Annotated in this window: 54 protein-coding genes and 1 pseudogene (1 of these 55 running past the window's edge); 28 read left to right on the forward strand and 27 right to left on the reverse strand. The window is 59.1% G+C overall.

Annotated features, from left to right (window positions below):
• The first annotated feature begins 193 nt into the window (after nucleotides 1-193).
• The 3 genes from cysJ (at nucleotide 194) to cysH (ending at nucleotide 4538) form a co-directional block, all read left to right on the forward strand.
• Nucleotides 194-1993: an NADPH-dependent assimilatory sulfite reductase flavoprotein subunit gene (cysJ, locus tag AS136_RS02635; RefSeq protein WP_023323195.1), complete on the forward strand. Its 1800-nt coding sequence runs from the start codon at nucleotides 194-196 to the stop codon at nucleotides 1991-1993.
• Nucleotides 1993-3705 (forward strand): assimilatory sulfite reductase (NADPH) hemoprotein subunit, encoded by a 1713-nt coding sequence (gene cysI, locus AS136_RS02640; RefSeq protein ID WP_008806239.1) that lies wholly within the window; start codon nucleotides 1993-1995, stop codon nucleotides 3703-3705. Before cysJ ends, cysI begins: the two co-directional genes overlap by 1 nt.
• A 98-nt stretch (nucleotides 3706-3803) precedes the next feature.
• Entirely contained in the window at nucleotides 3804-4538 is a 735-nt protein-coding gene (cysH, locus tag AS136_RS02645; RefSeq protein ID WP_023323193.1) for a phosphoadenosine phosphosulfate reductase, read from the forward strand.
• 72 nt (nucleotides 4539-4610) lie between these two features.
• On the opposite strand, the gene AS136_RS02650 is transcribed toward cysH, so the two are convergent.
• Nucleotides 4611-5657 carry an aminopeptidase gene (locus AS136_RS02650; protein ID WP_063266659.1) on the reverse strand — a complete coding sequence of 349 codons (1047 nt, stop codon included), beginning with the start codon at nucleotides 5655-5657 and terminating at the stop codon, nucleotides 4611-4613.
• Between the two features lie 246 nt (nucleotides 5658-5903).
• Between AS136_RS02650 and cysG the strand changes: the two genes are divergently transcribed.
• The 13 genes from cysG to rpoS all read left to right on the forward strand — a co-directional run bounded on the left by cysG (nucleotide 5904) and on the right by rpoS (nucleotide 17134).
• Complete coding sequence (gene cysG, locus AS136_RS02655; RefSeq protein ID WP_162494494.1) at nucleotides 5904-7310, forward strand: siroheme synthase CysG; 1407 nt, start codon at nucleotides 5904-5906, stop codon at nucleotides 7308-7310.
• Nucleotides 7311-7319: 9 nt separating this feature from the next.
• Nucleotides 7320-8228, forward strand: a complete 909-nt coding sequence (gene cysD / locus AS136_RS02660; RefSeq protein WP_002915160.1) for a sulfate adenylyltransferase subunit CysD — start codon at nucleotides 7320-7322, stop codon at nucleotides 8226-8228.
• Nucleotides 8229-8237: 9 nt separating this feature from the next.
• Nucleotides 8238-9665, forward strand: a complete 1428-nt coding sequence (cysN, locus tag AS136_RS02665) for a sulfate adenylyltransferase subunit CysN (RefSeq protein ID WP_063266660.1) — start codon at nucleotides 8238-8240, stop codon at nucleotides 9663-9665.
• Nucleotides 9665-10270: an adenylyl-sulfate kinase gene (gene cysC / locus AS136_RS02670; protein ID WP_002915158.1), complete on the forward strand. Its 606-nt coding sequence runs from the start codon at nucleotides 9665-9667 to the stop codon at nucleotides 10268-10270. The genes cysN and cysC overlap by 1 nt, the downstream gene beginning before the upstream one ends.
• Nucleotides 10271-10320: 50 nt before the next feature.
• Nucleotides 10321-10647 (forward strand): DUF3561 family protein, encoded by a 327-nt coding sequence (locus tag AS136_RS02675; RefSeq protein ID WP_008806224.1) that lies wholly within the window; start codon nucleotides 10321-10323, stop codon nucleotides 10645-10647.
• Between the two features lie 140 nt (nucleotides 10648-10787).
• On the forward strand, nucleotides 10788-11105 hold the full coding sequence (gene ftsB, locus AS136_RS02680; protein WP_002915156.1) for a cell division protein FtsB: 318 nt from the start codon (nucleotides 10788-10790) through the stop codon (nucleotides 11103-11105).
• 19 nt (nucleotides 11106-11124) lie between these two features.
• Nucleotides 11125-11835 (forward strand): 2-C-methyl-D-erythritol 4-phosphate cytidylyltransferase, encoded by a 711-nt coding sequence (ispD, locus tag AS136_RS02685; protein ID WP_008806223.1) that lies wholly within the window; start codon nucleotides 11125-11127, stop codon nucleotides 11833-11835.
• The gene (ispF, locus tag AS136_RS02690; RefSeq protein WP_008806222.1) at nucleotides 11835-12314 is read left to right on the forward strand and encodes a 2-C-methyl-D-erythritol 2,4-cyclodiphosphate synthase; all 480 of its coding nucleotides are present in this window, start codon (nucleotides 11835-11837) and stop codon (nucleotides 12312-12314) included. The genes ispD and ispF overlap by 1 nt, the downstream gene beginning before the upstream one ends.
• The gene (gene truD / locus AS136_RS02695) at nucleotides 12311-13360 is read left to right on the forward strand and encodes a tRNA pseudouridine(13) synthase TruD (protein WP_012540736.1); all 1050 of its coding nucleotides are present in this window, start codon (nucleotides 12311-12313) and stop codon (nucleotides 13358-13360) included. The genes ispF and truD overlap by 4 nt, the downstream gene beginning before the upstream one ends.
• Nucleotides 13341-14102 (forward strand): 5'/3'-nucleotidase SurE, encoded by a 762-nt coding sequence (gene surE, locus AS136_RS02700; protein ID WP_012540737.1) that lies wholly within the window; start codon nucleotides 13341-13343, stop codon nucleotides 14100-14102. The genes truD and surE overlap by 20 nt, the downstream gene beginning before the upstream one ends.
• Nucleotides 14096-14722, forward strand: a complete 627-nt coding sequence (locus AS136_RS02705; RefSeq protein ID WP_008806219.1) for a protein-L-isoaspartate(D-aspartate) O-methyltransferase — start codon at nucleotides 14096-14098, stop codon at nucleotides 14720-14722. The genes surE and AS136_RS02705 overlap by 7 nt, the downstream gene beginning before the upstream one ends.
• 125 nt (nucleotides 14723-14847) lie before the next feature.
• Nucleotides 14848-15984: a murein hydrolase activator NlpD gene (gene nlpD / locus AS136_RS02710; protein ID WP_008806218.1), complete on the forward strand. Its 1137-nt coding sequence runs from the start codon at nucleotides 14848-14850 to the stop codon at nucleotides 15982-15984.
• A 157-nt stretch (nucleotides 15985-16141) separates the two neighbouring features.
• On the forward strand, nucleotides 16142-17134 hold the full coding sequence (gene rpoS / locus AS136_RS02715) for an RNA polymerase sigma factor RpoS (protein ID WP_002915106.1): 993 nt from the start codon (nucleotides 16142-16144) through the stop codon (nucleotides 17132-17134).
• A 52-nt stretch (nucleotides 17135-17186) separates the two neighbouring features.
• Here the strand turns inward: rpoS and AS136_RS02720 are convergent, their stop codons facing one another.
• Complete coding sequence (locus AS136_RS02720; protein WP_032731156.1) at nucleotides 17187-17564, reverse strand: DUF4440 domain-containing protein; 378 nt, start codon at nucleotides 17562-17564, stop codon at nucleotides 17187-17189.
• The gene (locus tag AS136_RS02725; protein WP_023323190.1) at nucleotides 17561-18763 is read right to left on the reverse strand and encodes an MFS transporter; all 1203 of its coding nucleotides are present in this window, start codon (nucleotides 18761-18763) and stop codon (nucleotides 17561-17563) included. Before AS136_RS02725 ends, AS136_RS02720 begins: the two co-directional genes overlap by 4 nt.
• Before the next feature lie 108 nt (nucleotides 18764-18871).
• Between AS136_RS02725 and AS136_RS02730 the strand changes: the two genes are divergently transcribed.
• On the forward strand, nucleotides 18872-19759 hold the full coding sequence (locus AS136_RS02730; RefSeq protein ID WP_008806214.1) for a LysR family transcriptional regulator: 888 nt from the start codon (nucleotides 18872-18874) through the stop codon (nucleotides 19757-19759).
• An 8-nt stretch (nucleotides 19760-19767) separates the two neighbouring features.
• Here the strand turns inward: AS136_RS02730 and AS136_RS02735 are convergent, their stop codons facing one another.
• Complete coding sequence (locus AS136_RS02735) at nucleotides 19768-20175, reverse strand: MarR family winged helix-turn-helix transcriptional regulator (RefSeq protein ID WP_008806213.1); 408 nt, start codon at nucleotides 20173-20175, stop codon at nucleotides 19768-19770.
• A gap of 174 nt (nucleotides 20176-20349) precedes the next feature.
• On the opposite strand from AS136_RS02735, the gene AS136_RS02740 reads away from it, so the two are divergent.
• The 4 genes from AS136_RS02740 (at nucleotide 20350) to AS136_RS02755 (ending at nucleotide 23108) form a co-directional block, all read left to right on the forward strand.
• Complete coding sequence (locus tag AS136_RS02740; RefSeq protein WP_002915099.1) at nucleotides 20350-20943, forward strand: non-oxidative hydroxyarylic acid decarboxylases subunit B; 594 nt, start codon at nucleotides 20350-20352, stop codon at nucleotides 20941-20943.
• A complete protein-coding gene (locus tag AS136_RS02745) occupies nucleotides 20943-22370 on the forward strand; it encodes a non-oxidative hydroxyarylic acid decarboxylases subunit C (RefSeq protein WP_004205612.1) in 1428 nt (475 codons plus the stop codon). The genes AS136_RS02740 and AS136_RS02745 overlap by 1 nt, the downstream gene beginning before the upstream one ends.
• 10 nt (nucleotides 22371-22380) lie before the next feature.
• A complete protein-coding gene (locus AS136_RS02750) occupies nucleotides 22381-22617 on the forward strand; it encodes a non-oxidative hydroxyarylic acid decarboxylases subunit D (protein WP_002915098.1) in 237 nt (78 codons plus the stop codon).
• Nucleotides 22618-22955: 338 nt separating this feature from the next.
• Nucleotides 22956-23108: a Hok/Gef family protein gene (locus AS136_RS02755; protein WP_002915097.1), complete on the forward strand. Its 153-nt coding sequence runs from the start codon at nucleotides 22956-22958 to the stop codon at nucleotides 23106-23108.
• 118 nt (nucleotides 23109-23226) lie between these two features.
• On the opposite strand, the gene mutS is transcribed toward AS136_RS02755, so the two are convergent.
• The 9 genes and pseudogenes from mutS to AS136_RS02795 form a co-directional block, all read right to left on the reverse strand.
• Complete coding sequence (mutS, locus tag AS136_RS02760; protein ID WP_012967342.1) at nucleotides 23227-25788, reverse strand: DNA mismatch repair protein MutS; 2562 nt, start codon at nucleotides 25786-25788, stop codon at nucleotides 23227-23229.
• 268 nt (nucleotides 25789-26056) lie between these two features.
• Nucleotides 26057-26404: a DUF1493 family protein gene (locus AS136_RS02765; RefSeq protein WP_008806210.1), complete on the reverse strand. Its 348-nt coding sequence runs from the start codon at nucleotides 26402-26404 to the stop codon at nucleotides 26057-26059.
• Nucleotides 26389-26837 (reverse strand): annotated as a pseudogene (locus AS136_RS26165) (STM2901 family protein). The gene AS136_RS02765 and the pseudogene AS136_RS26165 overlap by 16 nt, the downstream one beginning before the upstream one ends.
• An 11-nt stretch (nucleotides 26838-26848) precedes the next feature.
• Nucleotides 26849-27331 carry an Hcp family type VI secretion system effector gene (locus tag AS136_RS02770; protein ID WP_002915094.1) on the reverse strand — a complete coding sequence of 161 codons (483 nt, stop codon included), beginning with the start codon at nucleotides 27329-27331 and terminating at the stop codon, nucleotides 26849-26851.
• Nucleotides 27332-27610: 279 nt separating this feature from the next.
• Nucleotides 27611-28390 carry a heme ABC transporter ATP-binding protein gene (locus AS136_RS02775; protein ID WP_063266661.1) on the reverse strand — a complete coding sequence of 260 codons (780 nt, stop codon included), beginning with the start codon at nucleotides 28388-28390 and terminating at the stop codon, nucleotides 27611-27613.
• Nucleotides 28383-29378: a FecCD family ABC transporter permease gene (locus tag AS136_RS02780; RefSeq protein WP_023323187.1), complete on the reverse strand. Its 996-nt coding sequence runs from the start codon at nucleotides 29376-29378 to the stop codon at nucleotides 28383-28385. Before AS136_RS02780 ends, AS136_RS02775 begins: the two co-directional genes overlap by 8 nt.
• A complete protein-coding gene (locus AS136_RS02785; RefSeq protein ID WP_012540746.1) occupies nucleotides 29378-30196 on the reverse strand; it encodes a heme/hemin ABC transporter substrate-binding protein in 819 nt (272 codons plus the stop codon). Before AS136_RS02785 ends, AS136_RS02780 begins: the two co-directional genes overlap by 1 nt.
• Nucleotides 30193-31224 (reverse strand): hemin-degrading factor, encoded by a 1032-nt coding sequence (locus AS136_RS02790; protein WP_023323186.1) that lies wholly within the window; start codon nucleotides 31222-31224, stop codon nucleotides 30193-30195. Before AS136_RS02790 ends, AS136_RS02785 begins: the two co-directional genes overlap by 4 nt.
• Before the next feature lie 71 nt (nucleotides 31225-31295).
• On the reverse strand, nucleotides 31296-33659 hold the full coding sequence (locus AS136_RS02795; protein WP_012540748.1) for a TonB-dependent receptor domain-containing protein: 2364 nt from the start codon (nucleotides 33657-33659) through the stop codon (nucleotides 31296-31298).
• Nucleotides 33660-33874: 215 nt separating this feature from the next.
• On the opposite strand from AS136_RS02795, the gene AS136_RS02800 reads away from it, so the two are divergent.
• Complete coding sequence (locus tag AS136_RS02800) at nucleotides 33875-34168, forward strand: Rdx family protein (RefSeq protein ID WP_023323185.1); 294 nt, start codon at nucleotides 33875-33877, stop codon at nucleotides 34166-34168.
• A 39-nt stretch (nucleotides 34169-34207) separates the two neighbouring features.
• Here the strand turns inward: AS136_RS02800 and AS136_RS02805 are convergent, their stop codons facing one another.
• Nucleotides 34208-35917 carry a thiamine pyrophosphate-requiring protein gene (locus AS136_RS02805; protein ID WP_023323184.1) on the reverse strand — a complete coding sequence of 570 codons (1710 nt, stop codon included), beginning with the start codon at nucleotides 35915-35917 and terminating at the stop codon, nucleotides 34208-34210.
• Between the two features lie 35 nt (nucleotides 35918-35952).
• The gene (locus AS136_RS02810) at nucleotides 35953-36894 is read right to left on the reverse strand and encodes an AEC family transporter (RefSeq protein WP_023323183.1); all 942 of its coding nucleotides are present in this window, start codon (nucleotides 36892-36894) and stop codon (nucleotides 35953-35955) included.
• Nucleotides 36895-37080: 186 nt separating this feature from the next.
• Here AS136_RS02810 and AS136_RS02815 point away from each other — a divergent pair, with 186 nt between their 5' ends.
• Both AS136_RS02815 and AS136_RS02820 read left to right on the forward strand, forming a co-directional pair.
• Nucleotides 37081-37968 (forward strand): LysR family transcriptional regulator, encoded by an 888-nt coding sequence (locus AS136_RS02815; protein ID WP_016161709.1) that lies wholly within the window; start codon nucleotides 37081-37083, stop codon nucleotides 37966-37968.
• Nucleotides 37969-38035: 67 nt separating this feature from the next.
• Nucleotides 38036-38377 (forward strand): nitrous oxide-stimulated promoter family protein, encoded by a 342-nt coding sequence (locus AS136_RS02820; RefSeq protein WP_008806199.1) that lies wholly within the window; start codon nucleotides 38036-38038, stop codon nucleotides 38375-38377.
• A gap of 59 nt (nucleotides 38378-38436) precedes the next feature.
• Here the strand turns inward: AS136_RS02820 and AS136_RS02825 are convergent, their stop codons facing one another.
• The 9 genes from AS136_RS02825 to AS136_RS02865 form a co-directional block, all read right to left on the reverse strand.
• On the reverse strand, nucleotides 38437-39291 hold the full coding sequence (locus tag AS136_RS02825; RefSeq protein ID WP_012540752.1) for a metal ABC transporter permease: 855 nt from the start codon (nucleotides 39289-39291) through the stop codon (nucleotides 38437-38439).
• A complete protein-coding gene (gene sitC, locus AS136_RS02830; RefSeq protein WP_008806197.1) occupies nucleotides 39285-40133 on the reverse strand; it encodes an iron/manganese ABC transporter permease subunit SitC in 849 nt (282 codons plus the stop codon). Before sitC ends, AS136_RS02825 begins: the two co-directional genes overlap by 7 nt.
• Complete coding sequence (locus AS136_RS02835) at nucleotides 40130-40951, reverse strand: manganese/iron ABC transporter ATP-binding protein (RefSeq protein WP_004181057.1); 822 nt, start codon at nucleotides 40949-40951, stop codon at nucleotides 40130-40132. Before AS136_RS02835 ends, sitC begins: the two co-directional genes overlap by 4 nt.
• A complete protein-coding gene (locus AS136_RS02840; protein ID WP_023323182.1) occupies nucleotides 40948-41865 on the reverse strand; it encodes a metal ABC transporter substrate-binding protein in 918 nt (305 codons plus the stop codon). Before AS136_RS02840 ends, AS136_RS02835 begins: the two co-directional genes overlap by 4 nt.
• Nucleotides 41866-42046: 181 nt before the next feature.
• The gene (locus AS136_RS02845; protein ID WP_008806194.1) at nucleotides 42047-43009 is read right to left on the reverse strand and encodes a LacI family DNA-binding transcriptional regulator; all 963 of its coding nucleotides are present in this window, start codon (nucleotides 43007-43009) and stop codon (nucleotides 42047-42049) included.
• A gap of 56 nt (nucleotides 43010-43065) precedes the next feature.
• Entirely contained in the window at nucleotides 43066-43980 is a 915-nt protein-coding gene (locus AS136_RS02850; RefSeq protein ID WP_012540756.1) for an ROK family protein, read from the reverse strand.
• Between the two features lie 50 nt (nucleotides 43981-44030).
• Nucleotides 44031-44345, reverse strand: a complete 315-nt coding sequence (locus tag AS136_RS02855; protein ID WP_002914983.1) for a PTS lactose/cellobiose transporter subunit IIA — start codon at nucleotides 44343-44345, stop codon at nucleotides 44031-44033.
• A 23-nt stretch (nucleotides 44346-44368) separates the two neighbouring features.
• Nucleotides 44369-45691, reverse strand: coding sequence for a PTS cellobiose transporter subunit IIC (locus tag AS136_RS02860; protein ID WP_004145789.1), 1323 nt, complete (start codon nucleotides 45689-45691; stop codon nucleotides 44369-44371).
• Nucleotides 45692-45700: 9 nt separating this feature from the next.
• Nucleotides 45701-46015 (reverse strand): PTS sugar transporter subunit IIB, encoded by a 315-nt coding sequence (locus AS136_RS02865; protein ID WP_023323181.1) that lies wholly within the window; start codon nucleotides 46013-46015, stop codon nucleotides 45701-45703.
• Nucleotides 46016-46192: 177 nt separating this feature from the next.
• On the opposite strand from AS136_RS02865, the gene AS136_RS02870 reads away from it, so the two are divergent.
• The 4 genes from AS136_RS02870 (at nucleotide 46193) to AS136_RS02885 (ending at nucleotide 52720) form a co-directional block, all read left to right on the forward strand.
• On the forward strand, nucleotides 46193-47464 hold the full coding sequence (locus tag AS136_RS02870) for a PTS sugar transporter subunit IIC (protein ID WP_004151052.1): 1272 nt from the start codon (nucleotides 46193-46195) through the stop codon (nucleotides 47462-47464).
• 262 nt (nucleotides 47465-47726) lie between these two features.
• Entirely contained in the window at nucleotides 47727-49064 is a 1338-nt protein-coding gene (locus tag AS136_RS02875) for a maltoporin (RefSeq protein WP_023323180.1), read from the forward strand.
• 12 nt (nucleotides 49065-49076) lie between these two features.
• The gene (locus tag AS136_RS02880; protein WP_023323179.1) at nucleotides 49077-51269 is read left to right on the forward strand and encodes a CBM35 domain-containing protein; all 2193 of its coding nucleotides are present in this window, start codon (nucleotides 49077-49079) and stop codon (nucleotides 51267-51269) included.
• A gap of 50 nt (nucleotides 51270-51319) precedes the next feature.
• Nucleotides 51320-52720, forward strand: coding sequence for a glycoside hydrolase family 1 protein (locus AS136_RS02885; RefSeq protein WP_023323178.1), 1401 nt, complete (start codon nucleotides 51320-51322; stop codon nucleotides 52718-52720).
• A 53-nt stretch (nucleotides 52721-52773) separates the two neighbouring features.
• Here AS136_RS02885 and flhA read toward each other — a convergent pair whose 3' ends face one another.
• The 3 genes from flhA to hypD form a co-directional block, all read right to left on the reverse strand.
• Nucleotides 52774-54846, reverse strand: a complete 2073-nt coding sequence (gene flhA / locus AS136_RS02890) for a formate hydrogenlyase transcriptional activator FlhA (protein WP_008806189.1) — start codon at nucleotides 54844-54846, stop codon at nucleotides 52774-52776.
• Between the two features lie 184 nt (nucleotides 54847-55030).
• Nucleotides 55031-56041 carry a hydrogenase expression/formation protein HypE gene (gene hypE, locus AS136_RS02895; RefSeq protein ID WP_008806188.1) on the reverse strand — a complete coding sequence of 337 codons (1011 nt, stop codon included), beginning with the start codon at nucleotides 56039-56041 and terminating at the stop codon, nucleotides 55031-55033.
• Nucleotides 56038-56426, reverse strand: the end of a protein-coding gene (gene hypD / locus AS136_RS02900; protein ID WP_012967355.1) for a hydrogenase formation protein HypD. The gene runs 733 nt beyond the window's last position; 389 of the gene's 1122 nt are visible here — the last part of the coding sequence; the start codon falls outside the window, past its right edge; its stop codon occupies nucleotides 56038-56040. Before hypD ends, hypE begins: the two co-directional genes overlap by 4 nt.

Below are 56426 nucleotides of genomic sequence, written 5' to 3' on the forward strand. Positions count from 1 at the left end.
ATATTTCATGTGGTTATTTAATCGATTTTGTTGTTAATAACTACAACTAAAACAGGTTAGTCCATTTGGTTATTTATTATTTCCATCCCTTCTTTAATTGTTACTATCAGCACCGTTACCCTTCTATTCTCTTCTGTTTTTGTCGCGCTGACAGGGCGCGAACAACAGCTTTGCTTACTGGAACAAACGACGCATGACGACACAGGCCACACCTTCCAACTTGCTGCCGCTCAACCCGGAGCAACTGGCGCGCCTTCAGGCGGCCACCACTGACTTCACGCCCACTCAGCTTGCCTGGGTGTCTGGCTATTTCTGGGGCGTGCTGAATCAGCAGTCCGGCGCGGCTGTGGCCGTTCCTGCCCAGGCCGCTGAGGTGCCCTCGATCACGCTGATTTCCGCCTCGCAAACCGGCAATGCCCGCCGCGTCGCCGAAGCGCTGCGCGACGATCTGCTGGCAGCGAAGCTGAACGTGAAGCTGGTGAATGCAGGCGATTATAAATTCAAACAAATTGCTGCGGAAAAACTGCTGGTGGTCGTGACGTCCACCCAGGGGGAAGGTGAGCCGCCGGAAGAAGCGGTCGCATTGCATAAGTTCCTGTTCTCGAAAAAAGCGCCGAAGCTGGACGGGAGCGCGTTCGCTGTCTTTGGCCTCGGCGATACTTCTTATGAATTCTTCTGCCAGTCTGGCAAAGATTTCGACAGCAAGCTGGCCGAGCTCGGCGCGGAACGCCTGCTCGATCGCGTCGATGCCGACGTCGAATATCAGACCGCGGCTGCGGAATGGCGCGCGCGCGTCGTTGAGGTGCTGAAAGCCCGTGCGCCAGTTGCCGCGCCCGCCCAGCTGGCCACCAGCGGCGCGGTGAACGACATCCATACCAGCCCGTACACCAAAGAGGCTCCGCTGTCGGCGACCTTGTCGGTCAACCAGAAAATCACTGGCCGCGATTCCGAAAAAGATGTGCGCCATATCGAAATTGACCTCGGTGATTCCGGTCTGCGCTATCAGCCGGGCGACGCGCTGGGCGTCTGGTATCAAAACGATCCTCAACTGGTCAAAGAGCTGGTGGAGCTGCTGTGGCTGAAAGGTGACGAGCCGGTAACCGTTGATGGCAAAACTCTGCCGCTGGCGGAAGCGCTGGAGTGGCATTTTGAGCTGACGGTTAACACCGCGACTATCGTCGAAAACTACGCCACCCTGACCCGCAGCGAATCGCTGCTGCCGCTGGTGGGCGATAAAGCTCAGCTGCAGCAGTATGCTGCTGCGACGCCGATCATCGATATGGTCCGTTTCTCGCCGGCACAGCTGGACGCCGAGGCGTTAATCGGTCTGCTGCGTCCGCTGACGCCGCGCCTGTACTCCATTGCCTCCTCACAGGCGGAAGTGGAGAGCGAAGTGCATGTCACCGTGGGCGTGGTGCGCTATGAAATAGAAGGCCGCGCCCGGGCTGGCGGTGCCTCCAGCTTCCTCGCCGACCGTGTGGAAGAAGATGGCGAAGTCCGCGTCTTTATTGAACACAATGACAACTTCCGTCTGCCGGCTAACCCGGAGACGCCGGTGATCATGATTGGCCCGGGCACCGGCATTGCGCCGTTCCGCGCCTTTATGCAGCAGCGCGCAGCGGACGGGGCGCAAGGCAAGAACTGGTTGTTCTTCGGCAACCCGCACTTCACTGAAGATTTCCTCTATCAGGTAGAGTGGCAGAGCTATGTGAAGGAAGGTCTGCTGACCCGTATTGACCTGGCCTGGTCCCGCGATCAACAACAAAAAGTCTATGTACAGGACAAACTGCGCGAGCAGGGGGCCGAGCTCTGGCGCTGGATTAATGATGGCGCCCACATTTATGTCTGCGGCGACGCCAATCGTATGGCGAAAGACGTGGAGCATACGTTATTGGAAGTGATTGCCGAATACGGCGCGATGGACGCCGAAGCGGCGGACGAATTTTTAAGTGAGCTGCGCGTTGAGCGCCGTTATCAGCGAGATGTCTACTAATGAGCGAAAAACATCCGGGGCCTTTAGTGGTCGAAGGTAAACTGACCGATGCCGAGCGCATGAAGCTTGAGAGCAACTACCTGCGCGGCACCATTGCGGAAGATTTAAACGACGGTCTGACCGGCGGTTTTAAAGGCGATAACTTCCTGCTGATCCGTTTCCACGGCATGTACCAGCAGGACGATCGCGATATCCGCGCGGAACGCGCCGCCCAGAAGCTGGAGCCGCGCCATGCGATGCTGCTGCGCTGCCGTCTGCCGGGCGGGGTGATCACCACCACCCAGTGGAAGGCGATCGATAAGTTTGCCGCGGACAACACCATTTACGGCAGTATTCGTCTGACCAACCGGCAGACGTTCCAGTTCCACGGCATTCTGAAAAAGAACGTCAAGCCGGTGCATCAGATGCTGCACTCGGTGGGGCTGGATGCGCTGGCCACCGCCAACGATATGAACCGTAATGTGCTGTGCACCTCCAACCCGTACGAGTCGCAGCTGCACGCTGAGGCCTACGAGTGGGCGAAAAAGATCTCCGAGCATCTGCTGCCGCGTACCCGCGCTTATGCCGAGATCTGGCTGGATCAGAAAAAGGTCGCCACTACTGACGAAGAGCCGATCCTCGGTCAGACCTATCTGCCGCGTAAGTTTAAAACCACGGTGGTGATCCCGCCGCAGAACGATATCGATCTGCACGCTAACGACATGAACTTCGTGGCGATTGCCGAAAATGGCAAGCTGGTAGGCTTTAACCTGCTGGTGGGCGGCGGTCTCTCTATCGAACACGGCAACAAGAAAACCTACGCCCGCACGGCGAGCGAATTCGGTTATCTGCCGCTGGAGCATACTCTGGCGGTGGCGGAAGCGGTCGTGACTACCCAGCGCGACTGGGGCAACCGTACCGACCGTAAGAATGCGAAAACCAAGTACACCCTTGAGCGCGTTGGCGTCGAAACCTTCAAGGCGGAAGTGGAGCGCCGGGCCGGCATTAAGTTTGAGCCGATCCGCCCGTATGAATTCACCGGCCGCGGCGACCGCATCGGCTGGGTGAAGGGGATTGATGACAAATGGCACCTGACGCTGTTTATTGAAAACGGCCGCATTCTCGATTATCCGGGTCGTCCGCTGAAGACTGGCCTGCTGGAGATTGCTAAGATCCATAAAGGCGAATTCCGCATCACTGCCAACCAGAACCTGATCGTTGCCAGCGTACCGGAAGATCAGAAGGCGCGGATCGAGAAGCTGGCGCGGGATCATGGTCTGATGAATGCCGTTACTCCGCAGCGCGAAAACTCGATGGCCTGCGTCTCCTTCCCGACCTGCCCGTTGGCAATGGCGGAAGCCGAACGTTTCCTGCCGTCGTTTATCGACAAGGTGGAAGGGGTGATGAACAAGCACGGCGTGAGCGATGAGCATATCGTCACCCGCGTCACCGGCTGCCCGAACGGCTGCGGCCGCGCGATGCTGGCGGAAGTGGGACTGGTGGGCAAAGCGCCGGGGCGCTACAACCTGCACCTTGGCGGTAACCGCAGCGGCACCCGCATCCCGCGGATGTACCGTGAGAATATTACCGAGTCGGAAATTCTCGACTCGCTAGACGAACTGGTAGGGCGCTGGGCGAAAGAGCGCGAAGCGGGTGAAGGCTTCGGCGACTTTACGGTGCGTGCGGGCATCATTCGCCCGGTGCTCGACCCAGCCCGCGATTTCTGGGAATAACATCCTGGTGCCCGGTGGCGCGTAGCGACCCGGGCCTGTAAAACCCGTAGGCCGGGCAAACGCAGTGCCGCCCGGTAAAACAGGCAAACGAGGTTTATATGTCCGTACTCGATCTAAACGCGCTTAATGCATTGCCGAAAGTGGACCGTATCCTGGCGCTGGCGGAGACCAATGCGAAGCTGGAGAAGCTCAGCGCCGAAGAACGCGTAGCGTGGGCGCTGGAAAATCTGCCTGGCGAGTATGCTTTATCTTCCAGCTTTGGCATTCAGGCGGCGGTGAGTCTGCACCTGGTGAATCAGCTGCGCCCGGATATTCCGGTGATCCTCACGGATACCGGCTATCTGTTTCCGGAAACCTATCAGTTTATCGATGAGTTAACCGACAAGCTCAAGCTGAACCTGAAGGTCTATCGGGCGCAGGAGAGCGCCGCCTGGCAGGAGGCGCGTTACGGTAAGCTGTGGGAGCAGGGCGTTGAGGGCATTGAGAAATACAATGAGATCAACAAAGTCGAGCCGATGAACCGGGCGCTGAAAGAGCTCAATACCCAGACCTGGTTCGCTGGTCTGCGCCGCGAGCAGTCCGGTAGCCGGGCGACCTTACCGGTGCTGGCTATCCAGCGCGGGGTGTTCAAGGTGCTGCCGATTATCGACTGGGATAACCGGACGGTGTATCAGTACCTGCAAAAGCACGGGCTGAAATACCACCCGCTGTGGGATCAGGGCTATCTGTCGGTAGGCGATACCCACACCACGCGCAAATGGGAGCCGGGCATGGCAGAAGAAGAGACCCGGTTCTTCGGGCTTAAACGCGAGTGCGGATTGCACGAGGGTTAAGCTGTTAGCGCTTTCTTTGGGTGATAATTCAAGAAGAACACGCGGGTGATACCGCGCGTTCTTTTGTGCGTATCAACTTTTCTTCTCCACCTTCGCCAGCTCTTTCACCAGCGGCAGCATCACTTTCACTACCTCGCGGCTGCGGCGTTCTATGCGTCCCGGCAGCGCGTGGTCGAGATACTGCTGATTATCAATCTGCACGCTATGCCAGCTGGTGCCGTCCGGGAAGGCGCGGGATTTCTGGCGCTGCTGATAGCCATCCTTTTTGCCGAGTGACCAGTTGGTTGCCTCGACCGACAGCACCGGGATCCCCGCGCTGTCGAAGACGCTGGCGTCGTTACAGCAGGCGGTGCCTTTTGGGTATGCTGGGTTCAGTCCTGGATTGGTCGCCGCGACAATCCCCTTGCTGCGGGCGATAGCCAGCGCACGGTCGCGGGTTAGCTTACGCACCGAGGCCGGCGTGCGGCGGCCACTGTTGAAGTAAAGCTTATCGCCCACCACCAGATTATCGAGGTTGATCACCAGCAGGGTATTTTTCTTTTCCGCCTCACTCATGCGCTGCAGCAGATTTTGCGCCCCGAGACGACCTTCCTCTTCACCGCTGGTGGCGATAAAGCGAATGCCATAGCGGGTGGGGATATTCTTTAAATGATCCGCCAGCTCCAGCATCACGCCGAGCCCCATCGCGTTGTCGTCGATGCCCTGCAGCGTCAGGCCGCCAAGGTTGTTCTCCACGTCTTTATCGCTCTGCGGCGCGTAGGTATCGAGGTGCGCCATAATAATGATTTGCTGGCGGGACTGGCCTTCATGGGCGGCGATCACCGTACTGCCGGTGGCGTTATGCCAGTTCTTACGCTGATTGTTATCGGTATAGATGTAGCGGGTATTGAAGCTGCGCACGTCGCTCTGATACCCCATCCGGGCGAACTGCTGGCGGAGGTACTCGGCTGACAACATCTCGGCTGGTGTTCCGGTCATTCGTCCCGGGAAGACGGTGGCGATATGACGGGCCTGGCTACTGGCGGCGTCGCCCAGCGCGCTGAAAGCGGGGGCGGCGGCGAAAACAAAACCGGTGCCGAGCGCCAGAGGAAGCAGACGGCGGCACAACGCGGAAAACATAAGGGGTCCTTACACGAACAAGACAATTTGACGCGTACAGTATGAAACTGTGACCGCGGTTAAACAATTTCAATTGCTCTTAAATAGCGGAAAAATAGCGCGTTAAGCACTTTTTGATATTTGTATTTCCACAGCGTTATTCCTTTGCGTCACAACTCATTCCATTTCGTAATTTCATTTGCTCTCAGGCGCACCCTATAGTCGCAGTATCGCTGATTGTAAGAGAGTTGTTGCGCCGTGGATTACTTGCCCCTTTTTGCCGAACTGAAACAAAGGCCCGTGCTGGTGATCGGCGGCGATGAGATTGCTGAACGCAAGATTAAATTCCTGCTGCGCGCTCAGGCGCAGGTGCAGGTGGTCGCCGGGACGCTCTCTCCGGCGCTGGCCGATCTGGCGGCGCGCCAGGCGCTTAGCTGGCGGGCGACGGAATTTAGCGAGTCGCTGGTGGATGATGTCTTTCTGGTGATTGCGGCCACGGAGGATGAGGCGCTTAATCAGCGGGTGTTTGCGGCGGCTAACGCGCGCTACCGGCTGGTCAACGTGGTGGATAACCAGGCGCTGTGCTCGTTTGTCTTCCCTTCTATCGTCGACCGTTCGCCGCTGCTGGTGGCGATCTCCTCCAGCGGCAAAGCGCCGGTGCTGTCGCGTATTCTGCGCGAGAAAATTGAAGCGCTGCTGCCGACGAACCTCGGGCGGCTGGCGGAATCGGCGAGCTACTGGCGCAACCATCTGAAAACCCGTCTGACGACCACCGAAGCGCGTCGCCGCTTCTGGGAACGCGTCTTTACCGGCCGCTTTGCCAGCCTGATGGTGGCGGGCAATCATGCGGAGGCGGAAAAGGCGCTGCAGGATGAGCTGGATAAGCCCGAACGCGAGACGGGAGAAATTATTCTGGTGGGCGCCGGGCCGGGCGATGCCGGGCTGCTGACCCTTCGTGGTCTGCAGGCGATCCAGCAGGCGGACGTGGTTTTCCACGACCATCTGGTGACCCCGCCGGTTCTCGAGCTGGTGCGCCGTGATGCCGAGCTGATCTGTGTCGGCAAACGCGCCGGCGAGCACTCGGTGCCGCAGCATGAAACCAATCAGCTGCTGGTGGCGGCGGCGAAGGCGGGGAAAACCGTCGTGCGTCTGAAGGGCGGGGATCCGTTTATTTTTGGCCGCGGCGCAGAAGAGCTGCAGGCTGCCGCCGAAGCGGGGATCCCGTTCCAGGTGGTGCCTGGCGTCACTGCTGCTGCCGGGGCGACGGCCTACGCCGGTATTCCGCTGACCCATCGCGACTATGCGCAAAGCGCCGTCTTTGTCACCGGCCACTACAAGCCGGACAGCGCCCCCTTCGACTGGTCGCTGCTGGCGAAGAGCCAACAAACGCTGGCGATCTACATGGGCACCATGAAGGCGGCGGAAATCAGCGCCCAGTTGATCGCCCACGGTCGCGACAGCGCTACGCCGGTCGCGGTGATTTCCCGCGGTACCCGCGACGATCAGCAGACGATAACCGGCACATTGCAACAACTCGAACACCTGGCGAAAGACGCCCCGATGCCCGCCCTGCTGGTGGTCGGCGAAGTGGTGCAGCTGCATCAGCAGCTCGCCTGGTTTCAACATACATCATCCGCCGAAGGGTTTAACGCTTCGGTGGTCAATCTGGCTTAAGGAACGGTTATGGACCAAAAACGACTCACTCACCTGCGGCAACTGGAGGCGGAAAGCATCCATATTATTCGTGAGGTGGCCGCCGAATTTTCTAACCCGGTGATGATGTACTCCATCGGGAAAGATTCCAGCGTAATGCTGCATCTGGCGCGCAAAGCGTTTTATCCGGGAACCCTGCCGTTCCCGCTGCTGCACGTCGATACCGGCTGGAAATTCCGTGAGATGTATGAGTTCCGCGACCGTACCGCCAAAGCCTACGGCTGTGAGCTGCTGGTGCATAAAAACCCGGAAGGGGTGGCGATGGGCATCAACCCGTTTGTCCACGGCAGCGCTAAGCATACCGATATCATGAAAACGGAAGGCCTGAAGCAGGCGCTGAACAAATACGGCTTTGACGCCGCGTTCGGCGGCGCGCGTCGCGACGAAGAGAAATCCCGCGCGAAAGAGCGCATCTACTCCTTCCGCGACCGCTTCCACCGCTGGGACCCGAAAAATCAGCGTCCGGAGCTGTGGCACAACTACAACGGCCAGATTAACAAAGGCGAAAGCATCCGCGTCTTCCCGCTCTCCAACTGGACTGAGCTGGATATCTGGCAGTACATCTATCTGGAAAATATTGAAATCGTGCCGCTGTATCTGGCCGCTGAGCGCCCGGTGCTGGAGCGCGACGGTATGCTGATGATGATCGATGACGACCGTATCGATCTGCAGCCGGGCGAAGTGATTGAAAAACGGATGGTGCGTTTCCGTACCCTTGGCTGCTGGCCGCTGACCGGCGCAGTGGAGTCTGAAGCGCAGACGCTGCCGGAAATTATTGAAGAGATGCTGGTATCGACCACCAGCGAACGTCAGGGCCGCGTGATTGACCGCGACCAGGCCGGCTCGATGGAGCTGAAGAAACGTCAGGGGTATTTCTAAGGAGCCGCCATGAACACCACAATTGCCCAACAAATTGCTAATGAAGGCGGCGTAGAAGCTTACCTGCACGCGCAACAGCACAAGAGCCTGCTGCGTTTTCTGACCTGCGGCAGCGTCGATGATGGCAAAAGCACCTTAATTGGCCGTCTGCTGCACGATACGCGCCAGATCTATGAAGACCAGCTGTCGTCTCTGCACAACGACAGCAAGCGTCACGGTACCCAGGGCGAAAAACTGGACCTGGCGCTGCTGGTGGACGGCCTGCAGGCTGAGCGTGAGCAGGGCATCACCATCGATGTCGCTTACCGCTACTTCTCGACCGAAAAACGCAAATTTATCATCGCCGACACCCCGGGGCACGAGCAGTACACGCGCAATATGGCCACCGGCGCGTCAACCTGCGACCTGGCGATCCTGCTGATCGATGCGCGCAAAGGCGTGCTCGACCAGACCCGCCGTCACAGCTTTATCTCTACGCTGCTGGGCATTAAACACCTGGTGGTAGCGGTCAACAAAATGGATCTCGTCGAGTTTAGCGAAGCGCGCTTCAACGAGATCCGGGAAGATTATCTGACTTTCGCCGAGCAGCTGCCGGGCAACCTCGATATCCGCTTTGTACCGCTGTCGGCGCTGGAAGGCGATAACGTCGCCAGCCAGAGCGCGAATATACCGTGGTACAGCGGCCCGACCCTGCTGGAAGTCCTCGAAACCGTGGAGATCCAGCGGGTGGTCGAGAGCCAGCCGCTGCGCTTCCCGGTGCAGTATGTTAACCGTCCGAACCTCGATTTCCGCGGCTTCTCCGGCACGGTCGCCTCTGGCACGGTTACCGTTGGCCAGCGTCTGAAGGTGCTGCCGTCGGGCGTCGAATCGAGCGTGGCGCGTATCGTCACCTTCGACGGCGACCTGCAGGAAGCTGCCGCCGGCGAAGCCATTACCCTTGTGCTGAAAGATGAAATCGACATCAGCCGCGGCGACCTGCTGGTTGACGCGCAAGCCTCGCTGCCGACGGTGCAAAGCGCCAGCATCGACGTGGTGTGGATGGCAGAGCAGCCGCTGACCCCGGGCCAGAGCTACGACATCAAAATCGCCGGCAAGAAGACCCGCGCTCGCGTCGACGCTATCCGCTACCAGGTCGATATTAACAACCTGACCCAGCGTGAAGTCGAGTCTCTCCCGCTGAACGGCATTGGGCTGGTGGAGCTGACCTTTGACGAACCTTTAGTGCTGGATCCGTATCAGCAAAACCCGGTGACCGGCGGGCTTATCTTTATCGATCGCCTTACCAACGTCACCGTGGGCGCCGGGATGGTCAACGAGCCGCACCTGCAGGCGTCGACGTCGGCATCGCAGTACAGCGCCTTCGAGCTGGAGCTGAACCAGCTGATCCGTAAACACTTCCCGCACTGGGACGCCCGCGACCTGCTGGGAGGCCAATAATGGCCCAGCATGACGAAAACGTCGTCTGGCATGCCCATCCTGTGACCCAGCAGCAGCGGGAGCAGCATCACGGCCATCGCGGCGTGGTGCTGTGGTTTACCGGCCTTTCGGGGTCGGGTAAATCCACTGTCGCCGGGGCGCTGGAAGAGGCGCTGCATGAGCGCGGCGTCAGCACCTATCTGCTGGACGGCGACAACGTGCGCCATGGTCTGTGCAGCGATCTGGGATTCAGTGATGAGGATCGCAAAGAGAACATTCGCCGCGTCGGCGAAGTGGCCAGGCTGATGGTCGATGCCGGGCTGGTGGTATTGACGGCATTTATATCACCACACCGCGCGGAACGGCAGATGGTGCGCGAGCGCCTGGGGGAGGGACGCTTTATCGAAGTGTTCGTCGATACCCCGCTGGCCATCTGCGAGGCGCGGGATCCGAAAGGATTATACAAGAAGGCGCGGGCAGGGGAATTACGCAATTTCACCGGCATAGACTCGGTCTATGAGGCACCGGAAAAGGCGGAAATTCATCTGGATGGTGAACAATTGGTAACAAATTTGGTGCACCAACTATTAGACCTGCTGCAACAGAGCGATATTATCAGATCCTGAAACGGCAGCGGCATCGAGGGGTGCCGGTTGCCCGGTCTACAGGATTCGATATGCGCAATACCCAGAACCTCAGTATTATTCGTTCAGAACCGCCTCCGGCGATCGGCGACGAGACCACCTGGTCTCTGTCGGGCGCTGCTGTGGGCTTTATTTCATGGCTGCTGGCGCTGGGTATTCCCTTCCTTCTCTATGGCAGTAATACGCTCTTCTTCCTCCTTTACACCTGGCCGTTCTTCCTTGCGTTGATGCCGGTGGCGGTAGTGGTCGGTATTGCGCTGCACTCTCTGCTCAATGGCAAACTGCTCTATAGCGCCAGCGCGACCATCCTGACCGTCGGGCTGATGTTTGCGCTACTCTTCCTCTGGCTGTTGGGATAACCCGTTTCCGGGATGAATCAAGCATGGGTATCGGCAGCAAAAATATGGTACAGTCCCCGCGTTACGCGGCATCGTCCGCGCGCCCCGGTAGCGTACCCGGGCGAGTTTTGGGATGATGATGCCGTTTTTCAGGGGGCAGGATGGGTAAACTAACGCTGCTATTATTAGCTTTGCTGGTCTGGCTACAGTATTCACTGTGGTTCGGTAAAAACGGCCTGCACGACTACACGCGGGTTAACGACGACGTCACCGCCCAGCAGGCGACTAACGCCAAATTAAAAGCACGTAACGATCAGCTATTTGCCGAAATTGACGACCTCAATGGCGGGCAGGAAGCGATCGAGGAGCGCGCGCGCAATGAACTCAGTATGACCCGCCCGGGCGAAACCTTCTATCGTCTGGTACCGGATGCGTCTAAACGCAACCAGGCATCGGGGCAACAGCAGAACAATCGATAACCAGGCCCAGGATTACGACATGGCAGCCACTTTTCCGGGCGTTTGCGCCGTGGTGCCGGCAGCCGGTTTTGGCCGCCGCATGCAAACGGAATGCCCGAAACAATATCTCTCAATCGGTAACAAAACGATTCTCGAACATGCCGTCGCCGCACTGCTGGCGAATGCGTGCGTCCAGCGCGTGGTGATTGCCGTCAGCCCCGGCGATCGGCGCTTCAGCCAGCTACCGCTGGCGCAGCACCCGCAAATTACCGTCGTGGATGGCGGCGCCGAGCGCGCCGATTCCGTGCTCGCGGGCCTGAAGGCGTTGCCGGAGGCGCAGTGGGTGCTGGTGCATGACGCCGCGCGCCCCTGCCTGCATCAGGACGACCTCAGCCGTCTGCTGGCGCTCAGCGAAACCAGCCGTGTCGGCGGGATCCTCGCGGCGCCGGTGCGCGACACCATGAAGCGCGCCGAGCCGGGCAAAACCGCTATCGCCCATACCGTCGATCGTAATGACCTGTGGCATGCGCTCACCCCGCAATTTTTCCCTCGCGAGCTGCTGGTGGATTGCCTCACCCGGGCGCTGAACGAGGGGGCGACCATCACTGATGAAGCCTCGGCGCTGGAGTACTGCGGCTTCCATCCGCAACTGGTCGCCGGTCGCGCGGATAATATTAAAGTGACGCGCCCGGAAGACCTGGCGCTGGCTGAATTTTACCTCACCCGTTCCCGACACCAGGAGAAAGCTTAATGCGAATTGGACATGGTTTTGACGTACACGCTTTTGGCGGTGAAGGCCCAATCATTATTGGCGGGGTACGCATTCCTTATGAAAAAGGGCTGCTGGCCCACTCCGACGGCGACGTCGCGCTGCATGCGCTGACCGACGCGCTGCTGGGCGCCGCGGCGCTCGGCGATATCGGCAAACTGTTCCCCGATACCGATCCGGCGTTTAAAGGCGCCGATAGCCGCGAACTGCTGCGCGAAGCGTGGCGTCGTATTCAGGCCAAAGGCTATACGCTCGGCAACGTCGACGTCACCATTATCGCCCAGGCGCCGAAGATGCTGCCGCATATTCCGCAGATGCGCGTCTTTATCGCTGAAGATCTCGGCTGCCATATGGACGACGTCAACGTGAAAGCGACCACCACCGAGAAGCTGGGCTTCACCGGCCGCGGGGAAGGGATCGCCTGCGAAGCGGTCGCGCTGCTGCGTAAGGCCGAAAAATGATCGCCTTTGACCAACTGACCTGGCTGCACGGCAAGCCGCAGAGCAGCGGGCTGCTGAAAGCCAATCCGGAAGATTTTCTGGTAGTGGAGGATCTGGGCTTTGCGCCGGACGGCGAAGGCGAACATGTGCTGGTGCGGATCCTGAAAAACGGCTGCAATACGCGCTTTGTCGCCGACGCGCTGGCGAAATTCCTCAAGATCCACGCCCGTGAAGTGAGCTTCGCCGGGCAAAAGGATAAGCACGCCGTCACCGAGCAGTGGCTGTGCGCGCGGGTGCCCGGCAAAGAGATGCCGGACCTGAGCAAATTTCAGCTCGAGGGCTGCCAGGTACTGGAATATGCCCGCCATAAGCGTAAGCTGCGTTTAGGCGCGCTGAAAGGCAACCAGTTTACCGTGATCCTGCGCGAGATTAGCCATCGCCAGGACGTGGAGACGCGTCTGCAGGCCATCGCTGAACGGGGCGTACCGAACTATTTCGGCGCGCAGCGCTTTGGCATTGGCGGCAGTAATCTGCAGGGCGCGTTGCGCTGGGCGGAAAGCGACGCGCCGGTGCGCGATCGCAATAAGCGCAGTTTTTGGTTGTCGGCGGCCCGCAGTGCGTTGTTTAATCAGCAAGTCAGTATTAGATTAAAAAAAACGGAATTTAATCAGGTTGTTGATGGCGATGCGCTACAATTAGCGGGGCGTGGGAGCTGGTTTGTCGTCACACCGGAAGAACTCGAGGTTTCGCAGGCGCGGGTGCACAACCGCGAACTGATGATCACGGCTGCGCTGCCGGGCAGCGGCGACTGGGGAAGCCAGCGCGACGCTCTGGCCGCCGAGCAGGCCGCCATCGCCGAAGAAACGTCGCTGCAGGCGCTGTTGGTGCGGGAGAAAGTTGAGGCGGCGCGCCGGGCGATGCTCCTCTATCCGCAGCAGCTTAGCTGGAACTGGTGGGATGACGTAACCGTTGAACTGCGTTTCTGGCTGCCGGCGGGCAGCTTCGCCACCAGCGTGGTCAGGGAGCTTATCAATACAACGGGTGACTATGCGAATATTGCTGAGTAACGATGACGGGATCCATGCGCCGGGGATACAGACCCTGGCAAAGGCCTTAAGGGAGTTTGCCGAGGTCCAGGTTGTTGCACCCGATCGTAACCGCAGCGGAGCCTCGAATTCGCTGACGCTGGAATCATCCCTGCGTACGTTTACCTTTGAAAATGGCGACATCGCCGTCCAGATGGGCACCCCGACCGACTGTGTCTATCTCGGCGTGAACGCGCTGATGCGCCCGCGTCCGGACATCGTCGTTTCCGGCATTAACGCGGGTCCCAACCTGGGCGATGACGTCATCTATTCCGGCACCGTGGCCGCAGCGATGGAAGGTCGCCATCTGGGGTTCCCCGCGCTGGCCGTGTCGCTGAACGGCTATCAGCATTACGATACCGCCGCGGCGGTAACCTGCACCATTCTGCGCGCCTTAAGCCGCGAGCCGCTGCGTACCGGACGGATCCTTAACATCAACGTGCCGGATCTCCCGCTTGATCAAATCAAGGGAATTCGCGTGACCCGCTGCGGCAACCGCCATCCGGCCGACCAGGTGATCCCGCAAAAAGATCCGCGCGGCAACACCCTGTACTGGATTGGCCCGCCGGGCGATAAGCGCGATGCCGGGCCGGGCACCGATTTTGCGGCAGTGGATGAAGGCTATGTTTCCGTGACGCCATTGCACGTCGATTTAACCGCCCATCAGGCGCATGAGGTAGTCAGCGATTGGCTGGAACGTGTCGGGGTTGACGGGCAATGGTAAGTAAACGTGTTGAAAGTTTGTTGAATCAACTGCGCACGCAGGGCATCGTCGATGAGCGTGTCCTCGAGGCGATCGCGCGGGTTCCGCGCGAAAAATTTGTTGATGAAGCCTTTGAACATAAAGCGTGGGAAAACACCGCGCTGCCGATTGGCCAGGGGCAGACCATCTCCCAGCCTTACATGGTGGCGCGGATGACCGAGCTGCTGACGCTGACGCCGGAGTCGCGCGTGCTGGAGATCGGCACTGGTTCCGGCTACCAGACGGCCATCCTGGCGCACCTGGTGCATCACGTTTGCTCGGTGGAGCGGATTAAGAGTTTACAGTGGCAGGCGCGTCGTCGCCTGAAACAACTTGATTTACATAATGTTTCAACCCGTCATGGCGATGGGTGGCAAGGTTGGCAGGCACGGGCGCCGTTTGATGCCATTATTGTGACGGCGGCGCCGCCGGAGATTCCAACCGCGCTGCTGGCGCAGCTGGATGACGAAGGCGTGCTGGTGCTGCCGGTTGGCGAAGAGCATCAGTTTCTCAAACGGATCCGTCGCCGGGGCAACGAATTTATCATTGATACCGTCGAGGCCGTTCGCTTTGTTCCCCTGGTGAAGGGGGAGCTGGCCTGAGACCCGGATTATTCCAGGTTTTTTTTGCCTGACTTTAGGCGTAGGGTGGACGCATTTTTCAGTGTCCTGGCCGGGCGCCGCCCGGTAAGCAAGATATTGGCAGTTAACATATTCCTGGGGGATAAATGAGCGCGGGAAGCACCAAATTTACCGTCAGCCGTATTGCGGCTCTTTCACTGGTTTCACTCTGGCTGGCCGGGTGTACCAACACCAATAATCCGCCAGCGCCGGTTAGCTCTGCCGGCGGTGCCGCCTCTTCCAGCACCAACTCCGGCATGCTGATTACGCCGCCATCCTCCGGCGTCAAGTCTGCTCCTCAGGCGCAGCCGATCCAGCCGGTACAGACCCAGACCATTCAGCCGCAGCCGACGCCGATGGCGCAGGAGCCAGTGCAGACGGTGAACGGTAAGATCGTTTACAACCGCAAATATGGCGATATTCCGAAAGGTAGCTACACCGGCGGCAGTACCTATACGGTCAAACGCGGCGACACGCTGTTCTATATCGCGTGGGTCACCGGCAACGATTTCCGTGACCTGGCGCAACGCAACAATGTCCCGGCCCCGTACGCCCTGAACGTCGGCCAGGTGCTGCAGGTCGGCAACGCTTCAGGCCAGCCGATCACCGGTGAAAACGCCGTTTCTCAGGCCAGCGCAAGGGCGAGCGGCGGTGCGACAGCCACCACAACTTCTGCACAAAAATCGACCGCGGTGGTTGCTTCACAACCGACTATTACGTATTCTGAATCTTCAGGTGAACAGAGTGCTACCAAGATGTTGCCTAATAATAAACCAGCGACCACGACCACAACGGTTGTCGCGCCGGTGACGGCACCAACAACGGTGAGCACAACCCAGCCGACTGCAAGCAGTACGTCAACCAGTTCGCCGATCTCATCATGGCGCTGGCCGACTGATGGCAAGGTTATCGAGAACTTTAGCGGCGCGGAAGGCGGCAATAAAGGTATCGACATTGCAGGCAGTAAGGGACAGGCTATTGTCGCGACCGCCGATGGGCGTGTCGTCTATGCCGGTAACGCACTGCGCGGCTACGGTAATCTTATTATCATCAAACACAACGATGATTACCTGAGTGCCTACGCTCATAACGATACCATGCTGGTTCGGGAGCAACAGGAAGTCAAAGCGGGGCAGAAAATCGCTACCATGGGTAGCACCGGAACCAGCTCAACAAGATTACATTTTGAAATTCGTTACAAGGGGAAATCCGTCAACCCGCTGCAGTACTTACCGCAGCGATAATTTGGCAAAGTACGGATAAGCGAAGCATCAGCTAACAGGCGCCAGGGCGGTGTCTACGTCCCTCTCGCAGAGAGGGCAGGGGAAATCGTCCAGGCGTCGTTTGTTGATGTGCCGTGGAAGGTGCTTTGCTCAGGGATCACGGGTAGGAGCCACCTTTATGAGTCAGAATACGCTGAAAGTTCATGATTTAAATGAAGACGCGGAATTTGATGAGAACGGAATTGAGGTTTTCGACGAGAAGGCCTTAGTAGAAGAGGAACCCAGTGATAGCGATCTGGCTGAGGAAGAGCTGCTGTCGCAAGGCGCAACACAACGCGTACTTGACGCCACTCAGCTTTATCTTGGAGAGATTGGTTATTCCCCACTGCTGACCGCGGAAGAGGAAGTCTATTTCGCGCGTCGCGCACTGCGTGGTGATGTCGCTTCACGCCGTCGCATGATTGAAAGCAACCTGCGTCTGGTGGTGAAGATTGCCCGTCGTTACAGCAATCGTGGTCTGGCGCTGCTGGATCTGATTGAAGAAGGTAACCTCGGTCTGATCCGCGCCGTTGAAAAGTTTGACCCGGAACGTGGGTTCCGTTTTTCGACTTATGCGACCTGGTGGATCCGCCAGACTATTGAACGGGCGATCATGAACCAAACCCGTACGATCCGTTTGCCGATCCACATTGTTAAAGAGCTGAACGTCTATCTGCGTACCGCGCGCGAGTTGTCCCATAAGCTGGACCACGAGCCGAGTGCGGAAGAGATTGCCGAACAGCTGGACAAACCGGTCGATGACGTCAGCCGTATGCTGCGTCTGAACGAGCGCATCACCTCCGTGGATACTCCGCTGGGTGGCGATTCAGAAAAAGCGCTGCTGGATATTCTGGCCGATGAGAAAGAGAACGGCCCGGAAGACACCACGCAGGACGATGATATGAAGCAAAGCATCGTCAAATGGCTGTTCGAACTGAACGCCAAGCAGCGTGAAGTTCTGGCGCGTCGTTTCGGTCTGCTGGGTTATGAAGCAGCCACGCTGGAAGATGTGGGCCGTGAAATTGGCCTCACCCGCGAGCGTGTGCGGCAGATCCAGGTGGAAGGTCTGCGTCGCCTGCGGGAAATTCTGCAGGGGCAGGGGCTGAATATCGAAGCGCTCTTCCGCGAATAAGATCTTTTCTCTCAAAAAGGCCCCCTCGACAGTCGGGGCCTTTTTCTTTGCGCTAGCCGAGTCGGGTTTCCTGCAGATGACGCCAGATCATTTTTCCTTCCGCTTGCTGAAAAATCGCCGTCGACCAGCGTACGTTCTCACTGCCATCAGCCAGCGTTTGGCTTTCACGGTATAGCACTGCGGCGCCGTCGTGCCATTCGCTAATGATTTTCGCCTGATCCACCGCGATGTGTAATCCCGGACGGGTTGCCCCCGCATGGTGGAAAAAACGGCTCACCGCCGGGTAGTCCATCTTCTCGCCGCCCGGAGGGATCATGATGAATTCGGCGGCAAAACGTGTCATCAGCGCCTCAGCGCTTCCTTCCCCCTGGCTTAACCAGCGTTCGATAAGGACATGGGCGTCGAGGACTTCCTGCAGATAAGGGTTCATGACTTCTCCAGTGTAGTGTGCAGGCGATGGATAATCGCCCGATTGTTCAGCCGCAGGCAAAACAGCAGCGGCAACAGGGTGATGGCAGCGGCGCTAATAAACCCCCCCTGCCAGGCGTAGACCGGCGGGAACACCCTCAGCAGCAGGGCGAGCAGCGCGCTGCCGGCAAAGAAGCTGAGCTGGCGGTTCAGATTCCACAGCGCGCTGGCGTCAGGCATCTCTTCGGCAGGCGTATGCAGGAAGGCGCTGCTTTGCGCAGTACTGCTGCATAAGCTGCCTCCGCCGCCCATCAGCGTAAAGGCCAGAATCAACAGCGCCAGCGGGCTGTGCGTATCGATCTTCAGCAGCAGCAGGATCCCCGCCGCCTGTAGCAAGCAGCCAACCATCACCAGCGGTCGTGGTCCGAAGCGGTTGAAATACCTGCCGGTAAAAGTGATGGCGGCAAACGAGGCCAGCGACCAGGGCACCATCAGGGCACCGATGGCCCCCGGCGCCATCCCGGTGACGCGTTGCAGGTAGAACATCCCGACCACGTTGACGCCAATGAACATCCCCGGTACGCAGAGGTAGATCAGCATCGCGAAGCGCAGCAGGGGATCGGCCAGCAACGACAGCGGAAGAAAGCGAGTTGGGCGAACCGGGCCGGGGCTGTCGTTCAGCCATCGCACCGCCAGCACAAAGGTTAGCAGAGCCACAGGCAGGCTGGCGAAAAAGACCCAGCGCCAGCTGAAGGCCTCGACTAACAGGCCGCCGATCGCCGGCGAGCAGGCTGGCGCCAGCAGGCCGACCAGCATCACCGCCGCCGAGAGTTTCGCCCGCTCATGCGGCTGAAACAGCGGCCACGTCAATGCCTGGCCAAGGGGGATTAACAGCCCGCCGCCCATCCCCTGCAGCGTCCGCCAGAAAATCAGCTCGCCGAGACTGCTGGCAAGCCCTGCCGCCAGCGCGCCGAGGCTGAACAGCCCCAGCGAGAGTAAAAACAGTCGTTTCGCCCCCCAGCGCTGACTAAGCCAGGCACTGAACGGTACGACGACCGTCAGACCGAGAATATAAGCATTGCTGACCCACGCCAGCTGAGAGACGGAAACCGTCAGCGCGCGGCTGATGGCCGGGAAGGCGATGCTGGCGATAAACATATTGATCAAATCGAGAAAAAAGCCGAACAGAAAAACGGTGGCAACGCGGTGGCGATAGGTCATGGTTCCCTCCCTCAGACAGGCGGCTACTGTAAACCCGGTTCTGCGGGGGATAAACGGGGCTGGTCGGGATATACTGTCTGAATATTTTTGACAATCATCCGGACGACAATGCTTAATCTTCAGCGTGTGACCATGTTTATCGCCGTGGTGGATGCCGGCAGCTTCACCCTGGCCGCTGCGGCGCTGGGGCAGACCAAGGCGGTGGTCAGCTTTAACGTGCGGCAACTGGAAAATGAACTGGGGGTGACCCTGCTGCTGCGCTCAACGCGTCGTCTGCGCCTCACCGACGCCGGGACGTTGTTCTATCAGCGTGGGGTGGCGCTGCTGAAAGCGGCGGAAAATCTGCAGGATGAGGTGCGGGCCAGCCATACCGGCTTAAGTGGCGAGCTGCGGATCACCACCACGCCGGAGTATGGCGCGCAGGTTATCATTCCGGCGCTGTCCGCGTTTGCCCGTCGTCACCCGGCGCTGCGGGTGCGCCACGTCTCCTCCTCCCATCATGCGGACCTCATTTCAGAACGATTTGATGTGGCGATACGCCTCGGTACGCTGGCCGATTCCCGCTATCGGGCGACGCGGATAGCCAGTTTCGCGATCCTGCCCGTCGCCTCTCCGGCCTGGCTGGCAAGCCATCCGGTGCAGACGCTGTCCGATCTGGCGCAAGCTGACTGGATTATTCATGAGCGTCTGTCGGCGCCGCTGCGCTGGCAGCTGCGCACGGATCAACAGACAGAGGTGGATTTCGCCATCGCCAGCGCGCCGCGCTTTTCAGCCGACAGCGCTACGGCGCTGATGAGCTTTGCCCTGGCCGGGTGCGGCATCGCCTTGCTGCCGGCATGGCTGGTAGCCGAAAAAGTGGCGCAGCGGGAGCTGGTGCCGCTCCTGTCGGAATACCATTTCCCACAGCAGGGCGTGTATGCCCTTTATCCCGATGCGCAGCATATGCCGACCCGGGTGCGGGCGTTTATTGACTTCCTGCGCGAGAAGGTCGGTTAAGCGCCCGTTCAGGGCGCCATCATTTTGCGCACCAGCCGGGTGAACTGTTCACGTTCGCCATCGCTCAGGCGGCCGAGAAACTCGTCATCGATCTCATTGCCCTGCGGAATCGAACGGTTAAGCAACGCCTCGCCTTGTTCGGTCAGATAGACAAAACGGCGGCGTTTATCGGCGGGATCGTGTTCCCGGCGCACCAGGCCGCGCGCCTCCATCCGGCTGAGCATCTCCGCCAGCGTGGCCTTGGTACTGACCGCCGCTTCAATCAGCACGACCTGCTCAATACCCGGCTGCTCCGCTACCGAGCGCATCACCGCATACTGAGGTTTAGTCAGGTCCGGTAACGCCTGCTGCCAGCGGGCGGTATGTTGTTGAAAAAGCTGGCGCAGCAGGTGAAATGCTTCGTTTCGTAACTCCATGAATACTCCGTAACAAAACTGTCACCTCTATGATAGCCGTTCGTACGCCATTTTATACCCTTTCTGCGTTTTTGATTAAAAATGCGCACGTATACGAACGATCTTGTCATCCCCGTCCGGAGAGGGTAATTTAAATATAAAGTTCGTGTACGAACAAAGTGAATGAGGTCTGGAATGAAACTGATTATTGGGATGACGGGGGCCACCGGGGCTCCGCTTGGGGTGGCATTGCTGCAGGCGCTACGTGATATGCCGGAGGTGGAAACCCACCTGGTGATGTCGAAATGGGCCAAAACCACCATCGAGCTGGAAACGCCCTGGACAGCGCGCGAAGTGGCCGCGCTGGCGGACTTTTCCCACAGCCCGGCAGACCAGGCCGCCACCATCTCTTCCGGTTCATTTCGTACCGACGGCATGATCGTTATTCCCTGCAGTATGAAAACGCTGGCAGGCATTCGCGCGGGTTATGCCGAAGGGCTGGTGGGCCGCGCGGCGGACGTGGTGCTCAAAGAGGGGCGCAAGCTGGTGCTGGTCCCGCGGGAAATGCCGCTCAGCACGATCCATCTGGAGAACATGCTGGCGCTGTCGCGCATGGGCGTGGCGATGGTGCCGCCGATGCCGGCTTACTACAACCACCCGGAGACGGTTGACGATATCACCAATCATATCGTCACCCGGGTGCTGGATCAGTTTGGCCTCGACTATCACAAAGCGCGCCGCTGGAACGGCTTGCGCACGGCAGAACAATTTGCACAGGAGATCGAATAATGGCTTTTGATGATTTGCGCAGCTTTTTGCAGGCGCTGGATGACCAGGGACAACTGCTGAAAATCAGTGAAGAGGTGAACGCTGAGCCCGATCTGGCGGCGGCCGCCAATGCCACCGGACGCATCGGCGACGGCGCCCCGGCGCTGTGGTTCGATAATATTCGCGGCTTTACCGACGCCCGCGTGACGATGAACACCATCGGCTCGTGGCAGAACCATGCCATCTCGCTGGGCCTGCCGCCCAACACGCCGGTGAAAAAGCAGATTGATGAATTCATTCGCCGCTGGGATAACTTCCCGGTGACGCCAGAGCGCCGCGCCAACCCGGCGTGGGCGGAAAACACCGTGGATGGCGACGATATCAACCTGTTCGATATTCTGCCACTGTTCCGCCTCAACGATGGTGACGGCGGTTTCTACCTCGATAAAGCCTGTGTCGTTTCGCGCGATCCGCTTGATCCTGACAACTTCGGTAAGCAAAACGTCGGTATCTACCGCATGGAAGTGAAAGGCAAGCGCAAACTCGGTCTGCAGCCGGTGCCGATGCACGATATCGCGCTGCATCTGCACAAAGCGGAAGAGCGTGGGGAAGATCTGCCGATTGCTATCACCCTCGGTAACGACCCGATTATTACCCTGATGGGCGCCACGCCGCTGAAATACGATCAGTCAGAATATGAAATGGCTGGCGCGCTGCGCGAGAGCCCGTATCCCATCGCCACCGCGCCGCTGACCGGCTTTGATGTGCCCTGGGGCTCGGAAGTGATCCTCGAAGGGGTCATTGAAGGGCGTAAGCGTGAGATCGAGGGGCCGTTCGGTGAGTTTACCGGTCACTACTCCGGCGGTCGTAACATGACGGTAGTGCGTATCGACAAAGTCTCGTATCGCAGCAAACCGATTTTTGAATCGCTCTATCTCGGTATGCCGTGGACCGAAATTGACTATCTGATGGGGCCGGCGACCTGCGTGCCGCTGTATCAGCAGTTGAAGGCAGAGTTCCCGGAAGTGCAGGCGGTCAACGCCATGTACACCCATGGTCTGCTGGCGATCATCTCCACCAAAAAACGCTACGGCGGTTTTGCCCGCGCGGTGGGCCTGCGGGCGATGACCACTCCGCACGGCCTCGGCTATGTGAAGATGGTGATCATGGTTGATGAAGACGTCGACCCGTTCAACCTGCCACAGGTGATGTGGGCGCTCTCCTCGAAGGTTAACCCGGCGGGAGACCTGGTGCAGTTGCCGAACATGTCGGTCCTTGAACTTGACCCAGGCTCCAGCCCGGCAGGCATCACCGACAAACTGATTATCGACGCCACCACCCCGGTTGCGCCGGACCTTCGCGGCCACTACAGCCAGCCGGTGCAGGATCTGCCGGAAACCAAAGCCTGGGCTGAAAAACTGACCGCTATGCTGGCCAACCGTAAATAAGGAGAAGAAGATGATTTGTCCACGTTGCGCCGATGAAAAGATTGAAGTCATGGCGACCTCGCCGGTGAAAGGGGTCTGGACCGTGTATCAGTGCCAGCACTGTCTTTACACCTGGCGAGATACCGAGCCGCTGCGCCGCACCAGTCGCGAACACTATCCGGAAGCGTTCCGCATGACGCAGAAAGATATTGATGAGGCACCGCAGGTGCCACACGTACCGCCGCTATTGCCGGAAGATAAGCGTTAATGAAAGGGGCCCGCTAAGTCGGGCCTTTTTTATATTTAGTACAATTATGGAAGCTATTTTTTCATTAAATTAAAAAATTACGCGAAGGGTTAATATACTGGGATGACTTTGCGAGCCTGCTTCCAGATTATTATAAAATCCGTCTGATTAATTCCTTGCAGATAAATTTCACGCCATGACGAGTATAGAATAGCGGCGGGTGCTTGAGGCTGTCTGGCCTTGAGCATTACCAGGACCCCAGACAGACGAAAGCCCCAGGAGATATTTCTATCAACTGAGGCTAGCGAATGAACATAGACAATTCAGATGTTAGTCTCTTCTTTGCAGGGAGGCAAGATATGCTGACAAAATATGCCCTTGTGGCAATCATCGTACTCTGTATTACGGTACTGGGATTTACGCTGTTGGTGCACAGCTCACTATGCGAGCTGAGTATTAAAGAGCGTAATATTGAGTTTAAAGCTGTTCTCGCTTACGAATCGAAGAAGTAGCATCCGCGCGGGGGCAACCCCGCGTATGGGTTGTCAGGACGCATCCTCTAGCACCCATTTTTAGTTTGTTAAAACGGCAGCGCTGAGCGGCGCTGCCGTTTTTCACCTTAATGGGTGGCTAAACCAGGCTTTTCAGACGGTAGATCCACTCCAGCGCCTGACGCGGGGTCAGGGAGTCGGGATCAAGATTCTCCAGCGCCTCAACCGCAGGCGAGGTCTCTTCCGGGGCGGCGAGCAGCGACATCTGCGTGCCGTCGACCTGGGTCGCCGCCGCGTTGGGCGAGATGCTCTCCAGCTCGCGCAGTTTCTGCCGCGCGCGCTTGATCACCTCTTTCGGCACCCCGGCCAGCGCGGCGACCGCCAGGCCATAGCTCTTGCTGGCCGCGCCATCCTGCACGCTGTGCATAAAGGCGATGGTATCGCCGTGCTCCAGCGCGTCGAGGTGGACGTTGGCGACGCCTTCCATTTTCTCCGGCAGCTGAGTGAGCTCGAAGTAGTGGGTGGCGAACAGCGTCAGCGCCTTGATTTTGTTGGCCAGATTTTCCGCACAGGCCCACGCCAGCGATAGCCCGTCGTAGGTGGACGTGCCGCGGCCAATCTCATCCATCAGCACCAGGCTATGCTCGGTGGCGTTGTGCAGAATATTGGCGGTTTCAGTCATCTCCACCATAAAGGTCGAGCGGCCGCTGGCCAGGTCATCCGCCGCGCCGACGCGGGTAAAGATGCGATCGATGGGCCCGATCTCCACCTTCTGCGCCGGGACGTAACTGCCGATATAGGCCAGCAGCGCAATCAGCGCGGTCTGGCGCATATAGGTACTTTTACCGCCCATGTTCGGCCCGGTGATGATCAGCATCCGCCGCTGCGGCGCCAGCTGCAGCGGGTTGGCGATAAACGGCTCTTTCAGCACCTGCTCGACCACCGGATGGCGGCCTTCGCTGATGCGAATACCTGGCTTATCGCTAAAGGTCGGGCAGCAATAGTTCAGGGTTTCCGCACGCTCCGCCAGGTTGACCAGCACGTCCAGCTCGGCCAGCGCGCTGGCGCTGGTTTGCAGGTCGGCGAGATGCGGCAGCAGCAGGTCGAACAGTTCGTCATAAAGCTGTTTTTCCAGTGCCAGCGCTTTGCCCTTGGAGGTCAGCACCTTATCTTCGTATTCCTTCAGCTCAGGAATAATGTAGCGTTCGGCGTTCTTCAGCGTCTGGCGGCGCACGTAGTGGATCGGCGCGAGGTGGCTCTGGCCGCGGCTAATCTGGATGTAGTAGCCGTGGACAGCGTTGTAGCCGACTTTCAGAGTATCGAGGCCCAGCCGCTCGCGCTCGCGGATCTCCAGCTTATCGAGATAATCGGTGGCGCCATCGGCCAGCGCCCGCCACTCGTCCAGCTCTTCGCTATAGCCCGGGGCGATGACTCCGCCGTCGCGGACCAGCACCGGCGGCGCGTCAATCACCGCGCGCTCCAGCAGTTCGCGCAGTTCGGTGAACTCGCCCATTTTCTCGCGCAATTTTTGCACCGGCTGACGGTCAACGTCGGCCAGCAGCTCACGCAGCAGCGGCAACTGCTGCAGGGCATGACGCATGCGGGCTAAATCGCGTGGACGGGCGGTACGCAGCGCCAGACGCGCCAGAATACGTTCCAGATCGCCGACCTGGCGCAGCACCGGCTGCAGCTCGGTATAGCGCTCCTGCAGCGCGCCGATGGTCTGCTGGCGCTCCACCAGCACGGCGGTATCGCGGACCGGCATATGCAGCCAGCGCTTGAGCATCCGGCTGCCCATCGGCGTCACCGTACAGTCGAGTACCGAGGCCAGGGTATTGTCGGTGCCGCCGGCCAGATTCTGGGTGATCTCGAGGTTACGGCGGGTGGCGGCATCCATAATGATGCTGTCCTGCTGGCGTTCCATGGTGATGGAACGGATGTGCGGCAGCGAGGTGCGCTGAGTGTCTTTGACATACTGCAGCAGGCAGCCGGCGGCGCACAGGCCGCGTGGGGCGTTTTCCACGCCGAAGCCGACCAGATCGCGGGTGCCGAACTGCAGGTTAAGCTGCTGGCGCGCGGTGTCGATTTCAAATTCCCACAGCGGGCGACGGCGCAGACCGCGGCGGCCCTCGATCAGCGACGATTCGGCAAAATCTTCCGCATACAGCAGTTCCGCCGGATTAGTACGCTGCAGCTCTGCCGCCATGGTTTCGCGGTCGGCCGGTTCACTCAGGCGAAAGCGCCCGGAGCTGATATCCAGCGTCGCGTAGCCAAAGCCCTTGCTGTCCTGCCAGATGGCGGCCAGCAGGTTGTCCTGGCGCTCCTGCAGCAGCGCTTCATCGCTGATGGTGCCCGGCGTAACGATACGCACCACTTTACGCTCGACCGGTCCCTTGGTGGTGGCCGGATCGCCAATCTGCTCGCAAATGGCCACCGACTCGCCCTGATTGACCAGTTTGGCGAGGTAGTTCTCCACCGCGTGGTGGGGGATGCCGGCCATCGGGATGGGTTCGCCCGCGGAGGCGCCGCGCTTGGTCAGCGAGATATCGAGCAGCTGCGACGCGCGTTTCGCATCGTCATAAAATAGCTCGTAAAAATCCCCCATCCGGTAAAACAGTAGAATGTCAGGATGTTGCGCCTTCAGCTTGAGATACTGCTGCATCATCGGCGTGTGGGCGTCGAGATTGTCAATTGTGCTCATGGGGTGTTATCCAGATCCCTGATTTGAAATGGCTGCGATTTTGTTGTTGTCGTCGTTATCACATGGATGAGACATGATAACGGAGATGGGCAGGTGAGGGAAACCGACGAAAGCGCGCGGCGCGATCCGGATTCCAGTTGCAGAGGGGGCGGGGTACCGTCACAGTGATTGAACCGCCGCCACGCGATCGTCTTCATACATTACGTTCGCCGTCGATGTTGTTCTGCCTTCTGGCCGCAGACCTCGTTACGACAACGGCTTGTGGTTGCTAGTCGTAAAGCCATTTACCTGCTTTTGCTGATTCGGCAAACATTTTGATGGTTAAAGGTTTACGCGTTTTTTCTACATCTTCTCGTTTTACTTTAAACCACCGAGTTAGCATTGGAGTATTCTCCCAAGGGAAATAACACGACCATTTAACACTGGAAAGATCAACATTAAATTTTTGTTCAAATTTATTTAAAGCGTCATGCAGATCGTCGCCGGGAGCATCAAATAAGTCATAATCAAGTTCCAATGGGATTTCTTTCCAATTTTTATCTAAACGGGTTGAGATCTCATCTTTAAACAAGTCTAAAACCTGATCTTGAATGCTTTTCATTAAAAGGATGTCCATTGTATACGGTCTTTGTGGCGAGCTATTGGTTTGTATTTTCGTGAGTTTTCCTTGAGGCTTGATAAATTGAGTTTACAAGTCCTATCCAACCTAACCACGGAACATAACGGGCGATAACAGCAGCAAGACTATTCGTTTTTCTCATTCTTACACCAACGGGTGTAGGAACCCTAATACCAAATGGAGTTTTTGCATTTCTCAGAAGCATCCTTCCATATTTAGAAACAACACTTGTTCCTTTTATTGCCTCTCCTGGCTTTGTTCTGGTTTTTAGCCAAGGTTGCCCGGCGAGGATAGCGGCACCAGATTCAATACCAATGCCAAGTTCGTCACAAAATTGTTCAAGAAAAATGACATCAAAAAGTTCACCAGCCGAAAGATTGGATTGTCCGTGATAGAAATAGGTTCCATTTAGTTCTTCTGTCGTATCCATTTGCTCATCTATTATGCTGTTTGTCTTTCATTCCAGGCATCGGTGAAAATTATATTTCCGTCACAATGTTTCCAGGTGATCTTCTCATATCTAAGTTCGACAGATTCAAGATGGTTGTTGTTCTTGTCTTCTGGGGAAGCCATTGTAGGAGATATTGATACGATTCGGACGCCTTCAAGTAGCATATTGAAGTATTCCACTTCTTGACCAGCATCGCTGATTTTATACCATTTGATTTCTGCAGATTTCAGGTTCTGACCAGTAGCTACTGCTTTGTAGAGGTATGGACTGGAATAGTCGAATTCTTTAACGATGATCATTGGTGAGTGCTGACGAGTGCCGGTAGGCTTGCCAGTGGCATTATCAGTGGGAATGGAGAGATTGTGATGAAACCCTTTAAATTCGATGCTGAACTCCCTGTCTGCAACATCACAACCACCTTTGATTAGTGCCCCACCGTCGTCGTATATCCACATATTACCTGGAATAGCCATGCTTCTTCTTCCCTCTATTATCATTAGTAAGAAAAACAGTGTATCGAGTTGATTAAGCGCAGTAAATAATCAATGTGTCGTTTTTGGATTAATACGGGAAATATCTTCTCTGTAATGATGGTTTATATTTAAAAATAGCTGTCGTAAATATTTCATTGGGTTATTACGCCATTGGTATAGATTTTAAATATAAATGACCCTCAATAATATAATGCAGGCAATTATTGCCAGAAAGCGTAAGCGCGGCGCGATCCGGATTCCAGTTGCGCCGCGCGGGGATTATGGCGCCAGATAAACCAGGGGGGCCGCGTTGTCCGGGTGCTGGACGAGGCGGACATCCGCCCCGTACCAGCGATGGATAACCGGCTGCTGGATCACCTCCTGCGGCGTGCCCTGGGCGACGAGATTTCCCTGGTGGAGCAGCAGAATGCGGTCGGCCCACAGGGCGGCGAGGTTAAGGTCATGCAGCACCACGCAGACATGCAGTTGCCCGCCGGCGGTGAGCCGTTTGAGCAAACGCAGCAGGTGCTGCTGATAGTAAAGATCCAGTGCCGAGGTGGGCTCATCGAGAAACAGCCAGCCCTGCGGCGCGCCGTCGCGCCACAGCTGCGCCAGACAGCGGGCCAGCTGCACCCGCTGCTGCTCGCCGCCGGAGAGGCCGGGATAGCGGCGACCGGCAAGGCCATCGCAGCCGGTGACGGCCATCACCGCCGCCAGCACCGCCGGATCTGCCGTCGCGCCCCACGGTGCGCGGCCCATGGCAATGACCGTTTCCACCGTCCAGTCGGCCTGCAGGGCCGTTCGCTGCAGCATGACCGCCCGACGGCGCGACAGCGCCTCGGGGGACCAGGCCTCCAGCGGCTTGCCTGCAAGACGGCGGGTGCCGCTGTCCGGAGTCAGATAGCCGGTCAACAGCCGCAGCAGAGTGGATTTCCCGGCGCCGTTCGGCCCGATAAGCGCCGTCATCTCGCCGCCGCGCAGTGCGACGGAGACGTTGTCGATGATCTGCCGCTGGCCGAGGCGAAGCGCCAGCCCCTGGGCGCAGTATTCATTAACCATGTCTGGAGTTCTCCCGACGAAAGACCAGCCACAGAAACCAGGGGGCGCCCAGCAGGCTGGTGAGCAGACCGACCGGCATCTCCGCCGGCGCCGCCACGGTGCGGGCCAGGGTGTCGGCCAGCAGAAGCAGGATCGCGCCGGCCAGCAGCGAGCCGGGGATCAGTCCGCGATGGTCCGGTCCCAGCCACAGGCGCATCAGGTGCGGCACCACCAGGCCGATAAAGCCGATGACTCCGCTGATGGCCACCGCGGCGGCCACCAGCACCGCGCTGCACAGCAGCAGCCAGCGCTGTAGCGCCTGCACGTTGACCCCGAGATAGTGTGCCTCTTCATCGCCAAGCTGCAGCAGATTGAGGCGGGACGCCATCCACCACACCGCCAGCGCCGCCGGGATAATCAAGGTTGCGACCACCAGCAGCGTCGGCCATTCGGCCTGCCCCAGACTGCCCATTCCCCACAGCGACAGCTGGCGCAGCTGGGCGTCATTGCTCAGCCAGGACAGGACGCCGACCAGCGCGCCGCACAGCGCGTTGATGGCGATCCCCACCAGCAGCAGGCGCGACAGCGAACCCTCCTCCGCCCGGCTGAGGATGAAAATCACCACCATCACCGCCAGGCTGCCAATAAACGCCGCCAGCATCGGCATGTACAGGGCGATCAGCCCCGTAGCGGAGAACGGAAGCACCAGCCAGCTGGCCACCGCCAGCGCGGCGCCGCTGCTGATGCCCAGCAGGCCCGGGTCGGCAAGCGGATTTCGAAACAGCCCCTGCATCACGCAACCGGAGAGGGCCAGCGCCGCGCCCACCAGCAGGGCCAGCAGCACCCGCGGCAGACGGATATTCAGCCAGATGTGGCGCAGCATCTCATCCCCGGAAGGCAGCAAGTTGACCAGCGGCAAGCGCATGGCGCCGAGGGTGGTGGCAAACAGCGTCAGGAAGACCAGCAGCAGCGTCATCAACAGCAAACGACGGGCGAGGGCAGGGCGCATCAGGGCAACTGCTCCGCTTTGTTTCGCAGCGCGATTATCGCCTGCGGTGTGCGCGGCCCGAAGCCCAGCAGGGCCATGTCGTCGATCGTCAGCAGCTGTTTATGACGCCCCGCCGGGGTCTGTGCCAGGCCGGGCAGTTTCCACAGCCCGGCTTCGCCGCCCATCCCTTTGAGACCATCGGCGGAGATCACCACCAGATCCGCCTGGCTGGCGGCGACCCCTTCCTGCGACATGGCGCGATAGTGGTCGAAGCCCTGCATCGCGTTCTGCAGCCCGGCGGCGCGAATGGCGCCATCGGCCGCGGTGTGCTGTCCGGCCACCAGGGTATTCATTCCGCCATGGCTGAGAATAAACAGCACCCGCTTAGCAACCGGCTGCGTGGGAATGGCGGCGATCTGTTGCTGAAGCTGCTGGCGCAGCGCGTCGCCTGCCGCCGTTTTGCCTAACGCTTCGGCAATGACAGCCACTTTGTTATCGATCGCGGACAGACTTTCGCCGCCCGGCACGTTAACCACCTTCACCCCGCTCGCCTGTACTTTGTGTAAGACCAGCGAGGGCTGCGCCTGGGCGCTCGCTAATACCAGCTGCGGGCGTAACGCGAGGATCCCCTCGGCGTTCAGCTGTCGCAGGTAGCCGACGTCCGGCAGCTTTTGCGCCGCCGGGGGCCAGCTGCTGGTGCTGTCCCGCGCCACCAGGCTCTGTTCCGCGTCAAGGGCATAGACGATCTCAGTGACATCTCCGCCGAGGGTGACGAGTCGCTCAACGGCGGCGTGGCTCAGCAGCGGGAAAGCGATGAAGAGCAGTAACCAGCGCATCATGCGGGCAGTCCTTCACGGGTCAGACGATCTACCTGCTGGCGCCATTGTGCCTGCTCGGGGTGGCCTTCGCTGCGCTGGCCATAGAGCTGGGCAATCTGGGTGCCGTCTTTGGCGAACAGTTCGACGCTGGTGACGTGTCCATCTGAGGTCGGTTTACGGGTCACCCACACTTCATCGAGGCTCTCTTCGCGCAGATGCAGGGTAAAGGTGGTATTGAAGATATTCAGCCAGCCGCGCATGGGGGCCAGCTTTTCCAGGGCGCCGGTGAAGATCTGCACGCAGCCGCGATTGCCGACGAAAATCATAATTTCATTACCTTCCTGGCGCACCGTCTCCAGCAGCGACGGCAGCGCATGGCGATCCACGCGGCAGGCGAGGTCGTCGCTCACCAGACGGAAAGCCTGCTGGCGGGAAAGCTGATATTTACGCAGCAGACCGAAGAACTGGTGAACGTCGGTCATCGCGCGCCAGTCGTTCTCCAGCGCGGCGCCGTCGGCGGTGTCGGCATATTTCACCGGCTCCAGCGGGCGCAGGGCCAGCGGTGCCGGCGCCGCCACCTGATGTTCCGCGATCAGGGTGTCCCAGGCCGCCATGTCGGTCTGCGCGGTCGCATAGACTTTCAGCAGGGCGTCGCCGTGGTGGTCGAAAAACTGGATGCTCTGACGGCCATTATCGTTCAGATGGAAGGCGCTGGCCCACTGGCTGAGGAACAGACGCAGGTCGAGCGCGCGCGGATTCAGCACCAGCCCGGCGTGGCCGCTGAGGTGCTGGTGCGTGAACTGGCCCACCTGCTCATGCACGGCATACTCGTTGCGGCAGATGCATTTGGTTTCGCCGACGCGCTCCAGGGCGGCAATCAGCGTCCGGGCGTCATCGCTCAGGCGCACGGCATCATGGCCGAGGCGGGCGGCGGTCAGCTCGGCTTCGCTGATCCCCATTTCCGCGGCGATATCGCGGGCATATTTCGCGGTACTGGCCGCTTTGGTGGCCTGGTAGCGCTGCCACAGGTCAGGGTGTGCATTTGGCATAATCATATCCTTCTCGACGATGAATATCCCCGGCCGGCGGGCCGGGGGCAGGTGCGTTATTATTCGGGCAATCAGAAGTCGACGTTGACGCCCAGCTGCCAGGTGCGGCCCGGCATCACCGCCAGCGCTTTATCGTTGGCGTCCTGGTTGGTGCCGGTCTCGATATTGCGGCTGCTCAGGTAATCCCAGTATTTACGATCGGTGAGGTTGTAGACCCCGCCATTGAGGCGCACGTTTTTCGCCACCTGCCAGTACGCGGTCCAGTCCAGCATGCCGTAGCCCGGCACGCGCATATAGTCGCTGCTGGCATCGGTGATGGCGGACCCGCTGTTGCTGTAGCTTTCTCGGTTGGTGGTGGTCGCCTGTTTCCCTTTGACAAAGGTCGCCGTCAGGGCGGTGCCGTAGCGTTTCGCCGGATCGTCCCACGCCACGCCGACGATGGCTTTCATCGGCGCCACGCTGTCGAGGTCGACGTATTTATCGCCGCTGTAGCTGGATTTCGATTTCCCTTCGCTATAGCCGAGGGCGAGGGTGGTGCTCAGGCCGTTCACCTGCTCAAACCAGGTGCCAAAGTTAAATTTGGTGCTGATCTCACCGCCGTAGATATAGGCTTTATCGCGGTTTTCCGCCTGATAAATGGTGTAGATGTTCGACGGCACATTCGTGAACTGGCCCGGATTATTGGCGCGGGTATAGCGCGTATAGGCGATAAAGTTCTTATAGCTGTTGTAGAACAGCGCCGTGCGCACGGTGATGCCTTCGGTGACTTCCCCCTTCAGCCCCCACTCGAGATTATCGCTGGTTTCCGTCTTCAGATCGGTATTGCCGATCAGGGCATACTGCTGGCTGCCGGCGTAGCTGGAGCCAAGGTTCCAGGAGCCATACAGCTGGCTGGCGTTGGGGAACTGCGCGCCGCGCTGGTACTGCAGGTAGGTCATCAGGCGCGGGGTGAGGTCGTACTGGAAGGTCAACGACGGCAGAACCTGGGTATCGCTGTTTTTGCCGTACAGATTCGCCACCGACGATTCGGTCAGTACGCTGCTGTTGGCGGCAAGGTCGGACAGATTTTCCGGCTTAGTCGATTGATGCACCACGCGCACGCCGGGAATAATGGCGAAGTTGTGGCTATCAAGGTCGAAGTTGATCTTATCCTGGACAAAGCCGCCGAGGGTGTAGCTGCGGCTGTCTGCCTCCGGCTGCATGATCTCGCTGTAAACGCTGGGGATCGGCGACTGGCTGAACGGCCGCTGAGTTTTGGTCGTGCTGGCGTTGAAGCCAGCGCTCAGATCGTGGCGGCCCAGGGTTTTCGCCAGCGCGGTCTGCAGGCCCCAGGTGTCGGTGTCGTAGTTGGAGTTCACCGTCTGCATGCGGCGGGTGACGCTGTCCGGCATATAAGTCCAGTCATGGGCTTCAGTATGCTGGTAGTAGATTTTCGTGGAGACGCTGTCGAGGTAGTCGTTCATCGGCGTCCAGTCATCCTTCAGGCTCAGGCCCCAGCGCCGGGTCTGGCTGGTCTGGTTGGCGGTGCCGATGGTGCTGTTGCCGCTGGAGTCCCAGGTATCGTAGTGGGTGTGGTTGGTTTTATGGTAATAGTCGAAGGTGCTGGTCAGCTTGTGCTCATCGTTAGGCTGCCAGATCCCGGAGGCCAGAAAAGCATCGGAATGCCAGTTCGCCGGGTAGGCGTCGACGGTGCCGCTGTTGTTTTCGGTTTCCTGACCGTCACGGCGGCTGTAGACCAAAATTCCGCGCAGGAACTCATCGCCGCCGGCGACGGTCACCCCGTTGTGCCAGCTGCGATCCGCAGAGTCGTAACCGCTGCGGTAGCCGAAGGCGCTGGTCTTGCCCGGGCGCAGGTAATCATCTGCCGATTTCGGGCGGAAGGAGACATTTCCCCCGATAGCGCTGTTGGCCGTTTCCGTCGAGGTGGCACCGGACTGAATATCCACACTGCCATACATATACGGGTCGATATAATCGCGGCCGATGCCGAAGGTGTTGAGCCCGGCGCGACCGACGTAGCCGCGGCCGGTGGCGTTGGGTTGGGCAATACCGTCCACGTCGATGCCGACGCGGTTGCTCTCCATGCCGCGGATGTTGTAGCCGGTGTAGCCTCCGCGGTCGAAGCCGCTTTTGCCGTTGCCGGAGCCGCCGCTGGCCCCGGTGGCGCTGATGAGCGGCTCATAGCGCATGATAGAGCCAAAATCGTTAGCGCCTTTATCCTCCAGCTCCTGGGCGCTGATGCTGTGCTCACTACCGGCTTTCTGCACCGGTGCGGGGGCGGTGACGGTCATTTGTTCCGAGGTGTCATCCACCGCCTCGCCGCTAACGGCGGAAGTGTCTGCTGCGATGGCAGAAGTCTGATAAATTGCTGCAAGCAAAGAGGTCACCAGCAGGCGTTTTTTACACCATGCTGCTGACGGAGTCGATTTGTACATAGTCGCCACGCCTTGATCGTTATTAGTATCGGCTCACGCGTTACTTCCAGAGTTGCAGGTTGCTCCGTCTTTTCCGTTGCGGATGGGGTCTTACTCCATTTGTTGATTGCGAATGGTAATGATAGGTATTATCGTTTGCAACAAAATAATCATGTGTTCTTCATTTAAACTGCACTTTGTTTACAATTTGCCCTTTCAGACTTAGCGAGACGACGATGAACTCAAAAGCGGCCATCACCATCACCTACTGTTCCCAGTGCAACTGGATGCTGCGCGCCAGCTGGATGGCGCAGGAGCTGTTACATACCTTCAGCACCGACATCGCCTCGGTGACGCTGGTGCCGGGGACCGGCGGGATCTTCACGATCGATGTCGGCGGTCAGCAGATCTGGGAGCGCAAGCAGGATGGCGGTTTTCCGGATGCGGCCGAGCTGAAACGCCGGGTGCGCGATGTCTGTTTCCCGGAGAAGCCGCTGGGCCATGTGGATAAAGGTGAGCAGAAGGGGTGACAACCCCCTCCGGGCGACAAGCGCCCGGAGGAGAAGCCGTTAGCGGGCTAACTGCACGTCAACCAGCACGCTTTGTCGGCGGGTGCGTATGAGGGTGACCGCTTCTTCCAGCACGCCGGGGAGATCCTCGGCCCGGGAAACCGACAGGGCCGCCGCGCGGCTGGAGGCGGCGATCGCGGCGAAATCCGGCGAGGTGGTAAAGGCGGTGGCCGGAATGGTCTCCGCGCGGGCGGCGTAGCCGTCCGGGTAGAGCGCTTTGGTGCCGCCCGCGACGGCGCCCCATCCGCCGTTATTTCCGACCACGACGAGGACAGGGAGCTTCATTACCTCCGCAATATGGTGGCAGACCGCAGGGTTGGCGAACAGGTACGACCCGTCGCCGACGGCGGCAATAATCAGCTCTTCCCGGCGCGCAAGCTGCAGCCCCAGCGCGATAGGCAGGGCTTCGCCCAGGCCGCCGGCCAGCGCTTCCTGGTAATAGCTCTCGGCATGGATCAGTCCGGCAAACTGCGGCAGCGTGGTCAGTTCAGAAACGATCCGGCCACGGTGTTGATTCGCCAGATGGCCGAGGCAGTAGCTGAGCCAGGGTTTGGTAATGGCCCCCGTCTGGCTGGCATGGAGAAGCGCGTCGCGCTGGTTTTTCTGTTGCTGGATGCGGTTTTGCGTATATGCCGCCCGCTCCGCCACATGTTGCTGGCGGGCGGCCTGCAGCGGGCGCAGCGCCTCTTCCAGCAGGCTGAAGACTTCATCGGTCTCGCCCGCCAGGTTGATGTCCGCGCGATAGCCACGTACCGGGTAGCGGGAGAAGAGCGGATCGGGGCCCATCTGGATCACGGTGCAGTCCTGGCGACAGTCGCCCTCGGCGAGCATCCATGGCGCCTGCGAGTCGACCACCAGAATCACATCGGCGTCGGCGAGCCAGGCGCTGGGATCAGCCCCGGCGAGCAGTGGGTTATCGGCGCTCAGGGTCACCTCGGTACCCCAGTATTCCACCAATGGGATCGCCCATTCGCGCACCAGGCTATTAAGTCGCGCAAAGCCACCCGCCGTTCGGGCGCCGCGCTGGGCGAAGATGACGGGATGCCTGGCGCAGGCGATTGCCTCGGCGGCCCGGGCGATATCTTCCCGGACTGGCGCATAGCGGACCGGCTGCTGCGAAGGACCGGCCTGCAGCGCGGCCTCATCAATGGCAAAGGTCTCGCACAATGGCTCGCGCGGTAAGCTCAGGTAGACCGGCCCTTTCGGCAGGGAGCTGGCAATCGCCCAGGCCCGGTCAACATGCTCGCCGATCTGATCGGCCAGCCGCAGTTCAAAATCCCACTTCACGGATTCACGGATCAGCGCCGCCTGGTCGCGCATCTCCTGGCCGTAGCCAATCGGCGTATTGCGGCAGCCGAAGTGGGAATGTTCGCTAATCGGCGTGCGACCGCCAAAAATCAGCACCGGGATATTGCTGTTCGCCAGATTGATGACACCGCAGGCGGCGTTGGCTAACCCGACGTTGGTGTGAACCATTACCGCCTGCACCTTGCCAGTGCCGAGGTAGTAGCCGTGCGCCATGCCGATGGCGGCGTTTTCATGCGGGCAGATCACCAGCTCGGGTACCTTTTGCCCGGTCGCCCGGGCCTTTGCCCAGGCTTCAACAACCGGCGGATAATCGGTGCCCGAGTTAATAAAAATATATGCCACGTCCAGCGCCTGTAGCCGATGCAGTAACAGTTCAGCAGCCGATAATGTGATAGAGGCCATATTCTCTCCGTATTCACGCGGTGTAATCGCGGTAATTAAAAGGTTAAGAAAATAAATCCGCCCATCGTAATGATGGAGGCAATAATACTCAGCGCCATCGTCGAGGCCATTTCCTGCTCGCCGGTTTTATACTGCATGGCAATAATTATCGCGATGGAGCCTACCGGGATAGCCATCGTCAATACGACTTCCTTTATTTGCTCCATGCTGAAGCCCATTTTTAATAACAGGAGATAGCAGGCGCCGGGCACCAAAATATTGCGGGCGATAACGGTGATAATGGTAGCGGTGGTGATAACAATGCTGCGTGTATAGAGCACGATCCCGGCGGCAAACAGCGCCAGCCCGCCAGAGGCTTTACCCAGCAGACCCAGCGACATCGAGATAGTCTGCGGAATATGGATATCCGCCAGCACGATGATCAGGGCGATCACCGGTGACCAGACCACAGGTTGTTTAATGGCGTTTATCACCCGTGTGCCAAAGGAGATATGCTGGCTTTTATCGCCAGTGGCGACCGACATCAGAATCATCACCAGCGGCAGCTGGAAGACATTTTGCGTGATGCTGGACACCGTGATCAGCGACGCGCTGACGGTGCCAAATAAAAAGGCCAGCACCGAGGTGCCGATGAAAGGAACCGCCGGCGAGCCGATGGCCAGCGCCTGCAGCGTACTGAGGGCGAGGTCGCGTCGGAACAGATAGCGGGCGACCAGTAAGGGAATGACGAAGCTCAGAATCAGCGCGAGGATAATGGCCACCGCAACCGGGCCCATGGTCATGACGATGGGCCGCGGCGTCATCACCATATTGCTGAAAATACTTAGCGGTAATGCATAGAGCATCACAATTTTATTGATGTCTCCTGCCTGCTGCCAGTTAAAGTCTTTTCGTTTACCGCTAATATAGCCGATGATGACGGTAATGATGACCGGTAATATAGCGCCTGAAATTAATAGAATATTGTTCTGTGTCATGGTGATATATTCTCATTATAAATTATCTTCGGGTCCGCAATTCGTTTTTGCCGTGCGTAATGAGGTTAATAAATCCGTTTTTCCTGATGCGCGGTAGCTATTTTTGAGCGTATTGATAGCGACATTTATTCGCTAAAACAGGCCGCAAGGGAAATGTAAAAACCGTTTGTTCAATGAGTAAATATCATGCCAATGAAATTTAAGCAGATTCAGGCTTTTATTACTGTCGCTCACGAAGGCAATATGACCCTGGCCGCGGAGAAGATGGGGATCACTCAGTCGGGACTGAGCCGGCTGTTATTGAGCCTGGAAGCGGACCTGAGCGCGACCTTATTCGAAAGACACAAACACGGTATGGCGTTGAGCGAATATGGCAGCGCCTTTTTACCCTATGCGCTGACGATGCTGAATACCGAACAAAAGGCCCGCGAGGAGATTGCGCTCATCCGCGGCGCCGGGAAAGGTATCCTGCGGATTGGCTGTGTTTCCAGCCTGCTGACCAGCCATTTCATCGATAAGCTGGCAGCTTTCCATCAGCGACATCCCCGGATCCATCTGCGGATCGTCGACCGCATTGACTCCGAGCTCTTTAAACTCCTGCTGATGCACGACATCGATATCGCCCTCTGCGGCCCCTTACCGCATGATGAGAAAATCGTGGTGCGCGGTAAAATTAACTGGCAGGACCGGATCTGCATCGTCGCCAGGCAGTACCACCCGCTACATCAGGCGGCGAACTTATCCCTCGAGGCGATGCTGGACTATCCGTGGATCATGCCGCCGCCGTTAAGTACCCCGATGAACATCCTTGAGGATATCTTTCGTGCCCATCAGCTACCCTGTCCGCAGCCAGTGATTGAGTGCGCGTCCTCCTCGGCCATTAAGGCCTTTCTGTGCGAGAGCGATCTGTTAACGTCGATGCCAGCCCCGGTTTACCGGCACGAGGAAGCGCTGGGCCTGCTGCGTCCGTTCGAACTCGAGGGCAGCGTTTTTATCCGCGATTTCTATGCCTACAGCCATTTCGGGGTTCTGTCCGGGGCAGCCCTGCAGTTGATCCAGCATCTCAAGCAGTGAGGCTGGTCGGGCACGAACGTTAAGGTGTATAATATATGCATCTTAATAACAGGCGAAAGGCGGGGAGATGGGGAAGCGTATCGAACGGGAAAAGATGACGATTCAGCGGATGATTGCCCTCTACCAGCGGCGCTGTCCCGGGGCGCTGGCCGATAATGCGCACTATCAGGCGCTGAACGCCTACGCCGACAAGCGCCTTGATAAGTGCGTGTTTGGCGAGAATAAACCAGCCTGCAAGCAGTGTCCGGTGCATTGCTACCAGCCGGCGAAGCGCGAAGAGATGAAGCAGATTATGCGCTGGGCCGGGCCGCGAATGCTCTGGCGCCACCCGATCCTCACTATTCGCCATCTGCTGGACGACAGGCGCCCGGTGCCGGCGCTACCGGAAAAATACCGACCGAAAAAATAGCGGCCTTTCCCTGGTCAGCGCGGCGCGTAGCCTGGCGACAAATCCGCCCCGGTAAGGCATTAGCCGCCACCGGGGATGGTTGCTGAAGCCCTCTGTTTCTGACTATCCCGGATTGTGCTTGCCACAAAGGCGACCACAAACAGCGCGGAAAACAGCACCACGATAGTCGGCGCCGGCGCGCTGTCGAGATAAAACGCCAGCCACACCCCTCCCGCCGAGCAGCCGATGGCCACCGCTACCGCCAGCAGCAGGGCGTGGATAAAGCGCCGCACCAGCAGGAGCGCGATCGCCCCGGGAGCAATCAGCAGCGAAATCGACAGAATAATCCCCACCGACTGCAGCGTCGCGACGATGGTCAGGGCGATCATGCACAGCAGGCCGTAGTGCAATAGCCCGCCGCGCAGGCCGCTGGCTTTGGCCTGCGTCGGGTCAAAGGCGTGCAGCAAAAAATCCCGCCATTTGAGACCGATAATCAGCGCAATCACCAGCGCGATAGCCGCCGTTTGTCCAATATCGCGAAGGGATATCCCCAGCATGTCGCCGAACAGGATATGGTCGAGATGAACATCGGACTGGATCGCTACATACAGCACCAGCCCGGCGCCAAACATGCCGGAGAAGACAATCCCCATGATGGTATCGCGCTTGAGTCGGCTGTTATCGTCGAGAAAACCGGTCGTCACGGCGCACAGCAGCCCGGCGATAAACGCGCCGATGGCGAAGGGGATGCCGATAATGTAGGCCAGCACCACGCCCGGAAAGACCGCGTGGCTCATGGCGTCGCCCATCAGCGCCCAGCCTTTGAGCACCAGAAAAACCGACAGTAGCGCGCAGGGCACGGCCACGATGATCGATACCGCTATCGCATTGACCATAAAAGGAAACTGGAACGGGGCCAGGAACAGGTTCAGCATGCGGCCTCCCTGGCACGGCGGCGGCTGGCCAGCAGGCCGTGCTTCGGCGCGAAGATAAAGGTGATGAGGAACAACAGCGTTTGCGCGACCACGATAATGCCGCCGGTGGCGCCGTCGAGATAGTAGCTGAGCCAGGCGCCGAAGAAACTGGTCAGACTGCCGATAGCCACGGCGATGGCCAGCAGGCGCGGAAAGCGGTCGGTTAACAGCCACGCGGTGGCCCCGGGAGTCACCACCAGGCAGATGACCAGAAAGGCGCCGACGGTCTGCAGCGCCGCCACGGTGCAGGCGGCCAGCAGGGTAAAGAACAGCAGCTTCAGGCCGCGGGTGTTCAGGCCAATCGAGCGGGCATGGTTTTCATCAAAGAAGGTCACCATCAGATCTTTCCACTTCAGCAGCAGGATCGCCATCGAGATAAAGCCGATCGCCGCCAGCTGGATAATATCCTCCGGGGCGATGGCCAGAATATTGCCGAGTATAATGGTCTGGATATTCACCGACGTCGGATTCAGCGACACCATAAACAGCCCGATCCCGAAGAAGGAGGAGAAGATCAGGCCAATAATGGCATCCTCTTTCAGCCGCGAGCGCTGCTGCAAAAACAGCATGCTGCCCGCCGCCAGGCCGCCGGAGAGAAACGCGCCGAGCGCGAAAGGCAGGCCGAGCATATAGGCCCCGGCGACGCCGGGCACAATCGAGTGGGAGAGGGCGTCGCCAATCAGCGACCAGCCCTTCAGCATCAGGTAGCAGGAGAGAAACGCACAGACGCCGCCTACCAGCGCCGACACCCACATCGCATTGATCATATAGTGATAGCCAAACGGCTCCAGCAGCCAGCTCATCGTGGGCCTCCTGCCGCGCGCCGGCTGATAAACGGCCGCTCGTCATCGGTGATAACCTGCGCTTCCCCGCCGGTGAGCGCGACGTGGCGTAGCACGCCGCTGAAAGCCCGCTCCAGATTCTCGGCGGTGAAGGTGGTTTCTGTCGGGCCGCTGGCCAGCACGGTGCCTTTCACCATCACCGTGTAATCACAAAATTCGCTCACTGACCCGAGGTTGTGGGTGGAGACCAGCATGGTACAGCCCTCATCGCGGAGCTCGCGCAGCAGGCTGATGATCCGCGCTTCGGTCTGCACATCGACGCCGGTAAAAGGCTCATCCAGCAGGATCACCTGACCCTGCTGAGCGATAGCGCGGGCAAGGAAAACGCGCTTTTTCTGCCCGCCGGAGAGCTCGCCAATCTGCCGATGGCGGAACTCGCTCATGCCCACGCGGGCCAGCGCGGCATCGACAATCTCGCGATCGCGCGGCTTTGCCCGCCGCAGCCAGCCCATATGGCCGTAGCGGCCCATCATCACCACATCCTCCACCAGCACCGGGAAGGACCAGTCCACCTCTTCCGACTGCGGGACATAGGCGACCAGGTTCTGGCGCAGCGCGCGGTTGACCGGCTGGCCGAGTATGGCGATCTCGCCGTGGCCGACGCGCACAAAGCCCATCAGCGCTTTAAACAGTGTGGATTTACCCGAGCCGTTAACGCCCACCAGTGCGGCAATGGAGCCGCGCGGTACGCTGAACGAGGCGTCGCGCAGGGCAGTGTGGCCGTTGCGCCAGGTGACGGTGAGCTGGTCGACATACAGTCCCGCTTGCGCTGCATTCATGGCTGCTTCCTCATCCCGTCCTGGATACCGTTGACGATGGTTTCGGTGGTGACGCGCAGCAGGTCGAGCCAGGTCGGCACCGGGCCGTCGGCGGCGCTCAGCGAATCGACATACAGCACGCCGCCGTAGTGGGCCCCGGCTTCGCGCGCCACCTGACGCGCCGGTTTATCGGAGATGGTGCTTTCGCTGAAGATGGTCGGGATGCGTTCTTTCTTCATGGTGTCGATAACCTTGCGAACCTGTTGCGGGGTGCCCTGCTGGTCGGCATTGATCGGCCACAGATACAGTTCGCGCAGACCATAGTCGCGGGCCAGATAGGAGAAGGCCCCCTCGCTGGTGACCAGCCAGCGCTTATCCGCCGGCAGCTGCGCCAGTCTGGCCTGCAGCGGCGCCATCGTCTGGCGGATCTTCTCCTTATAGGCCTCGGCGTTACGGCGATAGGTGTCGGCGTGAGGCGGATCGTACTTCACCAGCGCATCGCGAATGTTATCGACATAGATCAAGGCGTTATCTGCTGACATCCAGGCATGGGGATTGGGCTTCCCGCTATAGGGGCCCGCGCTGATGCCCATCGGCTGGATCCCCTCGCTGACCACCACCTCCGGAACGCCCTGTAAATGCTGATAAAAACGGGCAAACCACCGTTCGAGATTAAGCCCATTGCTGAGGATCAGCTGCGCCCCCTGCGCGCGTTTGATATCGCCCGGCGTGGGCTGGTAATCGTGGATCTCCGCGCCCGGTTTGGTGATGGAGCTGACGACGGCGGCGTCGCCGGCCACGTTCTGCGCCATATCGGCGATAACCGTGAAGGTAGTGATAACCCTGAATTTCTCCTGCGCGGTGGCCGGCGTCGCGGCCAGCAGAGCCAGCGCGCTGGCCAGCAGCAATGATTTCAGCGGTGTCAGGTGTTGCATAGGAGCCCTCGCAATGGTGTGGTTAATTTCCCAGCGTTTATAGCCATTGCTATGTTATATAGCACAAGCTATTTACAAATGAAAATAATTCTTATTTGCATGCGTGGGTAATAATGAGCCGGGAAACGAAAGTGACAAGAAAGGGGGAGATAAGGCTGGCCCGGCGCGAACCGGGCGAAGATCAAGAGATATCGGCGACCGACTGGCGCGGGATCAGGCGGCCAGCCAGCGAGCGGCCCTCGGCGGTGAAGGTTGGCCGGTCGTCAATCAGGCTGCGAATACGCTGAATACAGTTATCCAGCAGCGCCTCCAGTGGCCAGGAGATGCAGGTCAGCGGCGGGTAGAGCAGCGAGGCGAGCGGGGAATCCTCAAGGCTCAACAGGGAGACCTCCTGCGGGACGGCGATGGTGAATTCGCGTAACAGACGCATCGCCTCAGCCGCGTAGCGGTCGCGTTTAACGATAATGACTGAGTATTTACTGAAGCTGTTAATTAAGGTCAGCAGCGCCTGCTCGACGTCATCGTTGGCCGTCAGCACCAGCTGGCGGTTAAAAGGAATGGAGTAGTTTTGCAGGACGTTGCGGTAGCCTTCCAGCATCTGACGGCTGGCATCGTCGCTATCGCTGTCCATCAGCAGGGCGATGTTGCGGTGTCCCTTGCCAATCACATAGCGGCAGGCGCTTTCGGTGGCGAAGGCGAAGTCGTAGCCCTGGCTGTTGCTCCCGGCGACGCCGAAGCGGTCAAAGGCGATAACGTTGCGCGGCGCGTCGGCGGCAACGGCGCCCAGCACCACCACCGCCACGCACTGGCGCTGCAGATCGTCGATCACCGCCGCCTGCTCTACCGGATCGCTGACATACTGGACCAGCAGGCTTTTATTCAGCCCTTTCAGCGCCTGAGAGAGCAGCGGCAGCAGACGCGCGCCGTGGCTTTCGTCCTGCGCGGAAATCACCAGACCAACGTGGCTGGATGTCTGACTGGCGAGGTTTTGCGCGGCAAAGCTAGGGCGATAGTTGAGTTCTTCAACGGCCCGCAGCACAGCTTCCCGGCTCTCTTCGCGCACGCCCCGGGTGCCGGTCAGCACGCGGGAAACCGTCGCTCTTGAGACATTCGCTAATCTTGAAACATCATCAATCGTTGGCATGGCTTTTTCTGTCTGAACATTTTCGCCTAGCTTAACATACCTGCTGAAAAAAGTGTCTACCGCTGCCCGTCCGCGGCGCCGGGCAGACGGGGCAGCCAGGCCGCGCCGCGCACGCCGCTGGCGTCGCCGAAGCGGGCCGGTTTGATCTGCGTGCGGCAGGTGTCGGAGAAGATCCACGGCACGATGGCGGCAGGCAGATCGCGATAGATCTGGCTGACGTTGGACAGACCGCCGCCCAGCACAATCACCTGCGGGTCGAGAATATTGATCACCGACGCCAGGCTACGGGCAAAGGCATCGATAAAGTGTCGCCAGTGGGCCAGCGCGCGCGGATCGCCGTTTTGCGCCGCGGCGACAATGGCTTCCGCACGGGCTTGTTCCCCATAGCGGCGGGCGAAGCCGGTGCCGGAGAGAAAGCTTTCGATGCAGTTCGTTTTGCCGCAGTAGCAGGGCTGCGGCGGACCATCGCGCTCAGGAGTATAGCCCGGCAGCGGATTATGCCCCCACTCCCCGGCGATAGCGTTGGGGCCGCTGAGCAGTTGTTGATGAACGGCGATCCCCCCGCCGCAGCCGGTACCGATAATCACCCCGAAGACGGTGGAGGCCCCGGCGCCGGCGCCATCTACCGCCTCCGAAAGGGTGAAGCAGTCGGCATCGTTTGCCATCCACACCGGCTGGCCAAGCTGCTGCATGATATCCCGGCGCAGATCGTGACCGTTGAGCACCAGGCAGTTGCAGTTTTTAATGCGTCCGCTTTGCGGATCGATAGCCCCGGGCAGGCCGATCCCCAGGGTGAACGGCTGCGGGCTGACCGCGCGAATATCGGCAATCAGGGTCAGCAGCTGACGCATAAAGGCGTCATAGCTCTCTTTGTGGGTCGGCCGGCGCAGGCGCTGGACGCATTCGCCTGCCGGGTCCAGCAGTACGGCTTCCATTTTGGTGCCGCCAATATCTATTCCAAGATGTAACATAGTGACCTCGGGGAATCAGACCCGGCCAGCGTGCCTGGCCGGGGAACGCGCTAGGCGTGAAGTGGTTGCGCGCGGTAAATCGCAATCAGTTCGGCAATCAGCTCTTTCGCCAGAATGGAGGTCATCAGGTGATCCTGAGCATGGACCATTACCAGCGTCATTTTGGTTTTTCCCTCGCCTTCGTCAGCTTCGATAAGCTGGGTCTGTACAAGGTGAGCTTCGCGGGAATAGTGCGCCGCTTCCTGCATTTTGGCGTCGGCGGTGGCGAAATCACCCGCTTTAGCGGCGTGCAGCGCTTCGTAGCACAGACTACGTGACTGGCCGGCGTTGATGATGATCCCCATCACCTGTTCTTCTAATTCCATGATTATCCTCTGAATCGTTAGCGTTAAGCGGTTTGCGCCGCGTTGTCAGCCTGGCCGACGGCGTTTTCACGCTCCTGGGCCAGCAGCTGTTTTTCGTAAGCTTTGAGAAATGGCAGGTACATCACCATGGCGGTGGCCATACAAATGAGGCACAGGATCACCGGGCTAAAGCTCCAGTTCGCCGCCCACGAGGCGCCGATGGGCGCCGGCGTTGTCCACGGCGTCATCGATACTACGCGGCTGACGAGATCCAGCTTCAGCGCAAAGTACGCCAGGGTCGCGTTGACCATCGGCACCAGCACGAACGGCAGGAAAAACAGCGGATTCATGATGATCGGCGCGCCGAACAGGATCGGTTCGTTAATATTGAATACCCCCGGCACGACCCCCATCCGGCCAATCGTCCGCAGATGCACGGCCTTGCTGCGCAGCAGCATCAGCGCCAGCGGCAGGGTGGAGCCGACGCCGCCGATCAGCAGATAGTGATCCCAGAAGCCCTGGACATAGATGTGCGGAATAGCGGTGCCTGCCGCCATGGCCGCCTGATTGACCGACAGGTTGGCCATCCAGAAGGGATTCATGATCCCGGTGACGATCAGCGCGCCGTGGATCCCGGCGAACCACAGTACCTGACAGACCAGCACTGACAACAGAATGGCCGGCAGCGTATCGGAAGCCGCGACCAGCGGTTTGACCAGCGACATGATCGCTTCCGGAATGATCATCCCCAGCTGAGCCTCGATAAACAGGTTCAGCGGATGCAGCGTCAGAATGATCGCCAGCACCGGGATCAGGATCTCGAACGAGCGCGCCACCCCGGCAGGCACTTCCGGCGGCAGGCGAATGGTGATGTTATGCCGCTTGAGGAAGGCGTACAGCTCGGTGGAATAGATGGCCACCAGAATGGCGGTGAAGATCCCCTGGCCGGAGAAGTAGGCCGTAGAGATCTGGCCATCTTTCAGCGGCGCGGCCACCAGCAGAAACGACATCAGCGACAGCATCCCGGCGGTCAGCGAGTCCAGGTGATGGTGCTTGGCGAGGCTGGCGGCGATCCCGACGGCAATGAACAGGGTCATCACCCCCATGCTGAAGTTGAACGGCAGCATCAGCGCATCGCGATGATCGAGCGAAAATTGCAGCCAGGCGCGGGCAAAGCCCCACGTCGTATCCGGAGAAAACGGCGGAAAGATAAATACCAGCAAAAACGAGCCGACGATCATAAAGGGCAGGGCGGTGATAAAACCGTCGCGGATCGAGGTCACGTATTTTTGCTGGCCGATCGCGCCGGCCAGCGGCGTGATCTGCCGTTCGATCACATCGATCAATTTAGCGTACAGAGAGCTCATGATCTTTCCTTAGTTCTTGTTTTTGATGAGGGAAAGGGCGAAATCAAGGACCGCGGCGCCTTTTTGCATGCCGTAGTCCATCATATTGATGGGTTCGACGCGGATACCGTATTTATCCGCCTGTTTTTGCAGATCCTGCTGCATGTATTTCACCTGCGGCCCCAGCAGCACCACCTGATAATGGCCAACCTGTTCGGCGAACTCCGCTACGCCATAGGCATTGATCTCTACCGGCAGGCCCCGCTGTTCGGCTTCGGCAATCATTTTTTTCATCAGCAGGCTGGTGGACATGCCTGCCGAACAACACAACATTATTTTTTTCATAAGTACCGCTCCTGATGAGGTTGGATGAGCGGACTATAGTCAAAATGGATGCATTACGGAAAGCGCTTTCCGTTTGTGGATTTATTAATTGTGACCATGATCACCTATGGCAGGCTTTCACTTTCCGGTGTTGTGGGCGATCATCCCGGCGAGACAACCATTCGCAAAGGTAGGAGTATGAACATTCAGTTAATGAATGTGGCCGTGGACATCATCGAGCAGCGGCTGGCGCCGCTGGCGAATGTTCTGACGCGCAACAACCACATTACGGCGATGCGCGATAGCTTTGCGCTGGCGATGCCCTTTGTGATTGTTGGCAGCCTGTTGGTGCCCATTTTGTTTCCGCCCGTTTCCATCGACGGCGCCTCGCGTTTCGGCCAGGTCTATTTGCTACTGCGGCCTATCCTGCTGCCGACCTTTCAGCTAACCATTGGCCTGGTGGCGCTGATTGTCGCCTTCGGCGCCAGCGCCAGTCTCGCCAAGCAGTACCGTCTGCCGGAACGGCTCTGCGGTTTAACCGGGTGTCTGGCTTTTCTGCTGTTTATCGGCTTTCGCGAGACTGCGGTGAGCAATGTTTATCTCGGCGGTATGGGGATATTTACCGCTCTGATATCCAGCACCTATTCCATTGAGATAATTCGCTTTTTCTACAAAAAAGGCTGGTGTATTCGCTTGCCTGATGAAGTGCCGCTGATGACCCGCAATGGCTTTCAACTGCTGATCCCGCTGCTGGTGGTGATGCTGTCGATAAGCGTGATGAATGCCATACTGCTGCAGACCACCGGACGCATCGTACCGGAGTTGATCAGCGAAGCGGTGCGGCCGCTGGTGCTGGCGTCCGACACGCTGATGGCGGTACTGATCTCTTTATTTATCTGTAACTTACTCTGGTTTATCGGTATCCACGGCGCGCTGATCATCACCGGGATCATGAACCCCTTCTGGATGACCTATCTGTTTGAAAATCAGCAGGCGCTGGCGGCGGGTTCGCCAACGCTGCCGCATATTTATCTGCAGGGGTTCTGGGATTTTTACCTGCTGATCGGCGGTATTGGCTCCACTTTGCCGCTGGTGCTGATGGCGATGCGCAGCCGCTCGCGGCAGCTGAAAAGCGTGGCAAAAATTGGCCTGCTGCCGTCGCTGTTTAATATCAACGAGCCAATACTGTTTGGTTTTCCGGTAATCATGAACCCGGTTTTTTTACTGCCGTTTCTCTTTGTTCCGCTGATAAATGCCTGTATCGCATGGTATTTAACTCAGCTGGGTATCCTCGACCGCGCGGTGGCGATGCTGCCATGGTCTATGCCTTCCCCGCTGGGGGCAGCATGGTCGGCGAACGGTAGCTGGAAAAATTTGTGCATGAGCCTGTTCGCGATGTTTAACGCCTGGATGCTCTATCGCCCCTTCTTCAAAGTGTACGAACGCCAGCTCGCGGAAACCGAACGCTGACCCCCTCGCCGTCGGCGGCTTATCCCCCGGCGGCACTCATTCACCTGCTCCTCCTTCCGCTCTGCTGCCGGCTCCCGGCGGCATTCTTGTTATTTTATGTGATCAGTCTCACGAATATATTCGTCGCGGAGCGAATTTTGTGAACCAGATAGGCAATTATGGAAAGCGCTTTCCATTAACGGATGTACATTTCCATTTTTGATCCGTAAATTTCCCCTCCGTTATCGGTTCGTGTTAACAAACATAACGTGGGAAAAAAATAATGATAAAGCTGAAACATTCAATACCTCTGGCTCTCCTCTCGCTGGCAGGGGCCAGCAGCCTGGCCTGCGCCGATCCGAAGTATGATTTTGCGCTGCATGGCTATATCCGCTCCGGGATCCTGGCGAACTCCGATGGCAACCGCGCGGACTCCGTCGGCCTGATGCCGGACGGTAAGTGGCGACTGGGCAACGAAGAAGACACCAAGATCGAACTGATCCCCACCGTGACGCTGACGGCGGACAGCGGCGTGGTGGCGAAAGTGCAGGCCAACCTCACTCATCAGTCGAAATGCACCTCCGACTGGAACTGTCAGGATGACGATGGCCATGACGTACAGTTTCGCGAAGGGTTCGCCGAGCTGAGCAATCTGGATTTTGCGCCGGAGATGACCTTCTGGGCCGGTAAGCGCTACAGCAGCTCCAACACCTCCAGCCATCAGTTCGACTGGGAGTACATTCAGTACAACGGCACCGGCGGCGGCTTCGACAACATGGATCTCGGCTTCGCCCGCTTCGACGCCGGGGTGTACGCCTTTTCACCCACCGATGAAACCAAAGCCTACCCGGTGGATAAGGGAGATCAGGGCTACCCGGATGACTATTCCCTCAACCTGTGGCTGAAAAAGATCGCGGGGACAGGCTTCGATCTGGAGCTGATCGGCCACCATATGAACCGTAACGAAAACCACCCGACTTCCGCCGAGAAGGGCTATGGCGTGACCGGTATTTATAACTTTGACGGTTTCTATGGTCTGACCGGAGGCTACTCCCGCCTTGCATTGCAGTACGGGAAAGGGCTGGCGGCGGGTGACTCACTGGGTAAAAACGGCTGGGGATGGGCCAATCTGGAAAACACTCAGTCCTGGCGAGTGGTGCTGGATAGCGTGGCCTCGATGGGCGACCTGGATATCTCGACCTTCGCTTTCTGGCAGAAAGATAAAAACTACCGCTGGTGGACGGAAGATGACCATGGCTGGGGACGCTCGATGTGGGTCGCCGGTATCCGCCCTTATCATCAGATTACCCGCAACTTTGCCATGCAGTACGAGCTGGGCTACGAATACCTGGATGACAAAAACTACAAAGGGGTAAACGGCAAAGGCAAAGGCGGCCTGACCAAAGTCACCGTTGCGCCAACGCTGACCTTTGACTCCGGTTTCTGGGCACGCCCGCAGCTGCGCTTCTTCGTCACCTACGCGAAGTGGGATAAAGGTGTCTCCGATGCGCTGGACGGCAACTACAACTGGGATACCAATACCATCACCGCGGGCGGGTATTCCCGCAGTGGCTCTACCGACACCGTTAACTTCGGCGTACAGGCCGAGGTCTGGTTCTAAGGAGAGACAACGATGAAGCCGATGAAAAACCTGCTGCTGATGGGGCTGCTGTCCGCGCTGGGGGCCGGCGGGGCGCTGGCCGCCGAGCGCTCGCACTTTACGCACTTTATCACTCGCGACGGCGCCACCCTCAAGGACGGCGACAAGGTGTTTCGTTTCGCCGGGATCCACGCGCCGGAGCTGCACCGCATTGAAGACGACGCCCGCGGCCCCTGCAGAGCAGACCCGCGCGGCTGGGGACAATACTTTAAATGGCCAACGGCGCAGGAGCAGCAAAACTGGATCCAGGCGATGGTGCAAACCGGGGCGAAAGCCCAGCGCGTCTACGTGCTGTCGGTGCAGCAGGAATTTGATAAAGCCTGCGGGCGCGAGACCCATATTCTGGCGCCGGAAACGGCGGACGGCATGCCGCGGCTGAATGAGAAAGCCATGCGGGTGTATGACAACATGATTGCCGAAGCGGATAAACAGGGATTGCGACTGATCCTGCCGTTTATTGACCACTGGTGGTGGTGGGGCGGGCGTGAGCAGCTGGCGGCGTTCTACCACGAAAAAGCGGAAGACTTTTATCGGACCGATAGCAAGACCTTCAAAGCCTATCTGGATGTGATCCGCCAGGTTATCACCCGGACAAATACTGTCACCGGCCGCGCCTATTATGATGAAAAGGCGATCATGGCCTGGGAAACCGGTAACGAGCTGGAGGATACCAACGCCGATTTCCTGCATCAGACCGCGGCGTGGATTAAAAAATGGGCCCCTCATCAGCTGGTGGTAGATGGTACCTATAAGAAAATCAATTCCTTTGCGCTGACCGACCCCAATGTGGATATCGTCAGCAATCACTATTACACCAATGCCGATAATAACCATCCCGGGCAGGTGACGCAGGATCTGCGCGCCGTCGGCGGGCAAAAAGTCTATCTCGTCGGCGAGTTTGGCCTGCTGCCGGCGGATCAACTGAACGCCATTATGCAGTCGATTGTTCACAGCGAGGTCAACGGGGCGCAAGCCGCCGGCGGGCTTATCTGGGGCTTCCGCGGCCATCGTCACGACGGCGGCTTCTACTGGCATAAGGAGTCGACCGGGCACTACAGCTACCACCTGCCGGGGTTTGCCAAAGAAGGCGAAGCGAACCAGGAGCAGGCGGTGGTCGATCTGGTGCGCACGGCCGCGGCGCAGATGGCCGGGCAGCAGACGATGGCGCCGCTGCCGAAGCCGGACGCGCCTTTGCTGCGCGAGACCACCTCGCCCTTCGCGATCAACTGGATGGGAGCCGCGGTAGGACGCAGCTACGATGTTGAACGCGCCGACTCGCCGACCGGGCCGTGGACGGTGGTGGGCCGGGATATCTCCGATGGCGTTAACGAATGGAATCCGGAAACCATGGTTCTGTTCCGCGACGATTATCGTCAGCTTCAGCTCGGGCATACGTACTACTACCGGGTGACAGCGAAAAACGAGAGCGGTCATTCGGCTCCTTCCAATGTGATTAGCGTGCAGCATAGCGAGGAGAATCAGCCGCCGGTTGTCACGCTGGAACCGGCCCTAACCACCACGCAGGACCAGGGCGTCGAGCTTACGGCCAACTGGCAGGACGATGGCCTGCCGTCGCGAGAGGTTAAGGTGGGCTGGCAGCACGCCGGTGAGGGACAGGTGCATTTTTGCCATGCCGATCGGGCTCAAACCCGGGCCTGGTTTACGGCGCCAGGTACCTATGCGCTGACGTTCACGGCGGACGATGGGCTGCTGAAAAGCAGCAAAACCGTGACCGTGACGGTGGGCGAAGCGACGGGGAAAGCGCCAGCAGATTTTTGTCGTTATTACGGCGAAGTTTATGGCGTGGCTGAGGGTCGGCTGACGGTGATGAAGAGTGATAAAGACGCGCTGACAGTTGGCGAGGACGGCTTCCTCGGCCCATTTGCCAACGAGGGGGATAAGATCGGCTGGCAGGTGCAGGCGCCGTGGAGCGGTCAGTTCCTGCTCAATGTAACCTTCAACGGCAAATGGGGCGGTAAGCAGAACTCATTTGTCGTCAACGGGGGCGCTCCGCAGGCCGTGGCCTTCCCGCAGACGGATGAGCAGGGCCAGCAGTTGCGGATACCGGTGACGCTTAACGCGGGGACTAATCAGATTGACTTCGGCCGCTTCGCCGGCGACTGGGGCTATATGTTCATTAAATCGATCGAAGTGGTCGCAGAGTAGTACGTTCAGGCTGCGCCAGACGGGCGCAGCCTTTTTTCGAAGGAGAGGTTATGCAGCAATATCAGTTTCCGCAAGGGTTTCTATGGGGGGCGGCGGCGTCCGGCCCGCAAACGGAAGGGGTCACCAATAAGCGCCATCGTTCCATCTGGGATAGCTGGTTTGCCGAACAACCGGAGCGATTTTATCAGCAGGTAGGGCCGCAAACCGTATGTGATACTTATCATCAGTATCCGCAGGACGTGGCGCTAATGAAACAGACCGGCTTCAACTCGTTTCGCACCTCGATACAGTGGTCACGACTGATCGCTGATTTGGAAACCGGTGCGCCGGACCCGGACGCGGTGCGTTTTTATCACGCCTATCTCGATGAGATGATCGCCAACGGCATTGAGCCGATGATCAATCTCTACCACTTTGATATGCCGGAAGCGCTGCAGAAACAGTACGGCGGCTTTGAATCGGCGCACGTGGCCGAGCTGTTTGCCCGCTTTGCCCGCACCGCCTTTAGCCTGTTTGGCCATAAGGTTAAATACTGGATAACCTTCAACGAGCCGATTGTGCCGGTTGAGGGAGGCTACCTGTACGACTTCCACTATCCATGTAAGAAAGATGGCCGGCTGGCGGCGCAGGTGGCGTTTAACATTATGCTGGCGCACGCCAAAGCGGTAACGGTTTATCGTGAACTGGCGCTGGCGGGCGAGATCGGCGTGGTGCTCAACCTGACCCCGAGCTATACCCTCACCGACAGCGACGCGGATAAAAAAGCCGCCGGGTATGCCGACCTGTTTTTTAACCGCAGCTTCCTTGACCCGCTGGTAAAACATGAATTCCCCAAAGCGCTGTGCGAGATCCTCGCCGCCCACGATTGCCTGCCGACGACCAGCAAAGACGACGTGGCGTTGATCCTCAGCGCGGATATCGATTTTCTTGGGGTGAACTATTACGTGCCGCGGCGGGTAAAAGCGCGTGAGGGCGAATATGATCTCGATTATTTCACCCCGGAATACTATTTCGAAAACGCGGTGAACCCGCAGGGCCGCTTTAATCCCTATCGTGATAACAACGAGATCCTGCCGCAGGCGATCTATGACATTGCCGCCAATATTCGCGATAACTACGGCAACATTAAGTGGTATCTCGCGGAAATCGGCATCGCGATGGATCGACAATCAGAGGGAGAGCCCGGGGCGGACGGGGTGATAGACGATAATTTCCGCATCCAGCTGATGGAGGAGCATCTGGTGCAGCTGCACCGCGCCATTGCCGACGGCGCGAACTGCTTTGGCGTACACCAGTGGACGTTTATCGACAACTGGTCGTGGATCAATGCCTTCAAACGACGCTACGGCTTCTGGCGACTGGATCTGGAGACCGGCGAGCGACAGATAAAACGCAATGCGCTGTGGTTTGCCGAACTGGCGACCAGCAACGGTTTTACCAGCGATAAATAGCGCGCTGCGCCAGCGCTCCCTCTCACCGGCGCGGAAAGGGGGAGCGCGCGAGGTTACACCAGTTCGTCTTTATTAATACCCAGCCGCTTCATGCGCGACAGGAGCGTGGTGCGCTTGAGCCCCAGCCGCTGGGCGGCGCCTTTCGGCCCGGCCACCACGCCGTTGCTCTCCTTCAGCACCCGGACGATCAGCTGATATTCATCCTCACCTTCCTCAGGCAGGACCGCCGGCGTTCGAGGAACTTCCACGATCTCCCGCTCCGGCAGGGAGAGCTGCAGTACGTTGCCGCGGGTGAGTAACACCGCCCGTTCGATAACGTTTTCCAGCTCGCGCACGTTGCCCGGCCACTCCATCCGCGTCAGGGTGCGCAGGGTTTCCGCCGGAATGCTGTCGATGTTGCGCCCCATGCGGCGGGCGATTTTAAAGGTAAAGGCCTTCACCAGCAGCGGAATATCGTCGGGACGTTCGCGCAGCGGCGGCAGGTGGATGGGGAACACGTTGAGCCGATAGTAGAGATCGCTGCGGAATTCCCTGTCGATAACCATCTGCTTGAGATCACGGTTGGTGGCGGCGATCAGCCGGACGTCGGTCTGGATCAGCTTGTTGCTCCCCAGACGTTCGAACTCCTGCTCCTGGAGGACGCGCAGCAGTTTAGGTTGCAACTCCAGCGGCATATCGCCCACTTCATCAAGGAACAGGGAGCTTTTGTCCGCCAGCTCGAAGCGGCCGATACGCTGGGCGCTGGCCCCGGTGAACGCGCCGCGTTCGTGGCCGAACAGATCGCTCTCCAGCAGCCCGGCGGGCATCGCGGCGCAGTTCATCTTCACCATCCGTCGACCGTTACGCCCGCTGAGGTTGTGGATAGCGCGGGCGATAAGCTCTTTACCGGTGCCGGTTTCGCCGAGGATCAGCACGGTGCTGTCGCTGTGCGCCACCATCTCGACCTGTTTGAGCACATTGTTCATCGCCTCGCTGCGGCCGATGATCTCGCCGAATTCGCTCTCGACATTATTGAGCTGCTCGGTGAGGGCGAGGTTCTCATCCACCAGCCGCTCTTTCAGGCGCTGAATTTCGCGGTAGGCGAGGGCGTTATCGATAGCGATCGATACCCGCTCGGCGATCTGCCGCAGCAGCTTGAGATTGGTGGTGGTGAAGACCTGTTCGTCGCACTGCGCCAGCTTCAGCACCCCGAGCAGGGTATTGCCGGACATCAGCGGCAGCAGGCACAGGGTCTGGATCTTATTGCCCCACATCTCGAAGAGCATTTTCTCATACGGCGCGAGGGTGTCATGCTCGTGCAGGTTGAGCAGCAGCATCTCTTTGCTTTTGAACACGCGCTCGGTGAGGGTACCAGCTTCATCCACCTCGCTCTGGTCGTGAACCGGATGGCTGGCGTCAAGATAATGCGTGGAATAGATGTTGAGCTTCCCTTTGCGGTCGCTGCGCAGCACCACGCTGATGGCGTCGATCCGGAAGTAGCGATGGATCTCTTTCGCCACCTCGCTGACCAGCTCGTCGATATCCAGTCGCGAGAGCACCGCGTTGGTGATCGCCACCAGGATGCGAAAGTTGTCGCGCTCGTGGCACAGCAGATCGTAATCGACGTTATTGCTGACCCGGTTCTGAATTTGCTCGGTGACGACGGCGACGATCTGCGTGAAGGTATGCAGCCGCTGGAACTCTTTCTCGCTCCACGGCCGGTTGTCACGGCGCAGAAATTCACAGCCGCCGAAGATCCGCCCATCAGCCGCCAGCGGCAGCAGCGAGTAGTACCCGAACGGGCGATAGAGCCCGCTGCGGATAAGCTGCGGCCAGGTGTCGGCAAAGGTCTCGTGGTCGCAATGCAGCGCATCCGGCCGGGAGAGTAAGCGGCGCACCGGACCGTGGGCGAGCACGGTTTCGTCCTCGTAGCTCACCGGGTGACCGGCTTCATCGCAGGCGTACCTGGCCGCGCGGTGGTTACCCGCGTTCCACAGGATGATGGCCGCCTCGTCGGCGAGCGCAGACTGTTGCACCAGGCGGGTGAGAGTTTCGCTCAGCGCGGCCAGATCGGGCTGCTGTAATAAAAGCCGGGTGATATCGAACAGCCCTTGCTGGCCGAGATCGCTCATCGGTGTATACGACATTGCTTACGTCCAAAATGCGCCGACAACGTGGCGCATAAGAAAATGATGGTACAAATAATAGTATGTTAATAAAGCGGTTATTGCCGCTTTAACCCTGGCTCGCGCTGCGCTTAGCCGGGCTACGTGCGCGCAGTTTTGTAGCCCGGATAAGGCGCCAGCCGCTATCCGGGACCCGACGCCGTCGTTAACAAATTCTCGGCAGCGGCTCGGCGTGGGGAAGATCGAGCGTACGCTTCACGCCGTACAGCCCAACGGAACGCACGCCCGGGCGGTCGACCACTTCGCCGATTATCGCCGCATCGCGTCCCAGTGGGTGAGACCGCAAATGCGCTAGCACGTTTTCCGCGGCCTCGCGGGCGACGGCGAGCACCAGTTTGCCTTCATTGGCGAAGTTCAGGGCGTCCAGCCCAAGCAGTTCGCAGACGCCGCGCACCGTATCGTTGACCGGCAGCGTTGCCTCCTGCAGTTCGATGCCGCAGCCGCTGGCGGCGGCGAACTCATGGGCGACGGCATTGACCCCGCCGCGGGTGGCGTCGCGCAGAGCTTTCACTCCACTCAGTGGCCGCAGGGTCTGGATAAGCGGCGTCAGCACCGCGCAATCGCTGGACAGCGCGCCGTCCAGCCCCATCTGCTCGCGCAGGTTAAGGATGGTGGCGCCATGATCCCCCAGCGTGCCGCTGACCAGTAGCACATCACCGGCGCTAATCTGCTGCGTCCCCCAGCGAACGTCCGCCGGGATGGCGCCGATGCCGGCGGTGTTAATAAACAGCTTATCCGCCGCGCCGCGCGGCACCACTTTAGTGTCGCCGGTGACGATGGCGATCCCTGCCGCCCGGGCGGTGTCGGCCATGCTGGCGACCACCGCTTCCAGGGTGGCCATCTCCAGCCCCTCTTCGAGAATAAAGCCGCAGGAAAGATAGCGGGGGATGGCGCCGCTGACCGCCACATCGTTGGCGGTACCGCAGACGGCCAGCTTGCCGATATTGCCGCCGGGAAAGAACAGCGGGTCAATCACGTAGCTGTCGGTGGAGAAGGCGAGGCGGTCCCCCTGGGCGGCGAGCGCCGCCAGATCGAGGCGCGCCTGATCCTCCTGCTCCGCCAGCCAGGGGTTGGCGAAGGCCTGCATAAACAGGTCGCCGATCAGCTGCTGCATTGCCTGACCGCCGCTACCGTGGGCTAACTGGACGCTTTTCATGCTTCATTTTCCTGACTGCGATATTGATACCAGGCGGCGCAGGCCCCTTCTGAGGAGACCATCAGCGCGCCAAAGGCGCTTTGCGGATTGCAGGTGCGGGCGAAGAGCGGGCACTGGTGCGGTTTACAGCGGCCGGTCAGCACCTCGCCGCAGCGGGCCCGCGGGTCGTCGCACACGCGCTGCGGCGCCGGGCGGAAATGCGCCTCGGCATCGAAGCGCTGATAGGCTGGCGTAAGCTGCACGCCGGAGTCGCTAATGACCCCCAGGCCGCGCCATTCGCTGTCGCCATCCAGGCGAAAGACGTCGGCCATCGCCGCTTGCGCCAGCGGGTTGCCGGCATCCGGCACCACGCGACGGTACTGATTTTCCACATCGCTGCGCTGCG

The sequence above is a fragment of the Klebsiella sp. D5A genome (genome assembly GCF_001620885.1).
GTDB lineage: Bacteria > Pseudomonadota > Gammaproteobacteria > Enterobacterales > Enterobacteriaceae > Klebsiella > Klebsiella variicola.

Excerpts from the sequence above, each read along its gene's own strand:
- cysJ (WP_023323195.1), top strand. The coding sequence starts at position 194 with ATGACGACACAGGCCACACCTTCCAACTTGCTGCCGCTCAACCCGGAG.
- cysI (WP_008806239.1), top strand. The coding sequence starts at position 1,993 with ATGAGCGAAAAACATCCGGGGCCTTTAGTGGTCGAAGGTAAACTGACC.
- cysH (WP_023323193.1), top strand. The coding sequence starts at position 3,804 with ATGTCCGTACTCGATCTAAACGCGCTTAATGCATTGCCGAAAGTGGAC.
- AS136_RS02650 (WP_063266659.1), bottom strand. The coding sequence starts at position 5,657 with ATGTTTTCCGCGTTGTGCCGCCGTCTGCTTCCTCTGGCGCTCGGCACC.
- cysD (WP_002915160.1), top strand. The coding sequence starts at position 7,320 with ATGGACCAAAAACGACTCACTCACCTGCGGCAACTGGAGGCGGAAAGC.
- cysN (WP_063266660.1), top strand. The coding sequence starts at position 8,238 with ATGAACACCACAATTGCCCAACAAATTGCTAATGAAGGCGGCGTAGAA.
- cysC (WP_002915158.1), top strand. The coding sequence starts at position 9,665 with ATGGCCCAGCATGACGAAAACGTCGTCTGGCATGCCCATCCTGTGACC.
- AS136_RS02675 (WP_008806224.1), top strand. The coding sequence starts at position 10,321 with ATGCGCAATACCCAGAACCTCAGTATTATTCGTTCAGAACCGCCTCCG.
- ftsB (WP_002915156.1), top strand. The coding sequence starts at position 10,788 with ATGGGTAAACTAACGCTGCTATTATTAGCTTTGCTGGTCTGGCTACAG.
- ispD (WP_008806223.1), top strand. The coding sequence starts at position 11,125 with ATGGCAGCCACTTTTCCGGGCGTTTGCGCCGTGGTGCCGGCAGCCGGT.
- ispF (WP_008806222.1), top strand. The coding sequence starts at position 11,835 with ATGCGAATTGGACATGGTTTTGACGTACACGCTTTTGGCGGTGAAGGC.
- truD (WP_012540736.1), top strand. The coding sequence starts at position 12,311 with ATGATCGCCTTTGACCAACTGACCTGGCTGCACGGCAAGCCGCAGAGC.
- surE (WP_012540737.1), top strand. The coding sequence starts at position 13,341 with ATGCGAATATTGCTGAGTAACGATGACGGGATCCATGCGCCGGGGATA.
- AS136_RS02705 (WP_008806219.1), top strand. The coding sequence starts at position 14,096 with ATGGTAAGTAAACGTGTTGAAAGTTTGTTGAATCAACTGCGCACGCAG.
- nlpD (WP_008806218.1), top strand. The coding sequence starts at position 14,848 with ATGAGCGCGGGAAGCACCAAATTTACCGTCAGCCGTATTGCGGCTCTT.
- rpoS (WP_002915106.1), top strand. The coding sequence starts at position 16,142 with ATGAGTCAGAATACGCTGAAAGTTCATGATTTAAATGAAGACGCGGAA.
- AS136_RS02720 (WP_032731156.1), bottom strand. The coding sequence starts at position 17,564 with ATGAACCCTTATCTGCAGGAAGTCCTCGACGCCCATGTCCTTATCGAA.
- AS136_RS02725 (WP_023323190.1), bottom strand. The coding sequence starts at position 18,763 with ATGACCTATCGCCACCGCGTTGCCACCGTTTTTCTGTTCGGCTTTTTT.
- AS136_RS02730 (WP_008806214.1), top strand. The coding sequence starts at position 18,872 with ATGCTTAATCTTCAGCGTGTGACCATGTTTATCGCCGTGGTGGATGCC.
- AS136_RS02735 (WP_008806213.1), bottom strand. The coding sequence starts at position 20,175 with ATGGAGTTACGAAACGAAGCATTTCACCTGCTGCGCCAGCTTTTTCAA.
- AS136_RS02740 (WP_002915099.1), top strand. The coding sequence starts at position 20,350 with ATGAAACTGATTATTGGGATGACGGGGGCCACCGGGGCTCCGCTTGGG.
- AS136_RS02745 (WP_004205612.1), top strand. The coding sequence starts at position 20,943 with ATGGCTTTTGATGATTTGCGCAGCTTTTTGCAGGCGCTGGATGACCAG.
- AS136_RS02750 (WP_002915098.1), top strand. The coding sequence starts at position 22,381 with ATGATTTGTCCACGTTGCGCCGATGAAAAGATTGAAGTCATGGCGACC.
- AS136_RS02755 (WP_002915097.1), top strand. The coding sequence starts at position 22,956 with ATGCTGACAAAATATGCCCTTGTGGCAATCATCGTACTCTGTATTACG.
- mutS (WP_012967342.1), bottom strand. The coding sequence starts at position 25,788 with ATGAGCACAATTGACAATCTCGACGCCCACACGCCGATGATGCAGCAG.
- AS136_RS02765 (WP_008806210.1), bottom strand. The coding sequence starts at position 26,404 with ATGGACATCCTTTTAATGAAAAGCATTCAAGATCAGGTTTTAGACTTG.
- AS136_RS02770 (WP_002915094.1), bottom strand. The coding sequence starts at position 27,331 with ATGGCTATTCCAGGTAATATGTGGATATACGACGACGGTGGGGCACTA.
- AS136_RS02775 (WP_063266661.1), bottom strand. The coding sequence starts at position 28,390 with ATGGTTAATGAATACTGCGCCCAGGGGCTGGCGCTTCGCCTCGGCCAG.
- AS136_RS02780 (WP_023323187.1), bottom strand. The coding sequence starts at position 29,378 with ATGCGCCCTGCCCTCGCCCGTCGTTTGCTGTTGATGACGCTGCTGCTG.
- AS136_RS02785 (WP_012540746.1), bottom strand. The coding sequence starts at position 30,196 with ATGATGCGCTGGTTACTGCTCTTCATCGCTTTCCCGCTGCTGAGCCAC.
- AS136_RS02790 (WP_023323186.1), bottom strand. The coding sequence starts at position 31,224 with ATGCCAAATGCACACCCTGACCTGTGGCAGCGCTACCAGGCCACCAAA.
- AS136_RS02795 (WP_012540748.1), bottom strand. The coding sequence starts at position 33,659 with ATGTACAAATCGACTCCGTCAGCAGCATGGTGTAAAAAACGCCTGCTG.
- AS136_RS02800 (WP_023323185.1), top strand. The coding sequence starts at position 33,875 with ATGAACTCAAAAGCGGCCATCACCATCACCTACTGTTCCCAGTGCAAC.
- AS136_RS02805 (WP_023323184.1), bottom strand. The coding sequence starts at position 35,917 with ATGGCCTCTATCACATTATCGGCTGCTGAACTGTTACTGCATCGGCTA.
- AS136_RS02810 (WP_023323183.1), bottom strand. The coding sequence starts at position 36,894 with ATGACACAGAACAATATTCTATTAATTTCAGGCGCTATATTACCGGTC.
- AS136_RS02815 (WP_016161709.1), top strand. The coding sequence starts at position 37,081 with ATGCCAATGAAATTTAAGCAGATTCAGGCTTTTATTACTGTCGCTCAC.
- AS136_RS02820 (WP_008806199.1), top strand. The coding sequence starts at position 38,036 with ATGGGGAAGCGTATCGAACGGGAAAAGATGACGATTCAGCGGATGATT.
- AS136_RS02825 (WP_012540752.1), bottom strand. The coding sequence starts at position 39,291 with ATGCTGAACCTGTTCCTGGCCCCGTTCCAGTTTCCTTTTATGGTCAAT.
- sitC (WP_008806197.1), bottom strand. The coding sequence starts at position 40,133 with ATGAGCTGGCTGCTGGAGCCGTTTGGCTATCACTATATGATCAATGCG.
- AS136_RS02835 (WP_004181057.1), bottom strand. The coding sequence starts at position 40,951 with ATGAATGCAGCGCAAGCGGGACTGTATGTCGACCAGCTCACCGTCACC.
- AS136_RS02840 (WP_023323182.1), bottom strand. The coding sequence starts at position 41,865 with ATGCAACACCTGACACCGCTGAAATCATTGCTGCTGGCCAGCGCGCTG.
- AS136_RS02845 (WP_008806194.1), bottom strand. The coding sequence starts at position 43,009 with ATGCCAACGATTGATGATGTTTCAAGATTAGCGAATGTCTCAAGAGCG.
- AS136_RS02850 (WP_012540756.1), bottom strand. The coding sequence starts at position 43,980 with ATGTTACATCTTGGAATAGATATTGGCGGCACCAAAATGGAAGCCGTA.
- AS136_RS02855 (WP_002914983.1), bottom strand. The coding sequence starts at position 44,345 with ATGGAATTAGAAGAACAGGTGATGGGGATCATCATCAACGCCGGCCAG.
- AS136_RS02860 (WP_004145789.1), bottom strand. The coding sequence starts at position 45,691 with ATGAGCTCTCTGTACGCTAAATTGATCGATGTGATCGAACGGCAGATC.
- AS136_RS02865 (WP_023323181.1), bottom strand. The coding sequence starts at position 46,015 with ATGAAAAAAATAATGTTGTGTTGTTCGGCAGGCATGTCCACCAGCCTG.
- AS136_RS02870 (WP_004151052.1), top strand. The coding sequence starts at position 46,193 with ATGAACATTCAGTTAATGAATGTGGCCGTGGACATCATCGAGCAGCGG.
- AS136_RS02875 (WP_023323180.1), top strand. The coding sequence starts at position 47,727 with ATGATAAAGCTGAAACATTCAATACCTCTGGCTCTCCTCTCGCTGGCA.
- AS136_RS02880 (WP_023323179.1), top strand. The coding sequence starts at position 49,077 with ATGAAGCCGATGAAAAACCTGCTGCTGATGGGGCTGCTGTCCGCGCTG.
- AS136_RS02885 (WP_023323178.1), top strand. The coding sequence starts at position 51,320 with ATGCAGCAATATCAGTTTCCGCAAGGGTTTCTATGGGGGGCGGCGGCG.
- flhA (WP_008806189.1), bottom strand. The coding sequence starts at position 54,846 with ATGTCGTATACACCGATGAGCGATCTCGGCCAGCAAGGGCTGTTCGAT.
- hypE (WP_008806188.1), bottom strand. The coding sequence starts at position 56,041 with ATGAAAAGCGTCCAGTTAGCCCACGGTAGCGGCGGTCAGGCAATGCAG.